Source organism: Embleya sp. NBC_00888 (assembly GCF_045207655.1).
Lineage (GTDB): Bacteria > Actinomycetota > Actinomycetes > Streptomycetales > Streptomycetaceae > Embleya.
Window position 1 is genome coordinate 7,644,367 of sequence record NZ_CP108784.1, and the last position, 57,671, is coordinate 7,702,037.

Below are 57,671 nucleotides of genomic sequence, written 5' to 3' on the forward strand. Positions count from 1 at the left end.
CGAGCACGGTCGCGGTCGCGCTCCCGACCGGTACCGCGCGGGCGGGGACGGTACACGCCGACCTCGCCGCGCTCGGTGCCGCGATCGACGCGGGCGCGCCGGTACCGGACGCGGTGCTCGTCGTGCTGTCGCCGAGGCCCTCGGAGGGGCAGGACCTGGACCTTCCGGTCGCCGCGCGGGACGCGCTCGGACGGGCGTCGGACATCGTGCGGGCCTGGCTGGCGGACACCCGATTCGGCGCTGCCCGGCTCGTCCTGCTCACCGAACACGCGGTGTCCACCCGGGACACCGTCGACGAGACCGGCATCGAGCACCTGGCCCGGGCCGCGGTCTGGGGTCTGCTGCGCGCGGCGCAGTCCGAGCACCCCGGGCGTCTCGTGCTGGTCGACCTCGACGGCGGACCGGCCGGAGTCGCGGCGCTCACCGGCCCGACCGGGTTGCCCGCCGTACTCGCGGCGGCCGACGACGAGCCGCAGTTCGCGATCCGCGACGGCGCGCTCCTGGTACCCCGCCTGGTCCGCGAGCCGGCCGGCGCGGATGCCGAGACGGCCGCGGTCGCCGCGCACGCGGTGCTCGGCGCGGAAGACACCGTCCTGGTGACCGGCGCGTCCGGCCGCCTCGGTGGCCTCGTGGTGCGGCGGTTGGTCACCGAGTACGGGGTCCGCCGACTGGTGCTGGCCGGGCGGCGCGGCGAACAAGCACCCGGCGCCGTCGAGTTCGCCGCCGAGTTGACCGCGCTGGGCGCGCGGGTGAGCACCGTCGCGTGCGACGTCGCCGACCGCACGGCGCTGGCCGCGCTGTTGGCCGCGCACCCGGTGACCGCGGTCGTGCACTCGGCGGGCGTGTTGGACGACGGGCTGTTCGAGGCGATGACCCCCGAACGCGTCGACCGTGTACTGCGCCCGAAGCTGGACGCGGCCTGGCACCTGCACGAGTCGACCGCCGACCGGGCGCTTTCCGCGTTCGTGCTGTTCTCCTCGGCCGCGGGCCAGTTCGGCAGCGCCGGACAGGCGAACTACGCGGCGGCCAACACCTTCCTGGACGCCCTCGGCCGGCACCGCGCGGCACGCGGCCTGCCCGCCACCTCGCTGGCCTGGGGACCGTGGGAGGCGGGCGGCATGGACGGCGAACTCACCGACCGGGACCGCGAACGCATGGCCCGCGACGGCATCCTGCCGCTGCCCACCGAACACGCGCTCGCGTTGTTCGACCGGGCTCTGGCCGGGACCGCCGGTGCCACCGCCGACCCGACCGGACCCGACCGGGTGCCGGGCACGGCCGGCGCGGCGCTGTTGCCCGCCCGGCTCGACCCGGCCGCGATGCGGTCCCGGGCCGAGGAGCCGGCCGGCCCGGTCGGCCCGCTGGCCGCGTTGACCCGGAGTCTGCGCACCGGCCCGACGACCGGGAACCGCTCGCGCCGACCCGCCGCCGGTGACCCGGCGGGTCGCACGGACACCGGCTCGGGCGTACCGCCGCTGGTCCGGTCCCTGCTCGGGGCGCGTACCGGCGACCGGCCTCGGCTGGTCCTGGACGCGGTCCGCGCGCACGTGGCCTCGGTACTCGGCTTCGACGCGGCGGATCGCATCGGGGCCGGACAGGAGTTCCGCGACCTGGGCTTCGACTCGCTGACCGCGGTCGAGCTGCGGAATCGGCTGAACGCCGCGACCGGACTGCGGCTGCCGGCGGCGCTGGTCTTCAACTACCCGACGCCGGCGGCACTGGCCGACCACCTGGGCGCCGAACTCGCCGCCGCCGAGGCCCTCGCGCAGTCCGCGAACGGCACCGACGGCACCTACACCGGATCCACCGGCGGGGCCGAACTCGACCGCCTGGAGGCATGGCTCGGGGCGGCCGACGGCGGCACCCGCGACGCGGTGGCCGGCCGGCTGCGCGAACTGCTCGCCAAGCTCGGCGCCGACGCGGGCACCGACCGCGCGGACCACCACGACGACACCGGCGGATCCGTCGCGGAAAAGCTCGGCACGGCCGACGACGACGACCTCTTCGACTTCATCGACAACGAGCTGTGACCCGATGACGAACCGCGCCCGCACGCAGACCGGAACCGGCACGAAGACCGGCGCACGCACCGGCACCGGCACCGGCACCGGCACCGGCACCGGCACGACGACGCAAGCAAGTTCCGGCACCACGACGCAAGCAGGCACCCGCACGACGACGCAAGCAAGTACCCGCACGAGCACCCGTCCACGGACCCGCAACGACGCCCGCGAGATCACCGGTTGCCAGGCCGCACGTTCAACGGCCGCACGCTACGAGGGGGAATGACGACAGTGGCCGACGAACAGAAGCTTCGCGACTACCTCAGGCGGGTCACCACCGACCTGCACGACGCCCGCCGCCGCCTGCGCGAGGCCGACGAGCGTGAGCACGAGCCGATCGCGATCGTGGGGATGAGCTGCCGGTACCCGGGCGGGGTCGGGTCCCCGGAGGACCTCTGGCGGCTGGTCGACAACGGCGTGGACGCGGTCTCCGGCTTCCCGGTGGACCGAGGCTGGGATCTGGACGGCCTGTACGACCCGGACCCGGAACACCTCGGCACCAGCTACACCCGGCACGGCGGCTTCCTGCACGATGCCGCCGCGTTCGACCCGGAGTTCTTCGGCATCTCACCGCGCGAGGCGCTCACCATCGACCCACAGCAGCGCTTGCTCCTGGAGACCGCGTGGGAGGCGATCGAACGGGCCGGCATCGACCCGGCCGCGCTGCGCGGCAGCAGGACCGGTGTGTACACGGGCGTGATGTACAGCGACTACGCGTCGCGCCTGCGCTCCGGGACGGCCGCCGCGGCCGGCGAGTTCGAGGGGTATCTCGGCAGCGGCAGCGCGGGCAGCGTGGCCTCCGGCCGAGTCGCGTACACGCTCGGCCTGGAGGGCCCGGCGGTCAGCGTGGACACCGCGTGCTCGTCCTCGCTGGTCGCGCTGCACTGGGCGGTCGGCGCGCTGCGGCAGCGGGAGTGCTCACTCGTGCTGGCGGGCGGCGTCACCGTGATGGCCACGCCGGCCACCTTCGTCGAGTTCAGTCGGCAGCGCGGGTTGTCGGCGGACGGCAGGTGCAAGGCGTTCGCCGCCTCGGCGGACGGTACGGGCTGGTCCGAGGGTGTCGGGATGCTGCTCCTGGAGCGGCTCTCCGACGCGCGTCGCAACGGTCATCCGGTGCTCGCGGTGGTTCGGGGTACCGCGATCAACCAGGACGGTGCCAGCAACGGCCTCACCGCGCCCAACGGCCCCGCCCAGGAGCGAGTGATCCGGGCGGCACTGGCCAACGCCGGTCTGAGCGCGACGGACGTCGACGCGGTCGAGGCGCACGGGACCGGCACCTCGCTCGGCGACCCGATCGAGGCGGACGCGCTGCTCGGTGTCTACGGCCGGGGTCGTGACGGCGAACGGCCCTTGTGGCTCGGGTCGTTGAAGTCGAACATCGGCCACGCCCAGGCCGCCGCCGGGGTCGGCGGCGTGATCAAGATGGTCCAGGCGATGCGCAACGGCGTACTGCCCAGGACGCTGCACGTGGACGAGCCGTCGCCGCATGTGGACTGGGCGTCGGGCGCGGTGTCGCTGCTGACCGAGCCGGTCTCGTGGTCGCGGACCGAGCAGCCCCGACGGGCGGGTGTGTCCGCGTTCGGGGTCAGCGGCACGAACGCGCACGTGATCCTCGAAGAGGAGCCCCGACCGACACCGGACCCGGCCCCGGACGCGGACACGGCACCGGACCCGCAGCCGATGCCCGGCCGGGTGCCGCTGCTGCTCTCGGCCCGCACCGAGGAGGGCCTGCGCGCCCAGGCGGCGCGGTTGCGCGCGCACTTGGCCGAGCACCCCGAGGCGGACCAGGCCGACGTGGCGTACTCGCTGGCGACCGGCAGGTCGGCGCTAGACCAGCGCGCGGTCGTGCTCGGCGCCCCGGACGACCGGTCGGGGGCGCTCGCCGGCCTGGCCGCGCTGGTCGACGGGACGCCGCACGCCGATGTGCTGCGGGGGAGTCTCCCGGACGGGGACGCCGAGCGGTTGGCGTTCGTGTTCGCGGGTCAGGGTGGTCAGCGGGTCGGGATGGGTCGTGGGTTGTACGAGGCGTTCCCGGTGTTCGCGGCGGCCTTCGACGAGGTGTGCGACGGGCTCGAAGTGGAGCCGGGCGCGAGTTCGTTGCGCGAGGTGATCTCGGGTGGCGTGGACGGTCTGGATGGGACGGGCTTTGCGCAACCGGCGTTGTTTGCCGTCGAGGTGGCGTTGTTCCGGTTGTTGGAGTCGTGGGGTGTGCGGCCGGATGTGGTGGTCGGGCATTCGGTGGGTGAGATTGCGGCGGCTCACGTTGCGGGCGTGTTGTCGTTGGAGGATGCGTGCCGTCTGGTGGTGGCTCGCGGCGGGTTGATGCAGGCGTTGCCGGTCGGTGGCGCGATGGCGGCGGTCGGTGCTGCGGAGGCGGATGTTCTGCCGCTGATCGAGGGCCGGGCCGATGTTGTCGGGATCGCCGCGATCAATGGTCCGGATTCGGTGGTGGTCTCCGGCGCGGAGGCCGTGGTTTCCGAGGTCGTGGCGCATTTCGAGGGGTTGGGTCGTCGGGTGCGGCGGCTGCGGGTCAGTCATGCGTTCCACTCGCCGCTGATGGACCCGATGCTCGACGAGTTCCGCCGGGTCGTGCGGGAACTAAGCTTTGCTGAACCGCAGTTGACCGTGGTCTCGACCGTCTCGCCGGATGGTGACTGGACGGACCCCGAATACTGGGTGCGCCACGTCCGACAGCCGGTGCGTTTCCACGACGCGATTCGTACCCTGGCGGCCGAGGGAGTCGGCGGGTTCATCGAGCTCGGGCCCGACGGGTCGCTGAGCGCGCTGATCCGGGGCGCGCTGGAGGCGGGCGATCAGCCGGCCGTGGCGTTGTTGCGGCGGGATCGGGCCGAGCCGGACAGTACGCTGTCCGCCCTGGCGACGCTCCATGTCAACGGTGCGGTGGCCGGGGTCGACTGGGCCTCGTTCGTCCCGGGCGCGCGGCGGGTGGACCTGCCGACGTACGCCTTCCAGCGCCGCCGGTACTGGCTGGACGCCGAGCAGGCGCCCGCGCGGAACGCCCGGGACGAGCGGTTCTGGGCGGCGGTCGGCGCGGGGGACCGGGAGGCGCTGGCGCGCGAACTCGCGGTCGAGGACGACGCGGCGCGCGGTTCGCTCGACGCCCTGCTGCCCGCGCTGTCCGCGTGGTCGCGGCGGACCGAGGAGCAGTCCCGTACGGACGCGTGGCGGTATCGGATCGGCTGGCAGCCGATCACGTCGGCCGTGCCGCCGGTGCTGACCGGCACCTGGTTGGTCGTGGTACCGAGCGGCGGGCACGAACTGCCCGCCGACCTCGGCGCGTACGGCACGATCCGCACGCTGGAGCTGGACCCCGCCGACCGGGAACGGGAGCGCGCTGCCGTGCGGCTGCGCGAGGCGACGGACGGGGTGGACGATCTCGGCGGCGTGATCTCGCTGCTCGGGCTGTCGGGGGCGGACGAGGACCTCTTCGACACGGTCGTCCTGCTGCACGCGCTGGGCGATACCGACGTCACCGCACCACTGTGGTGCCTGACCCGGGGTGCGGTGACGGCGGTCGACGGAGACCGGACGACCGGCGTCGCGGGCGCCGCGATCTGGGGCCTCGGCCGCGTCGCGGCCCTCGAACACCCCACCACCTGGGGCGGTTTGATCGACCTGCCCGAGGTCGTGGACAGCGGCGTGCTGCGCCATGTGGTCGGCGTACTGGCGGCCGGCGACTCGATCGAGGACCAGGTCGCGGTGCGGGCGTCGGGAGTGTTCGCGCGGCGGCTGGTCCGGGCACCGGGTACGGGCGGCTCCGCCGACGAGTTCGACGCGGGCGCGCCGTGGGCGAGTTCGGGGACGGTGCTGATCACCGGTGGCACCGGGGCGCTGGGCGCGCGGGTGGCGCGGTGGCTGGCGGACAACGGCGCGAGGCACCTGCTCCTGGTCGGTCGGCGTGGCGCCGCCGCACCCGGAGCGGACGAGCTCGTGGCCGAACTGACCGGACGGGCCGACGGGATCACGGTCACCGTCGCGGCCTGCGACACCGCCGACCGGGCCGCGCTGGCCGCGCTGCTCGACACGATCCCCGCCGACCGGCCGCTGACCGCTGTCGTACACACCGCGGGCGTCCTGGACGACGGTGTCCTGGCCGAGCTGACCGAGGAGCGCCTGCACGACGTGCTCCGACCCAAGCTCACCGCCGCGCGCAACCTGCACGAGCTCACGCTCGACCACGAGTTGTCCGCCTTCGTGCTCTTCTCGTCCATGGCCGGCACCGTCGGCTCGCCCGGACAGGCCGGGTACGCGGCGGCCAACGCCGCACTGGACGCGCTCGCTCGGCAGCGCAGTGAACTCGGCCTGCCGGCCGGCTCGATCGCGTGGGGCCCGTGGGCCGGCTCCGGGATGGCCACGGACGAAGCGGTCGACGCGCGGATCCGGCGCGGCGGCGCGCTGCCGATGAACCCGGACCTGGCGATCGAGGTGCTCGGCGACACGGTGCGCTCGGGCGAGCCGTTCGTGGCGGTCGCCGACCTGGACTGGACACGCTTCCTTCCGGCGGTCACCGCCACCCGGCGCAGCCCGCTGTTCGACGGCGTCCCGGAGGCGCGGGAACTCGCGGCCCGGGACTCCTCGGCCGCCGGCCCGGGCACCGACGCGCCGGCGCTGCGGGAGAGCCTGGCCGCCCTGCCCGAACCGGAGCAGGACCGCGCCGTGCTGGAGTTGATCCGAGCGCACGCCGCGGCCGTGCTCGGGCACGGCTCCGGCGCCGCGATCAAGGACAGCAAGGCGTTCCGGGAGCTGGGCTTCGACTCGCTGATGGCGGTCGAACTGCGCAACCGGATGATCCGCGCGACGGGCCTGCGCACGCTGCCCACGACGCTGGTCTTCGACTACCCGACGCCCGCGACCATGGCCCGCTACCTGCGGGCCGAGATCCTGGGCCGGACCGCCGGCACGACCCCGGCGAACACCGCGCGGCCGGCCGGCGAGCCGGACGAGCCGATCGCCATCGTCGGGATGAGCTGCCGGTTCCCGGGCGGGGTGGCCTCACCGGAAGACCTGTGGCGCCTGGTCGAGGGCGGGGTGGACGCGGTCGGCGGCTTCCCGGAGAACCGGGGCTGGGACCTGGACACCCTGTTCGACCCGAACCCGGAGCAGTCCGGGAAGACCTACGTGGACCGCGGCGGCTTCCTGTACGAGGCGGGCGAGTTCGACGCGTCGTTCTTCGGTGTCTCGCCGCGTGAGGCGCTCGCGATGGACCCGCAGCAGCGGCTGCTCCTGGAGGCCTCGTGGGAGGCGTTCGAGCACGCCGGGATCGACCCGAGCACGCTGCACGGCAGTGACACCGGCGTCTTCGCGGGCTCCAACGGTCAGGACTACGGGCCGCGGGTCGACGAGATCCCGGAGGGCCTGGAGGGCTACTTCCTGACCGGTAACGCCGCCGCGGTGATCTCCGGCCGGGTGGCCTACGCCCTGGGCCTGGAGGGTCCCGCGGTCACGGTGGACACCGCGTGCTCGTCGTCGCTGGTCGCCATGCACTGGGCGGCCCGGGCGCTGCGCCAGGGCGAGTGCTCGCTGGCCCTGGCCGGCGGCGTGACGGTGATGGCGACGCCCGCGACCTTCATCGAGTTCAGCCGGCAGCGCGGCCTCGCGGTGAACGGCCGGGCCAAGGCGTTCTCGTCGGACGCGGACGGCACCAGTTGGGGCGAGGGCGTCGGGATGGTGCTCCTGGAGCGACTGTCCGACGCACGACGCAACGGCCACGAGGTGCTTGCCGTCCTGCGCGGATCGGCGATCAATCAGGACGGTGCGAGCAATGGCTTGACAGCGCCGAACGGTCCGTCGCAGCAGCGGGTGATCCGGGCGGCGCTGGCCGACGCGGGCCTGTCCGCCGCCGACGTGGACGCGGTGGAGGCGCACGGTACCGGGACCACGCTCGGCGACCCGATCGAGGCGCAGGCCCTGCTGGCCACGTACGGACAGGAGCACGACGCCGAACGGCCTTTGTGGCTGGGCTCGTTGAAGTCCAACATCGGCCACACCCAGGCTGCCGCCGGCGTCGCGAGCGTGATCAAGATGGTCGGCGCGATGCGCCACGGCGTGCTGCCGAGGTCGCTGCACATCGTCGAGCCGTCGCCGCACGTGGATTGGGCGTCGGGCGCGGTGTCGTTGCTGACCGAGCCGATGGCGTGGCCGGAGACCGGTGCGCCGCGCCGGGTCGGCATCTCCGCGTTCGGGGTCAGCGGCACCAACGCGCACGTGATCCTGGAGCGCCCGGAGCCGACCGCGGACCCGGTCGCGGCGGAACGTCCGCCGACGAGCGGCCTGTTGCCGGTGCTGCTGTCTGCGCGCGACGAGGAATCGCTGCGGGCACAGGCCGAGCGGCTGCGGACGCACCTGGCCGAGGCACCCGAGCTCGCGCCCGTCGACGTGGCGTACTCGCTGGCCCATGGCCGTACCACGTTCGAGCACCGCGCGGTGGTGCTGGGCGAGGACCACGAGAGCATCCGGACCGGGTTGCGCGCGCTGGCGGCAGGCGCGGAGTCGCCGGCCCTGGTGCGCGGTACGGCGAGCGCCGAACCGGGCCGTCTGGCGTTCGTGTTCGCGGGTCAGGGTGGTCAGCGGGTCGGGATGGGTCGTGGGTTGTACGAGGCGTTCCCGGTGTTCGCGGCGGCGTTCGATGCGGTGTGCGATCGGCTCGATGCGGAGCTGGGTGAGGGTTCGTTGCGCGAGGTGGTCTCGGGCGATGTGGATGGTCTGGATGGGACGGGTTTCGCGCAGCCGGCGTTGTTCGCGGTCGAGGTGGCGTTGTTTCGGTTGTTGGAGTCGTGGGGTGTGCGGCCGGATGTGGTGGTCGGGCATTCGGTGGGTGAGATCGCGGCCGCGCATGTGGTCGGGGTGTTGTCGTTGGAGGATGCGTGCCGTCTGGTGGTGGCGCGTGGTGGGTTGATGCAGGCGTTGCCGGTCGGTGGTGCGATGGCGGCGATCGGTGCTGCGGAGGCGGATGTTCTGCCGCTGCTGGCGGGGCGGGAGGACGTCGTCGGTGTCGCGGCGATCAACGGCCCCGCGTCGGTCGTGATTTCGGGTGCCGAAGCGGTGGTTTCCGAGGTCGTGGCGCATTTCGAGGGGTTGGGTCGTCGGGTGCGGCGGCTGCGGGTCAGTCATGCGTTCCACTCGCCGCTGATGGACCCGATGCTCGACGAGTTCCGCGGCGTGGTCGGCGAACTCGCGTACGGCCGAGCAGAGTCCGACTACGAATCCACGGTCGAGGTCGGCGGTGACTGGACCGATCCCGAGTACTGGGTGCGTCACGTCCGGCAGCCGGTGCGCTTCCACGACGCGATCCTCGCGCTCGAAGGTCAAGGCGTCGCGGCGTTCGTGGAGCTCGGCCCCGACGGTGCGCTGACCGCGCTGATCCGGGGCGGGCTCGACACCACCGACGACGCGGTGACCGTGGTGCCGGTCCTGCGCAAGGACCGTGCCGAGGCGGAGAGCGCGCTGTCCGCGCTGGCGACCCTGCATGTGCGCGACGTGGTCCCGGACATCCGCTGGGACACCTTCCACCCGGGCGCCCGTCGGGTGGACCTGCCCACCTACGCGTTCCGACACCACCACTACTGGCTGGACCTGTCCGCCGCCGGGAACACCGACGCGGCGGGCCTGGGACTGGCCCCGCTCGGGCATGCGCTCTTCGGCGCTGCGGCGGAACGCGCCGACGGCGGGGGCGTGTTGTTCACCGGCCGACTGTCTCTGCGCACCCACCCGTGGCTGGCCGACCACGTCGTGATGGACACGGTGCTGCTACCCGGGACCGCCTACGTGGAGCTGGCGGTACGGGCCGGTGACGAGGTGGGTTGCGGCCTGCTCGAGGAACTGACTCTGGAAGCACCGCTGATCGTCCCGGAGCGCGGCGCGGTGATCGTGCAGCTCTGGGTCGACGGACCCCAGGACTCCGGGCGACGCACGTTCGGCCTGTACTCCCGGGCCGAGGAGGACGGCGGCGAGCCGACCTGGCAGCGGCACGCCACCGGCACCCTCGCCCAGGCGGTGGAGCCCGCCGAGACCGACGCCGACCCGCTCGGCGAGTGGCCGCCGGCCGACGCGGACCGGGTGGACCTGGACGGCTTCTACGAGCGGCTGGCCGGGCTCGGCTACGGATACGGCCCGACCTTCCGGGGCCTGCGCGCCGCCTGGCGCCGAGGCGACGACATCCTCGCCGAGGTCGCGCTGCCCGACGACGCGTCCGTCGCCGGATTCGGAATGCACCCCGCGCTGCTCGACGCCACGCTGCACGCGACCTTCCTCCAGTCGGCGGCGGACGGACTACGGATCGGTCGGGGTGCGCTGCCCTTCGCCTGGGAATCCGTCGTGCTCCAGGCCGGCGGCGCCTCCTCGGTCCGGGTCCGGGTGTCGCCGATCGGCGACAGCGCGGTGTCCATCACCGTCACCGACCCGACCGGCCGCCCGGTGATCTCGGTGCGCTCGCTGGTGCTGCGCCCGATGTCCGCCGACGGGCTTCGGGAACGGCGGCCCGCGCACCGGGACGCGCTCTTCCGCGTGGACCGGGTGCCCACCGTGCTGGGCACGGCGGACCCCGAGACCGTGGCGTCGACGCCGCTGCGCTGCTCGGACCTGGCCACGGTGCGTGAGGCGGGTGCGTACGTACTCGACGCGCTCCAGCGGCACCTGGCGGACCCGAGCGCACCGCCGCTGGTCGTGGTGACGTGTGGTGCGGTCGGGGATCCGGTGCAGGGTGCGGTGTGGGGTCTGGTGCGGTCGGCGCAGTCGGAGCATCCGGGTCGGTTCGTGCTGTTGGACGTGGACGTGCCGGGGACGGCGTCGGCGGAGTTGGTGGCCGCCGTGGTGGCGTCGGGCGAGCCGCAGGTGTTCGTGGCGGAGGGTGCGGCGAGTGTGCCGCGCTTGGCGCGGTTCACGCCGCCTGTGGATGTCACCGGGCCTGATTGGGGTTCGGGGTCGGTGTTGGTGACGGGTGGTACGGGGAGTCTGGGTGGGTTGGTGGCTCGGCATCTGGTGTCTGGGCATGGTGTGCGGGATTTGGTGTTGGTGAGTCGGCGGGGTTCGGCGGCGCCGGGTGTGGAGGGGTTGCGGGCGGGGTTGGTTGCCTCCGGTGCGCGGGTGGAGGTGGTGGCGTGCGATGTCTCGGATCGGGCGTCGGTGGTGGGTTTGTTGGCGGGTCGTTCGGTGTCGGCGGTGGTGCATGCGGCGGGTGTGCTCGATGACGGTGTCGTGGAGTCGTTGTCGGCGGAGCGGGTTGCGGGTGTGGTGGCGGCGAAGGTGGACGGCGCGTTGTTGTTGGACGAGTTGACGCGGGGGCGGGGGTTGTCCGCGTTCGTGTTGTTCTCGTCGGCGGCGGGTGTGTTGGGTTCGGCGGGGCAGGGTGGTTACGCGGCGGCGAACGCGGCGTTGGACGCGCTCGCGGTGCGTCGGCGGGCGGCGGGTCTGCCGGCCACCTCGCTCGCCTGGGGCCTGTGGGCACAGGCCGAGGGGATGACCGGCGAACTGGACGCCGCCGACCTGAGCCGGGTCACCCGCTCCGGCATGGTGCCGCTGACCCCGGAACTCGGACTGGCCCTGTTCGACGCGGCCGTGGCCACGGCGGAACCGCTGCTGGTACCGGTCGGGTTGGACTCGCGGGTGCTTCGGGCCAGGGCGGCGGACGGGGGCCTGCCGCCGCTGTTGCGCGGCCTCTTCCGCGCCCCGGCCCGGCGTACCGCGCACGGCGAATCGGGCCCCGGTGGCGAGGGTTCGCTGCGGGACCGGTTGCTCGCGCTGCCCATCGGCGAGCGGGATCGCGCCGTGCTGGACCTGGTTCGCACGCACGTCGCGGCGGTGCTCGGGCACTCCGGCGCCGACGCGGTCGATCCGGAACGGGCCTTCAAGGACCTCGGGTTCGACTCGCTGACCGCCGTCGAACTGCGGAACCGGGTCAACGCGGCGACGGGGCTGCGGCTTTCGGCGACGCTGGTCTTCGACCACCCGACCCCGGCCGTGCTGTTCGAACACGTACGCACCGAACTGCTGGGCACAGAGGCGGAGACCGCCGACGAGACGGCGCGGACCGGGTCGAGCGCGGCGCGCTTGACCGGCGTGGCCGTCGCCGACGACGAGCCGATCGCGATCATCGGGATGAGCTGCCGCTACCCGGGCGGGGTGGCCTCGCCCGAGGACCTGTGGCGACTGGTCGCCGAGGGCCGCGAGGGCATCACCGGCTTCCCGGCGGACCGAGGCTGGGATCTGGACAACCTCTTCGACCCGGACCCCGACCGGGCGGGCCGGACGTACGCCACCGAGGGCGGATTCCTGCACGACGCGCTGGAGTTCGACCCGGAGTTCTTCGGCATCTCGCCGCGTGAGGCGGCGGCGACCGACCCGCAGCAGCGGCTGCTCCTGGAGACCACCTGGGAGGCGTTCGAGCGGGCCGGCATCGATCCGCAGACCGTACGCGGCAGCCGGACCGGTGTGTTCGCCGGTGTGATGTACCACGACTACGCGGCCCGGCTGCGGGACATCCCCAGCGGCGTCGAGGGATACCTGGGCAACGGCAGTTCCGGCAGCGTCGCGTCCGGGCGGGTGGCCTACACGTTCGGCCTGGAAGGCCCGGCGATGACGGTGGACACCGCGTGCTCGTCCTCCCTGGTCGCCCTGCACCTGGCAGGACAGGCGCTGCGCCGGGGCGAGTGCACGCTGGCGCTGGCGGGTGGGGTCACGGTGATGGCCACACCGGGTGTCTTCGTCGAGTTCAGCCGGCAGCGCGGGTTGTCGGCGGACGGCAGGTGCAAGGCGTTCGCGGCGACCGCGGACGGGACCGGCTGGTCCGAGGGCGCGGGCATGCTGCTCCTGGAGCGGCTCTCCGACGCGCGCCGCAACGGCCACCGGGTGCTCGCGCTCGTGCGCGGCACGGCAGTGAACCAGGACGGTGCCAGCAACGGCCTCAACGCGCCGAGCGGCCCGTCGCAACAGCGGGTCATTCAGGCCGCGTTGGCCGGCGCCGGGTTGTCCACGGCGGAGATCGACGCGGTGGAGGCGCACGGTACGGGCACCTCGCTGGGCGACCCGATCGAGGCCCAGGCGCTGCTGGCCACCTACGGCCAGGGCCGGCCGGAGGATCGGCCGTTGTGGCTGGGCTCGTTGAAGTCGAACATCGGCCACACCCAGGCCGCCGCCGGGGTGGGTGGCGTGATCAAGATGATCGAGGCGATGCGGCACGGCGTACTGCCCAAGTCGTTGCACATCGCCGAGCCGTCGCCGCATGTGGACTGGGCGTCGGGCGCGGTGTCGCTGCTGACCGAGCCGGTGGAGTGGCCGAGGACGGGCGCACCCCGGCGAGCGGGTGTCTCCGCCTTCGGGGTCAGCGGTACCAACGCGCACGTGATCCTGGAGCAGCCGGAGCCGGTCGGGCCGGTCGAGCCGACTTCGGGCCAACGGCCTTCGGGCATCGGGCCGTTGCCCGTGCTGCTGTCGGCTCGCAGTGAAACGGCCCTGCGGGCCCAGGCGGGGCGGCTCGGTGCGCATCTGGCCGAGCACCCGGAGATCGAGCCCGCGGATGTGGCGTTCTCGCTGGCCGAGGGCCGGGCCGCGTTCGAGTTCCGCGCGGTGCTGGCGGCCTCGGACCGGGCCACGCTGCTGGCCGGCGTGGACGACCTGGCCCACGGCCGTACGCCTCGCGGCGCGTCGATCGGGACGGCCGGCGGGTCCACCCGAGGACTCGCGTTCGTGTTCGCGGGTCAAGGTGGTCAGCGGGTCGGGATGGGGCGTGGACTGTACGAGGCCTTCCCGGTGTTCGCGGCGGCGTTCGACGAGGTGTGCGACCGGCTCGAAGCGGAGCCGGGCGCGGGCTCGTTGCGTGCGGTGGTGAGTGGCGAGGCGGAGGGTCTGAACGAGACGGGCTTCGCGCAGCCGGCGTTGTTCGCGGTCGAGGTGGCGCTGTATCGGTTGGCGGAGTCGTGGGGTGTGCGGCCGGACGTGCTGGTCGGGCACTCGGTGGGCGAGATCGCGGCCGCGCATGTGGCCGGGGTGTTGTCGTTGCACGACGCGTGCCGTCTGGTGGTGGCGCGTGGCCGGTTGATGCAGGCGTTGCCGGCCGGCGGTGCGATGGTGGCGATCGGTGCCGCCGAGGCCGAGGTGCTGCCGCTGTTGGCGGATCGGGACGAGCCCGTCGGGATCGCCGCGATCAACGGTCCGGCCGCGGTGGTGGTCTCGGGTGCCGAGGCGGCGGTCGCGCAGGTCGCGGAACACTTCGAGGCGGCGGGCCGTCGGGTGCGGCGGCTGCGGGTCAGCCACGCGTTCCACTCGCCGCTGATGGACCCGATGCTCGACGAGTTCCGCCGGGTCGTGGACGAACTGTCCTTCGCCGAGCCGAAGGTGGCCTCGGTGTCCACCGTGACCGGTGCCGCCGTGGTCGGCGAGTGGAGTGATCCGGACTACTGGGTGCGGCACGTGCGGGAGCCGGTCCGCTTCCACGACGCGATACGCGCGATCGAGGATCGAGGCGTCGGCGGATACGTCGAACTCGGCCCGGACGGTGCGCTCACCGCGCTGATCCGCGACGGCCTGGGGGACGGCCTGCGAAACGGCGACGAGGTGTTGCCGGTCGTCCCGGTGCTGCGCAGGGACCGGGACGAGACGGAGACCGCGTTGGCGGCCCTGGCCGTACTGCACGTCACCGGCACCGCCGACATCGGGTGGGATTCCTGGTTCCCCGGTGCCCGGCAGGTGGATCTGCCCACCTACGCGTTCCAGCGGCGGCACTACTGGCTCGACGCCGGTTCCGCCGGCGACGTGTCGGCGGTCGGATTGGCGTCGGCGGAACACCCGCTGCTCGGGGTCGCGGTCGCACTCGCCGGTTCGACCGGTGTGGTGTTCACCGGACGAGTGTCGGTGCGCTCGCACCCGTGGCTGGCCGACCACGTCGTGCTCGGCACCGTCGTCCTGCCCGGAACGGCCTTCGTGGAACTGGCCATTCGGGCCGGTGACGAGGTCGGCTGCGGCCTCCTGGAGGAACTGACCCTGGAGGCTCCGCTGCCGATCCCGGCGAGCGCCGCGATCCGGCTCCAGGTCGCCGTCGGCGACCCGGACGCGGCCGGCCGTCGGCCGCTCGCGGTGTACTCGTCGGCGGACGACGCGGACACCGGGACCGTGTGGACCCGGCACGCCACCGGCACGCTCGCACCGGGTGTGCCCGGCGAGGCCGCCGAGTCGATCGAATGGCCGCCCGCCGGTGCGGAACCGGTCGACACCGGTGACCTGTACCACCGCTTCGCCGCCGCCGGCATCGACTACGGCCGGGCCTTCCAGGGCGTGCGCAAGGCGTGGCGGCGCGGCGCGGAGACCTATGCCGAGATCACCCTGGCCGAGGACGTCCCGGTGGACGGGTACGCCCTGCACCCCGCGCTGCTCGACGCCGCACTGCACACCGCCGCGCTGGCCGGCGATTCGGATGCCGAACTCGGCTCCCCGCTGGTGCCGTTCGCGTGGAGCGGGGTGCGCCTGGCGGCCACCGGGGCGGTCGCGCTGCGGGTCGCGGTGGTGCCGACCGGCGAGGACGGCATCTCGATCGTCACCGCCGACGCCGAGGGCCGACCGGTGCTCAGCGTCGACGCGTTGGTGCTGCGGAGTGTGCCGCGCTCGATCCCGATGGGCGGGGCGGCCGACGATCTGTTGTTCCGGACGAGCTGGGTCGAGATCGACGCGCCCGGTGTTGCCGAACCGACGGCGCCCGGCCGGATCGCCCTGCTGGGCGACGAGGACACGTTCGGTGTGGCCGAGGACGCCTATCCGGACCTGGCCGCGCTGTCGGCCGCGATCGACGGCGGCACGCGGGAGGTGCCCGACGCGGTCGTGGTGCCCTTCGCGTACACGCCGGACCTCGCACCGGACGCCGTGCACGGCGCCGTGCATCGAACGCTGGCCCTGGTGCACGCGTGGCTGGCGGAGGCGCGCTACCCCGACACCCGGCTCGTGGTGCTGACCCGTGGTGCCACGACGCCGGACCCGACCCCGAGTCCGAGCCCGAATCCGACGGACGTCGCGCACGCCGCCGCGCTGGGGCTGTTGCGCACCGCGCAGTCCGAACACCCGGACAGGTTCGTGCTGATCGACCTGCCCGGACCGGGCGAGGCGGAGCCGGGGGCGGACGAGGCGGCCCGGGCGGTAGCCTTCGCCGCGACCGGCGAGGAGACCCAACTCGCCCTGCGTGAAAGTGTCTTGCTCGCACCGCGACTGACCCGGGTCGCCGCGTCCACCGAACCGACCGCGGCCGACTGGGGACCGGACGCGAGCGTCCTGATCACCGGCGGCACCGGCACGCTGGGCGGGCTGGTCGCCCGGCATCTGGTCCGGCGGCACGGCGTCGGCAACCTCGTGCTGACCAGTCGACGCGGCGCCGGCGCACCGGGCGCCGACGCGCTCGTCGCCGAGTTGGCCGAACTGGGCGCGCGGGCGACCGTGGTCGCCTGTGACGCGGCCGACCGCGACGCGGTGGCCGCGTTGCTCGACGCGCACCCGATCACCGCGGTGATCCACGCCGCCGGTGTCCTCGACGACGGCGTGGTCGAGGCGCTCACCCCGGAGCGGGTGGACGCGGTGCTCGCGGCCAAGACGGATGCCGCGCTGCACCTGCACGAACTCACCCGGGATCGGGAACTGACCGCGTTCGTACTGTTCTCCTCCGCCGCCGGGGTGTTCGGGGCACCGGGCCAGGGCAACTACGCCGCCGCCAACGCGGCGCTGGACGCGCTGGCCGAGGTCCGACGCGGACAGGGCCTGCCCGCCACGTCGCTGGCGTGGGGGATGTGGGCCGAGGCGAGCGAGCTGACCGGCCGGCTGGCCGCCGCCGACCTGCGGCGGACCGCTCGGGGCGGGATGCTTCCGCTGTCCGCCGAGGAGGGGCTCGCGCTGTTCGACGCGGCCGTGAACACCCGGCCGGACGGACCGGTGCTGGTCCCGATGCGACTGGACACCGCCACGCTCAGGGCGGGTTCGGCTCGCGTACCGGCCCTGCTGCGCGAACTGGTGCCCGCGTTCGCCGGGGTCGCCCGCCGGGTCGCCGGCACCGGCCCGGAGCGCGGCACGTCCGAATCGCTGGCCCAGCGGTTGTCCCGGCTTCCGGAGGGTCAACGCGAGCAGGCCGTGATCGCGGCGGTGACCGGTGAGACGGCGGCGGTGCTGGGCCTGGCACCCGGGGAAACCGTGCGGGCCTCGCGGGAGTTCCGGGACCTGGGCTTCGATTCGCTGGCCGCGGTCGAACTGCGCAACCGACTCAACGCGATGACCGGCCTGCGGCTGCCCGCGAGCCTGGTCTTCGACTACCCGACACCACGCGTGCTGGCCGGCTACCTGCGCGCCGAACTCGCCCCGCCAGGCGCCGAGAACGATGCCGCGGCGAGCCCGGTCGAGGACCGGGACGACGCGGCGGTACGCACCGCGCTCGCCGGCATTCCGGTGCACGTGCTGCGCGAATCCGGACTGCTGGAGAGCCTGCTGCGGCTCGCCGGACCGGCGGCGCATCAAGCGAACACCTCCGACGACCACGGCGGGACCGGGCGATCGGGCCCGGCCGACGTGGACTCCATCGACGCGATGGACACCGAAGCCCTGCTGGATCTGGCCCTCGGCACCTCCGAGTCCTGACCATGTCGAAATCTGTGGAGCACCTGATGACGAACACGGACACGAGGGTCCTCGACGCGCTGCGGACCTCGCTCAAGGAGAACGAGCGACTGCGGCAGCGGAACCGGGACCTGACCGACGCGGCCGGCGAGCCGATCGCGATCGTCGGGATGAGCTGCCGCTACCCGGGCGGCGTGGGCTCGCCCGAGGACCTGTGGCGACTGGTCGCCGAGGGCGGCGACGGCATCACCGGCTTCCCCGAGGACCGGGGCTGGGACCTGGGCACGCTCTTCGACGACGACCCGGAGCGAGCCGGCACCTCGTACGCCCGCGAGGGCGGATTCCTGCACGACGCCCTGGAGTTCGACGCGGCGTTCTTCGGCATCTCGCCGCGCGAGGCGCTCGCGATGGACCCGCAGCAGCGGCTGCTCCTGGAGACGTCCTGGGAGGCGTTCGAACGGGCCGGGATCGACCCCGAGTCGGTACGGGGCACGCGAACCGGGATCTTCGCCGGGCTGATGTACCACGACTACGCGTCGCGGGTGCGCCGGGTACCGGAGGACGTCGAGGGCTATCTGGGCAACGGCAGCGCGGGCAGCGTCGCCTCCGGCCGGGTGTCGTACACGATGGGCCTGGAGGGCCCGGCGGTCACCGTGGACACCGCGTGCTCGTCCTCGCTGGTCACCCTGCACCTGGCGGTCCAGGCGCTGCGCCGGGGCGAGTGCACGCTGGCCCTGGCCGGCGGTGCCACGGTGATGTCCAGCCCGGGTACCTTCGTGGCGTTCAGCCGCCAGCGCGGCCTGTCCTCGGACGGGCGCTGCAAGTCGTTCGCGGCGGCGGCGGACGGCACCGGCTGGGCCGAGGGCGTCGGGATGCTGCTCCTGGAACGGCTCTCCGACGCACGGCGCAACGGCCACCGGGTGCTCGCACTGGTCCGGGGCACCGCGCTCAACCAGGACGGCGCCAGCAACGGCCTCACCGCGCCCAACGGCCCGGCCCAGCAGCGGGTGATCCGGGCCGCGTTGGCGGACGCCGGACTGGCCGCCGCGGACGTCGACGCGGTCGAGGCGCACGGCACCGGGACCGCGCTGGGCGACCCGATCGAGGCGCAGGCCCTGTTGGCCACGTACGGGAGGGCGCACACCGCCGAACGCCCGTTGTGGCTGGGCTCGTTGAAGTCCAACATCGGTCACACCCAGGCGGCGGCCGGGGTCGGCGGCGTGATCAAGATGGTCCAGGCGATGCGGCACGGCGTACTGCCGAAGAGCCTGCACATCGACCGGCCGACCCGCCAGGTGGACTGGTCCACGGGCGCGGTGTCCCTGCTGACCGAGCCGGTGGCCTGGCCGGAGCGGGACGCCCCGCGCCGCGCCGGGGTGTCCTCGTTCGGGATCAGCGGCACCAACGCGCACGTCATCCTCGAACAGGCGCCGCCGGCCGAACCGATCGAGTCCGGCGCCGGTGCCGACGGCGATCGGCACGACCACGCCACCCTGGTCCTGTCCGGGCGCGGCGCGGACGCGCTGCGCGGGCAGGCGGCGCGACTGCGACAGTTCCTGGCCGACCGGCCGGACCTGTCGATCGCCGAGGTCGGCCGCGCGCTCGCGGGCTCCCGAACCGCCTTCGAGCACCGCGCCGTGATCCTGGGCCCCGAACGCGAGGACCTGCTCGCCGGACTCGAATCGCTGGCCGCCGTCGACCCGGCGATGCCCGCGCCGAACGTGGTCCTGGGCACGGCCCTGGGCGAGGCGGCGGACGTCGGCGTGGCGCTGGTGTTCCCCGGCCAGGGCTCGCAATGGGCGGGAATGGCGCGGGAGTTGCTGGACACCTCTCCCGTGTTCGCGGCGCGGATCGCGGAGTGCGAGGCGGCGTTGGCGGAGTTCGTCGACTGGTCGCTGGTCGAGGTGTTGCGGGGTGGTGTGGCGGCGCCGTCTTTGGACCGGGTGGATGTGGTTCAGCCGGTGTTGTTCGCGGTGATGGTGTCGTTGGCGCAGATGTGGCGGTCGTTCGGGGTGGTGCCGGCGGCGGTGGTGGGTCATTCGCAGGGTGAGATCGCGGCGGCGTGTGTGGCCGGGGGTCTGACGTTGTCGGACGCGGCGCGAGTGGTGGCCTTGCGCAGTCAGGCGATCGCGCGGTCGCTGGCCGGACGGGGCGGGATGGTGTCCGTACCGCTGCCGCTCGCCGAGGTCGAGGAGGAACTGACCCGGTGGGACGGCCGGATCGGTGTCGCCGCCGTGAACGGCCCGGCGTCCACGGTGGTCTCGGGCGACGCGGATGCCCTGGACGAGCTGATGGCGCACTTCGAGGCGGCCGAGATCCGGGTCCGGCGGATCCCGGTGGACTACGCGTCGCACTCGGCGCACGTCGAGGACCTGCGTGCGGAACTGCTCGACGTACTGGACGCGATCGAGCCTCGCGAGTCGGAGATCCCGTTCTACTCGACGGTGCTCGACGACTGGCTGCACACCGGGGGCCTGGACGCCGAGTACTGGTATCGGAATTTGCGCGAGACGGTGCGCTTCGAGCAGGCCGTGGACACGCTGTCCCGGCAGGGCATCGACATCTTCGTCGAGGCGAGCCCGCACCCCGTGCTCACCGTCGGCGCGCGCGAGACGCTGGAGGCCGGTGAGAGCTCGGGGGTCGCGCTGGGCTCGCTGCGGCGCGACGAGGGCGGTCTGGGCCGTTTCCTGCACTCCGTCGCCGAGGCGCACGTGCACGGTGCCCGGGTGGACTGGACCGCGGCCTTCCCCGAGGCCGCCGGGCACCCGATCGACCTGCCCACGTACGCGTTCCAGCGGCAACACTTCTGGCTGGACGCCGGCGACGCGGGCCCCTCGGACGCCTCGGGGCTGGGACTGGCGTCGGCGGAGCACCCGCTGCTGGGCGCGGTCGTACCGCTGCCCGAGACCGGTGGACTGTTGTGCACCGGCAGGTTGTCCACACGGACCCGACCGTGGTTGCTGGACCACGCCGTGCACGATGTGGTGATCCTGCCCGGTACGGCGTTCGTCGAGCTCGCGATCGCGGCGGGCGACCGGGTCGGCTGCGGTGTGGTCGAGGAACTGACCCTGCATACGCCGCTGGTGATCCCGATCGAGGGCGGCGTACGGCTCCAGCTCACCGTGGGCGGACCGGACGAGGAGGGACGCCGGGCGTTCACCGTGCACGCCTCGGACGAGCGGGCGCCGGCGGAGCAGCCGTGGACCCGGCACGCCTCCGGGGTGCTCGGCGGCGCACGATCGGCGCCGGCCGTCGGCGAGTCGGCGCAGTGGCCGCCGGCGGGCGCGGCGGAGGTGCCGGTCGAGGACCTGTACTCGAGCCTGGCGGACGCGGGCCTGGGCTACGGGCCGGTGTTTCGCGGGTTGCGTCGGGCCTGGCGGGTCGGCGACGAGGTGTACGCCGAGGTGTCCCTGCCGGAGGGGGTCTCGCCGGCCGATTTCGGGATCCACCCGGCGCTGCTGGACGCGGCCCTGCACGCGGTGGCGCTGGGCGCGGGGGAGCGGGTCGAGGTGCGGTTGCCGTTTTCCTGGTCCGGGGTCGTGCTGCACGCGACGGGTGCGGACGCGCTGCGGGTGCGGGTGGCGCCGCAGGGTGCGGACGCGGTCTCGGTCGAGGCCGTGGACGCCGGCGGTGCGCCGGTCGTCTCGGTCGGGTCGCTGGTGTTGCGACCCCTTGCCGCCGAGCAGGTGCGCGACGCGGGGCGGGCGACCCAGGACGCCCTGTTCCGACCCACCTGGCCGGAGTCGGAGCCGACCGTGCACGAGGGTGCGGCGGAGGGGACCTGGGTGGTTCTCGGGGAGAGCGCCGACGGACCGCTCAGCGCCGCGCTGCGGGAGGCGGGGGTCGAGACGACCTCGATCGGCTCGCTCGCCGAACTGCCGACCTCGGCGGAGCAGGAGCCGCCGGCCCTCGTGTTGTTCGCCGCCTTCGGTGAGACCGGGACGCCCTATGCCGGCGAGTCGGGCGTGAGCGTCGCGGACGCCGCCCGGCTCGCCACCCACCGCGCGCTCGGCGTCGCCCAGGAGTGGCTGGCCGACGAACGCTTCGCGCAGTCCCGACTCGTCGTGGTCACCCGAGGTGCCGTCCCGGTCGGCGCGGGCGAGGACGCCGATCCGGTGGGCGCGGCGGTGCGCGGCCTGATCCGCACCGCCCAGACCGAACAGCCCGGCCGATTCGTGCTGGTGGACCTGGCCGAACCCGCCGACGCGGTCCGCGTCCTGCCGGTCCTGCGGGCGAGCGACGAACCGCAGTTCGCGGTGCGCGCGGGGCGGGTGCGGGTGTCCCGGCTGGCCCGCGCGGCGGCCGAGGACGCGCTGATCCCGCCGAACTCGGACGGTGCCTGGCGCCTGGACATCCCGGTCAAGGGCACCCTGGAGGACCTGGCGCTGCTGCCCGCGCCGCGCGCACGGGAGCCGCTGGCCGCGCACGAGGTGCGGATCGAGGTGCGCGCGGCCGGACTGAACTTCCGTGACGTGCTCGTGGCGCTCGGCATGTATCCCGGGGACGACGCGCTGCTGGGCGCCGAGGGCGCGGGTGTGGTCACCGAGATCGGCACCGAGGTGACCCACGTCGCGCCGGGCGACCGGGTGATGGGCGTGTTCTCCGGCGGCTTCGGCCCGATCGTGCCGGCCGACGGGCGGATGGTCGTGCGGGTGCCCGACGACTGGTCGTTCGCGCAGGCGGCGTCGATCCCGGTGGTGTACGCGACGGCGTTCTACGGGCTGGTGGATCTGGCCGGGCTGCGGCGGGGCGAGTCGTTGTTGGTGCACGCGGCGGCCGGTGGTGTCGGGATGGCGGCGGTGCAGTTGGCCCGCCACCTCGGGGTCGAGGTCTGGGGTACGGCGAGCCCGGCCAAGTGGGCGGCGACCGGACTGCCCGAGGAACGCCTCGCGTCGTCGCGGTCCCTGGGCTTCGGCCAGCGGTTCGAGGGCGCGGGCAACGGCCGCGGCTTCGACGTGGTGCTGAACTCGCTGGCCGGGGAGTTCGTCGACGAGTCGCTCGGATTGCTGGCGGCCGGCGGTCGGTTCGTGGAGATGGGCAAGACCGACATTCGCGATACCGACGCGGTGGCCGCCGAGCGGCCCGGGGTGACGTACCGCGCGTTCGACCTGGTGGGCGACGCCGGACCGGTCCGGGTCGGCGAGATCCTCGGTGAACTCGTCGCGCTCTTCGAACAGGGCGTGCTGACCCCGCTGCCGATCGTCGAGTGGGACATCCGCCGCGCCCCGACCGCCTTCCGCTACCTGCGCGAGGCCAAGAACGTGGGCAAGGTCGTACTCACCATGCCCCGGGCGGTGAACCCGGACGGCACGGTGCTGATCACCGGCGCGAGCGGCGTGCTGGGCGCACTGCTGGCCCGGCATCTGGTGGTCGAACGCGGCGTGCGGCACCTGCTGTTGGTGTCTCGGCGCGGTACGGACGCGACGGGCGCCAAGGAACTGGCCGCCGAGCTGGCCGAATCGGGCGCGACGGTGCGTTTCGCGGCGGCCGACGCGACCGACCGGGCGGCGCTCGCCCAGGTGTTGGCCGGGATCTCCCCGGAGCATCCGCTGACCGGCGTCGTGCACGCGGCCGGCGTCCTGGACGACGGGGTGATCGGTTCGCTGACACCCGACCGGGTGGACGCGGTCTTCCGGGTCAAGGCCGACGCGGCGATGCATCTGGACGAGCTGACCGCGGACGCGGACCTGGCGATGTTCGTGCTGTTCTCCTCCGCGGCCGGCACGTTCGGCGGTCCGGGACAGGGCAACTACGCCGCGGCGAACGCCTTCCTGGACGCGCTGGCGGCCGGTCGGCGGGCGCGCGGGTTGCCCGGCGTGTCGCTGGCCTGGGGCCTGTGGGCCCAGTCCAGCGCGATGACCGGGCACCTGAGCGAGGGCGACCTGCGCCGGATGGCGCGCGGTGGACTGATCCCGCTGTCCACCGAACTGGGCCTGGCCCTGTTCGACGCCGCGCTGCTCGTCGACGAGCCGGTACTGATCCCCACACGGCTGGAACCGGCCGCACTGCGCGACGTGGCACCGGAGGCCGTCCCGCACCTGCTCCGCGCGCTGGGCGCCGGGTCGGCGCGGCGTACCGCGCGGGCCGGATCGAGCGGCGGCGGCCGGTCCTCGGCGGCGGATCGGCTCGCGGGCCTGCCCGCCGCCGAACGGGAGCGGGTGCTGGTCGAGTTGGCCCGCACCCACGCGGCGGCCGTGCTCGGCTACGGGTCGGCGACCGCGGTGGACAAGGACCGGGCGTTCAAGGAGTTGGGCTTCGACTCGCTCACCGCGGTCGAGCTGCGCAACCGGCTCAACGCCGCGACCGGACTGCGGCTGCCCGCGACGCTGGTCTTCGACTACCCCACCCCGGCCCTGCTCGCCGCGCACCTGGGCGCCGAACTGGCGCCGGCGGCGGGCCCCACCTCGGCGGCCACCCTGCTGGCCGAACTGGACCGCGTGGACGCGGCCCTGGGCGAGGTGGAGGTACCGGATCAGGACCGCACCAGGATCACCGCGCGGCTGCGCGCGCTGCTGTGGAAGTGGAACGAGGGCGCCGACTCGGCGACCGAGGACGCCCCGGTCGCCCGGGACGAGGTCGACACGGCCAGCGACGACGAGATGTTCGACCTGATCGACAACGAGCTCGGCGTGTCCTGACCGGGTCCCGTACGTACGAATCGCGTGTTCTGAAGGGGAGTTGACGGCACGGTGGCGAACGCGAACGAAGAGAAGCTGCGGGACTACCTCAAGCGGGTCACCAACGACCTGCGCGAGACCCGCCGGCGGCTGGCCGCCGCGGAGGAGAGCGACCACGAGCCGATCGCGATCGTCGGCATGGGCTGCCGATTCCCCGGCGGGGTGTCCTCGCCCGAGGACCTGTGGCGGTTGGTCGCCGAGGGCGGCGACGGCATCACCGGCTTCCCGGACAACCGCGGTTGGGACCTGGACACGCTGTTCGACGACGACCCGGACCACGTGGGCACCTCGTACGCCCGCACGGGCGGATTCCTGCACGAAGCGGGCGAGTTCGACGCGGCGTTCTTCGGTATCTCGCCGCGTGAGGCGCTCGCGATGGATCCGCAGCAGCGACTGCTCCTGGAGACGTCCTGGGAGGCCCTGGAGCGGGCCGGCATCCGCCCCGAGTCGATCCGCGGGAGCGGCACCGGCGCGTACATCGGGGCGATGTTCCAGGACTACGCGGTACGGATGGACGAGGCCACGGCGGCGAACCTGGAGGGGTTCCTGGTCACCGGCCGGGCCACCAGCGTCGCCTCGGGCCGGCTGTCGTACACGCTGGGCCTGGAAGGCCCGGCGGTCACCGTGGACACGGCCTGCTCGTCGTCGCTGGTCGCGCTGCACCTCGCGGTGCGCGCGCTCCGGCAGGGCGAGTGCGCGCTCGCCCTGGCCGGCGGCGCGACCGTGATGGCCACGCCCAGCACCTTCGTCGGCTTCAGCCGGCAGCGCGGTTTGTCCGCGGACGGTCGGTGCAAGGCGTTCGCCGCCGACGCGGACGGCTTCGGCTCCGCCGAGGGCGTCGGCATCCTGGTCCTGGAGCGACTGTCCGACGCCCGGCGCAACGGCCGCACGGTGCTCGCCGTCGTCCGCGGCTCCGCGATCAACCAGGACGGTGCGAGCAACGGGTTGACCGCGCCGAACGGTCCTTCGCAGCGGCGGGTGATCGAGGCCGCGTTGGCGGATGCCCGGTTGTCGGCGGGTGACGTGGACGCGGTGGAGGCGCACGGTACCGGGACGGCGTTGGGCGATCCGATCGAGGCGCAGGCGCTGTTGGCCACGTACGGGCGCGACCGCGACGCGGAACGGCCCCTGTGGCTGGGCTCGTTGAAGTCGAACGTCGGTCACACCCAGGCGGCGGCCGGGGTCGGCGGCGTGATCAAGATGGTTCAGGCACTGCGACACGGCGTGTTGCCCAGGACGCTGCACGTGGACCGGCCCACCGATCGGGTCGACTGGTCGACGGGTGCGGTGTCGCTGCTCGCGGAGCAGGTGGCCTGGCCGGAGACGGGCCGGCCCCGACGGGCCGCCGTGTCCTCCTTCGGCATGAGCGGCACCAACGCGCACACCATCCTCCAGCAGGCCCCGGCTGCGGAGGAGGAGCCCGAAGCGGACCCGGCGCCGGACACGGTCGACGCCCCGGCCGGTGCCTTCGGGACGACGATTCCGTGGGTCGTGTCGGGCCGCACGGAGCGCGCGCTGACCGACCAGGCGGCGCGACTGGCCGAGTTCGTCGGGGGTGGATCGCAACGGTCGGTCGCCGAGGTGGGCCACGCGCTCGCCCGGACGCGGTCGGCGTTCGAGCATCGGGCGGTGATCCTCGGCGCCGAGCGGGACGAGTTCGTGGCCGGGCTGAAGTCCCTGTCGGCCGCCGACATGGCGACCGACGAGCGCGTGCTGATCGGCGGTGGCGGCATCGGCCGCCCGGTCGCGCTGGTGTTTCCGGGTCAGGGGTCGCAGTGGGTCGGGATGGCTGCCGAACTTCTCGATGCGTCGCCGGTGTTCGCGGCGCGGATCGCGGAGTGTGAGGTGGCGTTGGGGGAGTTCGTCGACTGGTCGCTGGTCGAGGTGTTGCGGGGTGGTGTGGGGGCGCCGTCGTTGGACCGGGTGGATGTGGTTCAGCCGGTGTTGTTCGCGGTGATGGTGTCGTTGGCGCAGGTGTGGCGGTCGTTCGGGGTGGTGCCGGCTGCGGTGGTGGGTCATTCGCAGGGTGAGATCGCGGCGGCGTGTGTCGCGGGCGGGCTGACGTTGTCGGACGCGGCACGCGTGGTGGCCTTGCGCAGTCAGGCGATCGCGCGGTCCCTGGCCGGTCGGGGCGGCATGGTGTCCGTGCCGCTGCCGCTCGAGGAGGTCGAGGAGCGGCTGACCGGGTGGGACGGTCGGATCGGCATCGCGGCCGTGAACGGGCCCGCCTCGACGGTGGTTTCCGGGGATCCCGGCGCGCTGGACGAACTGGTGGCCGGATACGAGGCCGAGGACGTGCGCGCCCGGCGCATTCCGGTGGACTACGCGTCGCACTCGACGCATGTGGAGGATCTGCGGGCGGAACTCCTGGAGATCCTGGGTCCGATCGTGCCGCGTTCGTCGGTGATTCCGTTCTATTCGGCCGTGACGGGTGAGCGATTGGATACGGCCGGGTTGGACGCGGGGTATTGGTTCCGCAATCTGCGTGAGCCGGTGCGGTTCGATCTGGCGACGCGGGCGTTGCTCGCGGACGGGATCGGGGCGTTCGTCGAGTCCAGTGCCCATCCGGTGCTCACGGTCGGTGTGCAGGGCACGCTCGACGACGCGGACTCCGACGCGGTCACGCTCGGGTCGCTGCGGCGCAACGAGGGCGGTCCGGACCGGTTCCTGACCTCGCTCGGCGAGGCGTTCGTGAACGGTGTGGACGTCGACTGGTCGCCGGCCTTCACCACCACGGCCGTCCGCGCGGTCGAACTGCCCACCTACGCCTTCCAGCACGAGCACTACTGGCTGCCGAACGTCGAGGGGTTGACCGACGCACGGCAATTGGGGCTCGGCGTGTCCCGGCACCCGCTGCTCGGTGCGGCGATCTCGATGCCGGAGTCCGGCGGAGTCCTGCTCACGGGCCGGCTGTCGGTGCGCACCCAGCCGTGGCTCGCCGACCACGCGGTGCACGGCACCGTACTGCTGCCGGGAACGGCGTTCGTCGAACTGGCGATCCAGGCCGGTGACCGGGTCGGCTGCCCGACCGTGGAGGAACTGACCCTGGAGGCAGCACTCCTCCTGCCCGAACACGGCGCCGTACAGGTGCACCTGGCCACCTCGGCGGCGGACGAGACCGGGCGGCGCACCTTCGACGTGTACTCGCGTCCCGAGGACGCCGACGGGACCGAGGAGCCGTGGACGCGGCACGCGTCGGGCGTACTGGGCGCGGCGGCGACCGAGGCGGTGCAGGGACTGACGACTTGGCCGCCGGCCGGTGCGGAGGAACTCGACACGTCCGGGCTGTACTCCGGCCTCGCGGACGCGGGCCTGGGCTACGGGCCGGTGTTCCGGGGCCTGCGCCGGGCCTGGCGGGCGGGCGAGGACGTGTTCGCCGAGGTCGCCCTGCCGGAGGGGGTCTCGCCGGCCGACTTCGGGTTGCACCCCGCGCTCCTGGACGCGGCGCTGCATGCCGTGCTCCTCGGCGCGACGGGCGGCGCGCCGGCCGAGGTGCGGCTGCCGTTCGCGTGGTCCGATGTCGTGCTGCACGCGACCGGTGCCGACACGCTTCGGGTTCGGGTGACCTCGGCCGGACCGGACACGGTCTCCGTGCTGGTGGCCGACCCGACGGGCAACCCGGTGGCCTCGATCGCCTCGATGGTCGCCCGTCCGGTGGCCGCCGACGGGCTCCGACCCACCGTGAACACCCGGGACGCGTTGTTCCGCACCGACTGGATCCCGCTGGAGCCGGCCGCCGACGCGATCCCCGCCGGTCGGTGGGTCCACCTCGGTGTGTCCGAGACGGACCTCGGTCTCGACGGCCTCGAGCCGGCGGTCGATGCGGACGCCGCGCTCGCCGACGGTGCGGCCGTGCCGGAGTTGGTTTTCGTGGAGCTCGGTACGGACGACGCCGGCGTCGAGCCGGCGCAGGCCGCGCGGGCGGCGACGGGTAGGGCGCTGGTCCTTGTACAGCGGTGGGTGGCCGACGAGCGGTTCGCCGACGCCCGGCTGGTGCTGGTCACTCGGGGCGGTGCCACGACGGTCGCCGATCCCTCGGTCGCCGCCGCCCGAGGGCTGGTGCGGTCCGCACAGGCGGAGCATCCCGGGCGGATCGTGCTGCTCGACCTGGACGGCGAGCCGATCTCGCCGGACGTACTGAACGGCGCCCTCGCGGGGGACGAACCGCAACTCGCGGTCCGGGCCGGCGTCGTGTACGCGCCCCGGCTGGTCCGGGCCGCCGAGACCACCGCCCTGGTTCCGCCGACCGACGTCGTCGGCTGGCGGCTGGCCGCGTCGGCCGATGGATCGCTGGCCGAACTGGCCCTGCTCCCGGACCGGGACGGCGAGGAGCCGTTGGCGGCCGGTCAGGTTCGGATCGCGGTCCGGGCCGCCGGGCTGAACTTCCGGGATGTGTTGATCGCCCTCGGGATGTATCCGGGCGAGGCCTCGCTGGGCAGTGAAGGCGCCGGGGTGGTCGTCGAGATCGGACCCGGAGTGCACGACCTGACCCCGGGCGACCGGGTGATGGGCCTGTTCGCGGGTGCCTTCGGGCCGCTCGCGGTGGCCGACGCCCGGATGGTGGTGCGGGTGCCGACGGGTTGGTCGTTCGAGCAGGCGGCGTCGGTGCCGGTGGTGTTCGCGACGGCGTTCCACGGGCTGGTGGATCTGGCCGGGCTGCGGCGGGGCGAGTCGTTGTTGGTGCACGCGGCGGCCGGTGGTGTCGGGATGGCGGCGGTGCAGGTGGCGCGCCACCTCGGCGCCGAGATCTGGGGTACGGCGAGTCCGGCGAAGTGGGCCGCGACCGGGTTGGCCGACGAACGGTTGGCCTCGTCCCGCTCGGTCGGCTTCGGCGAACGGTTCGCGGCGGCGGGCGGCGGGCGCGGCTTCGATGTCGTGTTGAACTCGCTGGCCCGGGAGTTCGTGGACGAATCGCTCGCACTGCTGGCTCCCGGTGGTCGGTTCGTGGAGATGGGCAAGACCGATATCCGGGACGCGGACGCGGTGGGCGCCGAGCGGCCCGGGGTGACGTACCGCGCGTTCGACCTCGTCGCCGATGCCGGGCCGGACCGCATCCACGAGATCCTCACCGAGATCCTGGCGCTCTGCGAGAGCGGCGCCTTGCACCCGCTGCCGACGAGCGCGTGGGACCTGCGCCGCGCGCCCGACGCGATGCGGCACCTGCGCGAGGCACGCCACGTGGGCAAGTTGGTGCTGCGGGTCCCCCACACCCCGGACCCGGACGGCACGGTGCTGATCACCGGTGCGAGCGGTGCGCTCGGCGGACTGCTGGCCCGGCATCTGGTGACCGAACACGGTGCGCGAAACCTCCTGTTGCTCTCCCGGCGCGGTGCGGACGCACCGGGCGCCGCCGAACTGGCCGCGGAACTACGCGAGTCGGGAGCGAAGGTCACCTTCGCGGCGGCCGACGTCGGCGACCGGACGGCGCTCGCCGAGGTGCTGGCCGCGATCGCGCCGGAGCATCCGCTGACCGGCGTGGTGCACGCGGCGGGTGTGTTGGACGACGGCGTGATCGAGTCGTTGACGCCCGACCGGATCGACGCGGTCTTCCGTGCCAAGGTCGACGCGGCGGTGCACCTGGACGAGTTGACGGCCGGCGCGGACCTGGCGATGTTCGTGCTGTTCTCCTCCGCGGCCGGCACCTTCGGCGGCCCGGGGCAGGCCAACTACGCGGCGGCGAACGCCTTCCTGGACGCGCTGGCCGGGCGCCGGCACGCGCGCGGACTGCCCGGCCTTTCGTTGGCCTGGGGCCTGTGGGCCCAGTCCACCGGGATGACCGGGCACCTGAGCGAGGGCGACCTGCGCCGGATGGCGCGCGGCGGACTGATACCGCTGACCACCGAGCAGGGGTTGGCCCTGTTCGACGCCGCGCTCGCGCTCGACGAGCCCGCGCTCGTGCCGACCCGGCTGGACCTGTCGACGCCGCGCGAGGCCGCCACCGCCGCGATTCCGCACCTGCTGCGCGGCCTGGTCCGGACCCGGACGCGTCGCACCGTCGCGACGGGGCCCGCGGCCGGCGGCACCGCCCTGGCCCAACGACTGGCCGGGAACACCGCGGCCGAACGCGTCGACGCGCTGCGCGAACTCGTCCGCGTCCAGGTCGCCACCGTGCTCGGGCACGGGTCGGCGACCGCGGTGGACAAGGACCGGGCGTTCAAGGAGTTGGGCTTCGACTCGCTCACCGCGGTCGAACTGCGCAACCGGCTCAACGCCGCGACCGGACTGCGGCTGCCCGCCACGCTGGTCTTCGACTACCCCACGCCCGCCGTACTGGCGCAGTACCTGCACGACCGGCTCTTCGACACGACGGCAGACCCCACGCCGCCCCGGCCGGCCGCCGAACCCGGGTCGGACCACGAGCCGATCGCGATCGTCGGGATGGGCTGCCGGTTCCCCGGCGACGTGGCGTCGCCGGACGACCTGTGGCGCCTGGTGTCGCGGGGCGGCGACGCGATCACCGGCTTTCCGCAGGGCCGGGGCTGGGATCTGGCGGGGCTGTACGACCCGGACCCCGAGCATCCCGGCACGAGCTACACCCGGCAGGGCGGATTCCTGCACGACGCGGGCGAGTTCGACGCGGCGTTCTTCGGTATCTCGCCGCGCGAGGCGCTCGCGATGGATCCGCAGCAGCGACTGCTCCTGGAGACGTCGTGGGAGGCGTTCGAGCGGGCCGGAATCGATCCGGACACGGTTCGGGGCAGCCGGACCGGCGTCTTCGTCGGCGCCATCGCGCAGGACTACGCGGGGCGGCCGGGTGACGGCGCGAGCGGCCTGGAGGGCCACCTGCTCACCGGCAACGCGGCCTCCGTGATCAGCGGCCGGATCTCCTACACCTTCGGCCTGGAGGGGCCGGCCATCACGGTCGACACCGCGTGCTCGTCGTCGCTGGTCGCGCTGCACCTGGCCGTGCAGGCACTGCGCCACGACGAGTGCGCGATGGCACTCGCCGGCGGGGTGACGGTGATGTCGGCCCCCGGCATGTTCGTCGCGTTCAGCAAGCAGCGCGGACTGGCGGTGGACGGCCGGTGCAAGGCGTTCGGCGCCGACGCGGACGGCTTCGGCTCCGCCGAGGGCGTCGGCATGCTGGTCCTGGAACGGCTGTCCGACGCCCGGCGCAACGGGCACCGCGTGCTGGCCGTGGTGCGCGGCTCCGCGATCAACCAGGACGGTGCGAGCAACGGGTTGACCGCGCCGAACGGTCCTTCGCAGCGGCGGGTGATCGAGGCCGCGTTGGCGGATGCCCGGTTGTCGGCGGGTGACGTGGACGCGGTGGAGGCGCACGGTACCGGGACGGCGTTGGGCGATCCGATCGAGGCGCAGGCGCTGTTGGCCACGTACGGGCGCGACCGCGACGCGGAACGGCCCCTGTGGCTGGGGTCGTTGAAGTCGAACATCGGGCACGCGCAGGCCGCCGCCGGGGTGGCGGGTGTGATCAAGATGGTCGAGGCGCTGCGTCGAGGCGCACTGCCCAGGACGCTGCACGCGGACGAGCCGTCCCCGCACATCGACTGGTCCTCGGGGACGGTGTCGCTGCTCACCGAGGCACGGGAGTGGCCGGAGCGCGACGCTCCCCGCCGCGCTGGTGTCTCCTCGTTCGGGATCAGCGGCACGAACGCGCACGCGATCCTGGAACAGGCCGAACCGGAGGCCGCCGCGGAGAAGTCCGAAGCGGAGCCGACCGGTTCGGCGCCCGTCGTCCCGTGGCCGCTGTCCGCGCGCAGCGCGGCCGGACTGCGCGACCAGGCCGCGCGCCTGGGCGAGTTCGTGGTCGCCCACCCGGACACCACGCCGATCGACATCGGTTGGTCACTGGCACGGACCCGATCCGTGTTCGACCACCGCGCGGTGGTCGTGGGCACCGACCGGGACACGCTGCTCACCGGCCTCTCCGACCTCGGGGTCGGTACGGGCCCGGCGGCCGGCCGAGCCGTCGCGCTGGTGTTTCCGGGTCAGGGGTCGCAGTGGGTCGGTATGGCTGCCGAACTTCTCGATGCCTCTCCGGTGTTCGCGGCGCGAGTCGCGGAGTGCGAGGCGGCGTTGGCGGAGTTCGTCGACTGGTCGCTGACCGACGTGTTGCGGGATGGCGCACAGGCACCGTCGTTGGACCGGGTGGATGTGGTCCAGCCGGTGTTGTTCGCGGTGATGGTGTCGTTGGCCGAGCTGTGGCGGTCGTACGGCGTGTTGCCCGCGGCGGTCGTCGGCCACTCGCAGGGTGAGATCGCGGCGGCGTGCGTCGCGGGCGGGCTGACGTTGTCGGACGCGGCACGCGTGGTGGCCTTGCGCAGTCAGGCGATCGCGCGGTCCCTGGCCGGACGGGGCGGGATGGTGTCCGTACCGTTGCCGCTCGCCGAGGTCGAGGAGCGGCTGAGTCGGTGGGCCGGCCGGGTCGGTGTGGCGACGGTGAACGGACCCACGTCCACGGTCGTTTCGGGTGACCCGGACGCGCTGGAGGAGCTGATCGCCGCGCTGGCCGCCGAGGTCGGCGTCGAGGCCCGGCGCATTCCGGTGAACTACGCGTCGCACTCGACGCACGTGGAGGATCTGCGGGCGGAACTCCTGGAGATCCTGGGTCCGATCGTGCCGCGTTCGTCGGTGATTCCGTTCTACTCGGCGGTGACCGGAGAGCGCCTGGACACGGCGGGGTTGGATGCCGCCTACTGGTTCCGCAATCTGCGTGAGCCGGTGCGGTTCGATCTGGCGACGCGGGCGTTGCTCGCGGACGGGATCGGGGCGTTCGTCGAGTCCAGTGCCCATCCGGTGCTCACGGTCGGTGTGCAGGGCACACTCGACGACGCCGACTCCGATGCGGTCACGCTCGGGTCGCTGCGGCGCAACGAAGGCGGCCTCGATCGGTTCCTGACCTCGCTCGGCGAGGCGTTCGCGCACGGCGTGGATGTCGACTGGTCGCCGGCCTTCGCGGATGCCGGCGCTCGTATCGTCGAACTGCCCACCTACGCCTTCCGGCACGAGCACTACTGGCTGAAGTCGGTCGAGTCGACGAGCACGGATGTCGCCGGACTCGGGCTCGGCAGCGCGGGACACGCGCTCTTGGGCGCAGCGGTCGCGCTGCCCGACTCGGGCGGGTTCGCGTTCACCGGTCGACTCTCGGTACGGACCCATCCATGGCTGGCCGACCACGCGGTGCTCGGCGCGATCCTGGTGCCCGGAACGGCTTTCGTGGACCTGGCCGTTCGGGCGGCCGACCAGGTCGGCTGCGGGTCGGTCGAGGAACTGGTGGTCGAGGCCCCGATCGTGCTGACCGAGGACGGCGCGGTCCGGCTGCACGTATCCGTTTCGGCTCCCGACGAGTCCGGCTATCGGCAACTGGGGATCTACTCCCGCGCGGAGGAGCCGGGGGACGCGGGAGGCACGGAAGCAGGCGAGGGCGAGTGGCGTCGGCACGCCACCGGTGTGCTCGCCCGCGAAGCCAAGGACGACAGGGTGCGATCCGCCGACGCCGCTGCGGCGGTGTGGCCGCCGACGGGCGCCGTCCCGGTGGATGTGGACGGGTTCTACGACCGATTGCTGCGCGGCGGCTACGGCTACGGCCCGGTGTTCCAGGGCCTGCGTCGGGTCTGGCGGCGCGGCGACGAGGTGTTCGCCGAGGTGGCGCTGCCGGAGGAGACGCCGGCGACCGGCTTCGGCGTGCATCCGGCGCTGCTGGATGCCGCACTGCACACGGTCTTCCTGCGCGCCGAGGGCGAGCGGACGCCGCCCGAGTCGGGCATTCGACTGCCGTTCATGTGGTCCGGTGTCACGCTGCACGGCTCGGGCGCCTCGGCGCTGCGGGTACGCCTGGCGCCGGCCGGGCCGGACGCGGTGTCCCTCGACGTCGCCGACGGGAGCGGTCGCCCGATCGCCTCGGCCGGATCGCTGGTGTTCCGGCCGGTGGCCGAGGAACTGCTGCGGTCCGCCGGCACGACCGGAGCGGACGGGCTGTACCGCGTGCGGTGGATCCCGGCCGACGACCCGGCCGAGGGCCCGGCGCCCACCGTGGTCCGGCTGGGCCCGGCCGGCGAATTGCCGAACACGCTCGACACGGCGGCCCCGGACCTGGTCGTGTACGAGCTCGAATCGGCCCCGAGTTCGGCTTCGTCCGACCCCCGGGCCCATGAACCCACGCTCCGCGCCCTGGCGTTGGCGCAGTCGTGGCTTGCCGACGAGCGCTTCGGCGGCTCCCGGCTGGTCCTGGTCGGTCGGGGCGTGCGCACCGATCCGGAACTCGCGGCGGCCTTCGGGCTGGTGCGGTCGGCGCAGGCCGAACACCCGGACCGCTTCGTCCTGGTCGACGCCGAGCCGGCGAAGCCGGCCGCGGGCGGCACACCGGGCCCGACCGACGCGCAACTCGCGGCGGCGGCGGCCACCGGCGAGCCGTATGTATCGCTCGTCGACGGCGCGCCCTGGGTACCCCGACTCACCCGGGACGAGCCGGCGGCGGACCCGGCGCACGAGGATCCGGCGCCGGCGTGGGGTCCGGACAGCCGGGTCCTGATCACCGGTGGCACCGGCACGCTCGGCGCGCTGGTCGCCCGGCACCTGGTGCGCCGGCACGGTGTGCGGGACCTGGTCCTCACCAGTCGCCGCGGTCCGGACGCACCCGGCGCCCGCGAACTGGCCGACGAACTGGCTGAGTCGGGTGCCCGAGTCGTCGTCGTGGCCTGTGACGTCGCGGACCGAGACGCGGTGGCCGGGCTGCTCGCCGGGCATCGGTTCGACGCGGTGGTGCACGCGGCCGGCGCGTTGGACGACGGCCTGGTCGAGTCGCTCACGCCCGAGCGGATCGTCGGCGTCTTCGGGCCCAAGGCGGACGCGGCGGCGCATCTGGACGCGCTGACCCGCGAGCACGGCGACGGCCCGACCGCGTTGGTGCTCTTCTCGTCGGCGGCCGGTCTGCTCGGCGGCCCCGGGCAGGCGAACTACGCGGCGGCCAACGCGTTCCTGGACGCGCTCGCGGCCCGGCGTCGGGCCGAGGGCCTGCCCGGCACGTCGATCGCGTGGGGCCGCTGGGAGACGGCCAGCGAGCTGACCGGGAGACTGGACGCGAACGAGCTGGCCCGGCTGGGCCGGGCGGGCGTGGCCGGCCTGTCCGACGACGAGGGCCTGGCCCTGTTCGACGCGGCGATCCACAGCGACGCCACGGTCCTGGCCGCGCGCCTGGACCACACCGCGCTACAGGCCGCGGCCCTGGACGGGGTGCTCCAGCCGATCCTGCGCGGCCTGGTCCGAACCCCGGCCAAGCGGGCGGCGCGGGAGGGCGACGCGGCCCGACCGCTGCGCGAGCTGCTGGCCGAATTGCCGGTCGGACAGCGCGCGCAGGCCGTGTCGGATCTGGTGCGCAAGCACGTGGCCGCGGTGCTGGGCCACGCGTCGGCGGACGCGGTCGACCCGGACCGCTCGTTCAAGGAACTGGGCTTCGACTCCCTGCTAGGAGTCGAACTGCGCAATCGGCTCGGCGCGGCGGCGGGCCTGCGGTTGCGGGCCACGCTGATCTTCGATCATCCGACGCCCGCGGCGCTGGCCGACTGGCTGCGCGCCGAACTGGTGCCGGACACCGACCGGCCGGTGCTGCCGGTCCTGGCCGAACTGGACCGCCTGGAGGCGGCTCTGGCCGGCACCGCGGCCGCGGTGCCCGCCGGCGACGAACGCGCGCTGATCGCCGAACGCCTGCGGCAGTTGTTGTGGACGTGGAGCGACGCGCCGCACGACGGCGCCGACGAGGACGGCGACGCTCGCACCGGTCCGGAACTGACCACCGCCTCGGCGGCGGAGATGTTCGCGCTCATCGACGACGAATTCGGCGCCCTGGACGCCGATTCGGCCAGCCACGGGGGTTGAGGAAATGTCGGAAACCGAAGAACAGAAACTGCTGGACTACCTCAAGCGGGTCACCGGCGACCTGCGCCGCGCGCACCAGCGCATCCGCGCCCTGGAGGAGCGGGACGCCGAACCGATCGCGATCGTCGGGATGAGCTGCCGCTACCCGGGCGGGGTGAACTCGCCCGAGGACCTGTGGCAACTGGTGCACGCCGGCGGCGACGCGATCAGCGAGTTCCCCAGCGACCGGGGCTGGGACGTGGCCGACCTGTACGACCCGGACCCGGACCGGCCGGGCAAGACGTACACCCGAGAGGGCGGCTTCCTGTACGACGCGGCCGAGTTCGACGCCGGCTTCTTCGGCATCTCGCCGCGCGAGGCGCTGGCCACCGATCCGCAGCAGCGGCTGCTCCTGGAGACCGCGTGGGAGGCGTTCGAGCGGGCCGGCATCGACCCGGGCTCGCCCGACGCGCGCTCGACCGGCGTGTTCACCGGGCTGATGTACCACGACTACGCGACCCGGCTGCGATCCGTGCCCGAGGGCATGGAAGGCCAGTTGGGGCACGGCAACGCGGGCAGCATCGCGTCGGGTCGGGTGGCCTACGCGCTCGGCCTGGAGGGGCCGGCCGTCACCCTGGACACGGCCTGCTCGTCCTCGCTGGTCGCGCTGCACTGGGCGGCCCAGGCGCTGCGCCGGGGCGACTGCTCGCTGGCTCTGGCCGGCGGCGTCACGGTGATGTTCACCCCGGGGGTGTTCCTCGAGTTCAGCCGGCAGCGCGGGCTGGCCCCCAACGGTCGGTGCAAGTCGTTCGCGAACGCGGCCGACGGCACCGGCTGGTCCGAGGGCGCGGGCATGTTGCTGTTGGAGAAGTTGTCCGACGCGCGGCGGCACGGGCATCCCGTGCTCGCCCTGGTCCGGGGCACCGCGGTCAACTCCGACGGCGGTGGCACCGGCCTGACCGTGCCCAACGGCGCCGCGCAGCAGCGGGTGATCCGGCAGGCGCTGGAGGCGGCCCGGCTGACCCCGGAGCAGGTGGACGCGGTCGAGGCGCACGGCACCGGCACCACGTTGGGCGACCCGATCGAGGCGCACGCGCTGCTGGCCACCTACGGCCGCGACCGGCCCGCCGAACAACCCCTGTGGCTGGGCTCGTTGAAGTCCAACCTGGGCCACACCCAGGCCGCCGCGGGGGTGGCCGGGGTGATCAAGATGGTGCAGGCGATGCGGCACGGCGTACTGCCGCGCACGCTGCACGTGGACGAGCCGTCGGAGCACGTGGACTGGTCCTCGGGCGCGGTACGCCTGCTCACCGAGTCGATGGCCTGGCCGGACACCGGCCGGCCGCGCCGCGCGGGCGTGTCCTCGTTCGGGATCAGCGGCACCAACGCGCACGCGATCCTGGAACAGCCGCCCACCCCCGCCGAGGACGAGCGCGACTTGGTCCCGGACGGCGTGCCGGTGCCGGTGCTGCTGTCGGCGCGCTCCGCCGACGCGCTGCGCGACCAGGCGCTGCGCCTGGGCCTGCACATCCGACTGCGGCCCGAGGAGCGGATCGCCGACATCGCCTGGTCGCAGGCGCACACCCGGGCGGTGTTCGGGCACCGGGCGGTGCTGGTGGCCGCCGATCAGGAGGAGTTGGCCGGCGCGCTCAAGACGCTCGCGCGTGGGCAGAGCGGCGCCGCGGTGATCACCGGGCGCACCGGCGCCACCGTGGCCCGCCCGTCCGGCCTGGGCTTCCTGTTCAGCGGACAGGGCAGCCAGCGACCGCGGATGGGCCGGTTGTTGCGCGAGACGGAGCCGGTGTTCGCCGAGGCCTTCGACGCCGCGTGCGCCGAACTGGACCTGCGGCTGGCCGGGCACGTCGAGGTGCCGCTGACGGAGGTGCTCGCGGCCGGGGAGGGTACGCCGACGGCGGCGCTCCTGGACCGCACGGTGTACACCCAGGCCGGGCTGTTCGCGCTGGAGGTCGGGCTGTTCCGGCTCGCGTGGAGCTGGGGGCTGCGGCCGGATCACCTGCTCGGCCACTCGATCGGCGAGCTCGCCGCCGCGCACGTGGCCGGCGTCTGGTCGCTGCCGGACGCGGCGGCGCTGGTGGCCGCGCGCGGGCGGCTGATGCAGGCGCTGCCGGCGGGCGGCGCGATGCTGGCGATCCAGGCGACGGAGGAGGAGGCGAACGCCGCGATCGCGGACCATCCGGGCGGGTTGGCCGTGGCGGCGGTGAACGGGCCGCACTCGGTGGTGCTCTCCGGCGACGCGGACGCGGTGGCGGCGGTTGCCCGGGAGTGGGCCGAGCGCGGTCGCAAGGCCACCCGGCTGCGGGTGAGCCACGCCTTCCACTCGCCGCACATGGACCCGATGGCGGCCGAGTTCCGCCGGGTGGCCGCCGCGCTGGAGGCGCGCGAACCGGAGATTCCGGTGATCTCCAACCTGACCGGGCGGCCCGCGACCGCCGACGAGTTGGGTTCGCCGGACTACTGGGTGCGGCACGTCCGCGAGGCGGTGCGCTTCCACGACGGGGTGCGCGCCCTGGTCGGGCAGGGTGTGGGCACCTTCGTCGAACTGGGCCCGGACGGCGTGCTCAGCGCGATGGCCGGACAGTGCCTGACCGACGTCCCGGACGCGGTGGTGGTGCCGCTGCTGCGCAAGGACCGGCCCGAGCCCCGCGCGGTCGCCGAGGCGCTGGCCCAGGTGCACGTGCGCGGGGTCGGGGTGGATTGGTCGCGGGTGTTCGCGCCGCGGCGGGGACGCCGGGTGGAGCTGCCGACCTATCCGTTCCAGCGCCGCCGCTACTGGCTGGAGGATCGGCCCGGATTCGGCCCCACGGCGGCCGACTCGCCGCTGTGGCACGCCGTCGAGCGCGAGGACGCGGCGGCACTGGCCCGCGAGCTGGACGCGGAGGACGAACAGGCGCTGCTGGAGTCGGCGCTGCCGCTGCTGGCCGACTGGTACCGGCGGCGGATGGAGGACCGGGGATCGGCCCCGGGGCTGCCCGACGACCTGCCCGAGCGGGCCGAGTCCGACGCGCGCTCGCAGGCGCTGCCCGCCCGGCTGGCGGTGCTGTCGCCGGACGAGCGGGTGCAGGCGCTGGGCGAGGTGGTGCGCGAACACGTGGCCGCCGTGCTCGGCCACCCCGATCCCGACGCGATCGAGCCGGACAGCGAGTTCCTCGACCTGGGCTTCGCGTCGCTGACCGCGGTCGAACTGACCAAGCGGCTGGCCGAGGCGACCGGCCTGGAGCTGAACCCGACGCTGATCTACGACTACAACAACTCGGCGCTGGTGGCCGGCTTCATCGCCGACGAGTTGGCCCGCTCCGCCGCCTCGGCCGACGACGCCTTGCCGGACCTCACCCAGGAAGGCCACCGATGACCACCGCGACCGATCCGACCCGAATCGGGACGCCCGAAGCCCCGGACCCACGCGACCCCGAACTGCGCCTGGCCGCACTGTTCGACCCGGATACCCTGCTCCCGCGCGAACCGCGCGACGACAGCGGCGTACTCACCGCCGAGGGTCGCGTGCACGGCCTGCCGGTGCTCGCCTACTGCACCGACGCCACCCGGATGGGCGGCGCGTTGGGCTCGCCCGGCGCGGACCGGATCATCGCCGCGATCGACGACGCGGTGGACCGGGGCCTGCCGGTGATCGGGCTCTGGCACTCCGGCGGGGCCAAACTCGCCGACGGCGTGGCCTCGATGGACGGGGTGGGCCGGATGTTCGCCGCGATGACCCGCGCCTCGGGCCTGGTGCCGCAGATCTCCGTGGTGCTCGGCCCGGCCGCGGGCGCCGCCGCGTACGGTCCCGCGCTCACCGACATCGTGGTGATGGCGGAGACCGGCCGGATGTTCGTCACCGGCCCGGACGTGGTGCGCAGCGTCACCGGGGAGCAGATCGACATGGCCGGACTCGGTGGTACCGAGGCACACGGCCGCCAGTCCGGGGTCGCGCACGTGACCACGGCATCCGGGGCCGAGGCGATCGAACAGGCCCGCGCACTGGTGGAGTTGCTGAGCCGACCGGGCCGGCCCGACCCGGCGGCGGTGATCGGTGAGGCCGCGGACAACCCCCGGCGACTGTTGCCGGACCGGCCCCGGCGCGCCTACGACGTGCACCCGCTGGTCCGCGAACTCCTGGACGACCGGGCGTTCCTGGAACTACAGGCGCGCTGGGCCGCGAACATCGTGATCGGCTTCGGCCGGCTCGCCGGCGGCACCGTCGGGGTGATCGCCAACAACCCGCTGCGCAAGGGCGGTTGTCTGGACTCGCTGTCCGCGGAGAAGTCCTCCCGGTTCGTCCGGATGTGCGACGCGCTCGGCGTACCGCTGGTGGTCCTGGTGGACGTGCCCGGCTATCTGCCCGGGGTCGGCCAGGAGTGGGGCGGGGTGATCCGGCGCGGCGCCAAGCTGTTGCACGCGTTCGCCGCCGCCGTGGTGCCGCGGGTGACCCTGGTGACCCGCAAGTCCTACGGCGGCGCCTACATCGCGATGAACTCCCGCTCGCTGGGCGCGACCGCGGTGTACGCGTGGCCGGAGGCCGAAGTCGCGGTGATGGGCGCGGAGGCGGCCGTCGGCGTCCTGCACCGCAAGAAGATCGCGGCCACCGCCGAGGCGGACCGTCCCGCGCTGCTGGCCCGCCTGGTCACCGAACACGAACAGGCCTCCGGCGGGGTGAGCCGGGCGCTGGACATCGGGGTGGTGGACGAGGTGATCGAACCCGACGAGACCCGGTTCCGGCTGGCCCAGGCGCTGGCCAAAGCGCCCGCCGACCGAGGCCGGCACGGCAACATCCCGCTCTGATCCGGACCGTCCGCGCACATCACCCACCGAGTCGAACCCCGGTCGGATCCGGTCCAGGCCGGAGAGAGGCAACACACACAATGACCACGAGCGCAGCGAAACCCGCCGCCCCGCCGGCGGAGCGCAGCAAGGCCCTGATCCTGGTGGTGATCGGCCTCGCCCAGTTGATGGTGGCCCTGGACACCTCGCTGGTGAACCTCATCCTGCCCTGGGCACAGCGCGATCTGGGCATGTCCGACTCCAGCCGGCACCTGCTCGCGGCGGCCTACATGGTCGCCTACGGCAGCCTGCTGCCGCTGGGCGGACGGATCGCGGACCGGGTCGGCTACCGCCGCACCCTGCTGGTGGGCCTGGTCGGCTTCGCCGCGTCCTCACTGGTGGCCGGCCTCGCGCGGAACACCGAGTTCCTGGTCACCGCGCGCACCGTGCAAGGCGTGTTCGGCGCGATCCTGGCCCCGTCCACGCTGGCCATCCTGACCACCACGTTCACCGAACCCAAGGAACGCGGCCGGGCGTTCGGCCTGTACACCGCGATCGTCGCGGCGGGCAGCGGCCTGGGCATGGTGGCCGGCGGCGGCCTCACCGAATACCTGAGCTGGCGCTGGTGCCTGTATCTGAACGTGCCGATCGCGGTGGTAGCGGTGGTCGGCGCGCTGATCGTGCTGCCGGACACCCGGGGCCACCGGGAGACCGCGCTCGACCTGCCCGGCGCGGTGCTCGGCGGCGGCGGCATGGTGGCGCTGATGTACGGGATCAGCACGGCCGGCGCCAACGGGTGGGGTTCCAGCGAGGCGGTCACCCTGCTGGTCGGCTCGGTGGTCCTGCTCGCGGGCTTCGCGATCCGCCAGTCCAAGGCGACCCAACCGCTGTTGCCGCTGCGGTTGTTGGCCGACCGCAGCCGGGCGGGCGCGCTGATCGTGATCGCGCTCGGCGCGCTGGGCCCGTTCGGGCTGTACCTGTTCCTGACCTACCAACTCCAGGTGATCATGGACTACTCGCCGGTCGAGGCGGGGTTGGCCTGTGTGCCGCTGACCGTGGCGACGGTGATCTCCGCCGGGGTGATCAGCAAGCTCCAACCGGTGGTCGCGCCGCGCACGATGATCGTGCCCGGACTGATCGCCGGCGCGGTGGCGATGGTGATGTTCGCGCAGATGGACGAGAACAGTTCGTACCCGCTGCTGATCCTGCCCGCGCTGGTGCTGCTCGGCTTCACCCTGGGCATCGTGCACATCCCGGCCACCAACGCCGCGCTGAGCGGACTGCACCCGCGCGACGCGGGCTCGGTGTCCGCCTTCACGTTCGCCGCGCAACAACTCGGCGGCGCGATGGGCACCGCGCTGTTCAACACCATCGCCACCACCGCGACCGCCTCCTACGTCCTGCAACACCACGACCAGGCCACCGTCCTGGCGGACGGACACGGCTTCCGGGTGGCCACCATGTGGTCCGCCGGGCTGATGGTGTTCGCGGCCGTGGTCGCCGCCGTACTGATCAACGCGAAGGCCACCCGACAGACCCTGGACGACCCGCCGCCGGCCGAGGACCTGCCCGACATCGCCGCCGCCACCCCGGCCACCCGGTCGTGATCCGGCGGGCGCCCCGAGTGGGCGGCAGCCGGGGCGCGATCCTCGCGGTGGTCGCCACGGCGCAACTGATGGTGGTGCTGGACGTCACCGTGGTGAACATCGCGCTGCCCTCCACGCAGCGCGAGTTGGGCCTGTCGGACGCGGGCCGGCAGTGGGTGATCACCGCCTACACGCTGGCCTTCGGCGGCTTCCTGCTCGCGGGCGGCCGGATCTCCGACCGGATCGGGCGTACCCGGGGCCTGCTGGTGGGGCTGACCGGGTTCGCCATCGCGTCCGCCGCCGGCGGTGCCGCCGCGAACGCCGGCACGCTGATCGCCGCGCGCGCCGCGCAGGGACTGTTCTCCGCGCTGCTGGCGCCGTCCGCGCTGGCCCTGCTGACCACGACGTTCACCGGGACCAAGGAACGCGCCCGCGCGTTCGGCGTGTACGGCGCGGTGCTCGCCGCGGGCGGCGCGCTCGGCCTGGTGGTCGGCGGGTTGTGCACGCAGTACCTGGACTGGCGCTGGTGCCTGTACCTGAACTCGCCGATCGCGGTGGGCGCGCTGATCGCGGGCCTGGCGGTACTGCCGCGCGAGGACTCCTCCGGTGCGAAGCGCGCGAGTACGGGCCGACTGGGCCTGTTCGACGTGGCACTGGGCAGCGGCTCGATGGTCGCGCTGGTGTACCTGCTGACCGAGGCGGGCGCACACGGCTGGGGATCCACCCGGGTGTGGGCGCTCATCCCGGTCGCGATCGTGCTCCTGGCCGCCTTCGTGCTGCGCCAGCGCCGATCGGCGGACCCGCTGCTGCCGATGGCGGTGCTCGCCGACCGCAACCGGGCCGCGGCGTTCGTCACCATCGGGCTGACCGCGATCGGCATGTTCGGCATGTTCCTGGTGCTGACCTATCAACTCCAGGGCATCATGCGCTACTCGCCCCTGCGCACCGGGGTGGCGATGTTGCCGATGGCCGTCGCGGTGGTGTTGTCGGCGATGCTGATCGCGGCCCGACTGCTGCCCCGGCTGCCCGCGCGGGTGCTGATCGTGCCCGGCCTGGTGCTGTCCGCGGCGGGCCTGCTGGTGCTCACTCGGCTCACCCCGGACAGCACCTACGTCACCGGTGTGCTGCCCGCGTTGCTCCTGCTCGGCATCGGCTCCGGCATCACCTTGATGCCGTCGGTGGCCAGCACGATGAACGCCGTCGAACCCCGGTACACCGGCACCGTCTCGGCGTTCACCACCACGTCCCAACAACTGGGCGGCTCGATCGGCACGGCGCTGCTGAACACGATCGCCACCAGCGCCACCGCCTCCTACGCCGGCGGCCGGGGCGACCTGGTCCAGGCCGCGGACCGGGCCCGGGCGACCGTGCACGGCTACGCGGTCGCCTGCGGGTGGGCCACCGGAATCCTGCTCCTGTGCGCGGTCCTCGCGGGCGTGCTGATCAACGCCGGGCCGCAGGGCGAGCAGACCAAGAACCCCGACGAGGAGGCATCGGCGACCGCAGAGAACCCGGAGACACCCGGAAACCCCGAGAACCCCGAGATCCGCGAGCACCCGGAGATCCCCGAGATCACCGACAACCCCGAGAACCCCGAGAACCCCGTGCGGATCGACACAGACGAGCAAGAAAGCAGGGCACGACGTTGACCACCTTCGGAACCACCACCGCCTGGACCGAACCGCCCTCCGGGCACGCCGAGATGCTGGACTGGCTCGCCGAGCGGCGCGCGAAGGACGGACCGTGGCAGGACGAAAAGGGCAACTGGCACGTCTTTCGCTACCGCGACGTGCTCGACGTACTGAACGACCACACCACCTTCTCCTCGGACCTGCGTGATCTCTCGCCCCGGCACGCCGAGTTCGACGTGTTCAAGAAGGGCCTGTTCATCAGCATGGACGAGCCCCAGCACCGCAAGCTGCGCGGGCTGGTCAGTCAGGCGTTCACCCCCAAGGTGGTCGGGAAGCTGGCGCCGCGGGTGGCCGAGATCGCGCACGAGATGCTGGACGCGGTGCAGGACCGGGACCGGATCGAGTTGGTCGGTGACCTGGCCTACCCGCTGCCGGTGATCGTGATCGCCGAACTGATCGGCGTCCCGACCAGCGACCGGGCCACCTTCCAGCGGTGGGCCGACGCGCTCCTGGGCATCGGGGGCGAGGTGACCGCGGCGCCCGACGGCGAGGTGCTGAGCAGCCTGACGCTGACCCTGCGGGAGATGAACGTGTACCTGCTCGACCACATCCGCAGCCGCCGGGCAAACCCGAACGGCGACCTCACCAGCAACCTGATCGCCGCCGAGATCGACGGCGAGCACCTCGAGGACGAGGAGATCGTCGGCTTCGTCGGCATGCTGCTCCTGGCCGGGCACATCATGACCACGCTGATGATCAGCGCCACGCTGTCCTGCCTGGACGACCACCGCGACGCGATCACCGAGATCCGCCGCGAGCCGGACGCGCTGCCCGGCGCGATCGAGGAGGTGCTGCGCTTCCGCACCCCCTCGGTCCGCCAGGAGCGGCTGGCGCTGCGCGAGGCGACCGTCGGCGGCGGCCTGGTGCCGGCCGGGGCCTCACTGGTGTTGTGGTTGTCCGGGGCCAACCGGGACGCGGGCCAGTTCCCCGACGCCGACCGGTTCGACATCCGCCGTACGCCCAACGCGCACCTGAGCTTCGGGCGCGGCATCCACCACTGCATCGGCGCACCGCTGGCCCGGTTGGAGTGCAAGACCGTGCTGGAGGTGCTGTTCGGCCGCTTCACCGAGTTCGCCGGCGCGGGCGCCGTCCCGCACGACGCGCGCTCGTCGTTCGCGCCGCTGAAGCTGCCGCTGGACGTGACCTGGGCCTGACCCGACCACCCGGCCCCGACCGCCCCGCCCCGCCCGTCGCCGAACGCGGCCGGTCGGGGCGGGGCGCCGCTCGGCCTTTGTACTCACCGAAGACGAGGGCATGCGATGAACGTCACCACCTCCGCGCAGGGCACCTGGCTGCGGAGCTATCACCCGACCCCCGAGGGACGTCCCCGGCTGGTCTGTTTCCCGCACGCGGGCGGCTCGGCGAGCTTCTTCTTCGCCTTCGCCAAGGCCCTGGCCCCCTCGGTCGAGGTGCTCGCGGTGCAGTATCCCGGGCGCCAGGATCGCCGGCACGAGCCCTGCGTCGACGACCTGGCGCGGCTCGCCGACGAGATCGCCGAGATCATGCCCGCGTGGGCCGACCGACCGCCGGCCTTCTTCGGGCACAGCATGGGCGCGACGCTGGCCTTCGAGGTGGCGCTGCGGCTCGGCGAGCGCACGGACGCGGTCGGCCCGAGCCGGCTGTTCGTCTCGGGCCGGCGGGCGCCCGGGCGGCACCGGACCGAGACCGTGCACCTGCGCGACGACGCGGGGCTGATCGACGAATTGTTGCTGCTCAACGGCACCGAGCCGGGCGTCCTGCTGGACGACGACGTGCTGCGGATGGTGCTGCCGTCGCTGCGTGCCGACTACCGGGCGATCGAGCGCCACGTGGTGCGCCCCGGGGCCCGGGTGGACTGCCCGATCACGGTCCTGGTGGGCGACGCCGACCCGAAGGTCACCGTGGACGAGGCCCGGGCCTGGCGCGAGCACACCACGGTGGGTGGCACGGACATGTCCGTCTTCCCGGGCGGACACTTCTACCTCAACGAGCACCGGCCGGCCGTCGTCGACCTGATCACCTCCGCGCTCGCCCCCCACGCCTCGATCTGATCACCGCCGCGCTGCCCACCCCCGACACCTCGATCCGATCACCGCCGCGCTGCTCGCGCCGGACGCCCCGATCCGATCACCGCCGCGCTGCCGGCCCCGGACGCCTCGACCCGAGCGCACCCCGGTCGCCCGGTTCAGGGCACGCCGGCCGGCCGCTCGGCTCCGGGCACGCCACAGGGCGGGTCGGCTTCGTCTCGTGGACGAAGGCGGCCCGCCGAAGCGGCGCGCGGACGATCAGGCCGACTCCGGGGTCACCGGGATCCGGCCGGTCATCCGCTCCATGCCGCTGATCCAGTTGTCGCGCAGCGCCGCCGTGGCGGCCGGCACGTCACCGGCGCGCAGGTGCTCGGCGATTCGGCAGTGCTCCTCGGCCTCGCGCTCCAACAGCGTGTCCTCGCCCGCGATCAGGTGGGTGTAGCGGCGCATGCCCGCCTTCACGCTCGTCACCAGGTCCAGCAGCCGCTCGTTGGGGCATTTACCGAGCAGCAGATCGTGCCACTCGTCGTCGTGCCACTCGATCTCCGACTGCTCCGCCACCTGATCCGGGAAGCCCCGGGCCAGGCGCAGCAACTCCGGTGCCATTTCCCGGAGGTCATCCGGATCGGAGAGCTCCAGAGCGAGTGACTCCAGACCCGCGACGATCTCGCACAGCTCGCGGAACTCCTTGCTGCTGACCGGTGCGAACCGGAAGCCGCGCCCCTGATTGCTCTCCAGGACGCCTTCGCCGGCCAGGGTGATCAGGGCTTCGCGCAGGGGCGTGCGACTCACGCCCAACTCGGCCGCGAGCACCACCTCGTTGATGTCCTTGCCTGCCGCGAAGTCGCCTCTGTCGAGGCGCAGAAGCAACTCCTCGCGGATCTGCTCCCGCAGAGGTCGCCGCTGGATGGCCATGTGTCGGTTACTCCTCGTGTTGATCGGCGCCGATATCTGGTGCTTGACATGACGCACCGCACACACCTTGAATTATGAATACAGAATACATGAACGGGAGGTCGACGTGCGGTTGACGCGAGTGCCGGGATTGCTGTTCGGGGGTGACTACAACCCCGAACAGTGGCCGGAGGAGGTCTGGGCCGAGGACGCCAAGCTGATGGTCGAGGCGGGCGTGAACATGGCGACCGTCGCGGTCTTCTCCTGGTCACGGCTGGAACCGCGCCCCGGGGAGTACGACTTCGGCTGGCTGGACCGGGTGCTCGACCTGCTGCACGAGCACGGCATCGCCGCCGACCTGGCCACCGCGACCGCGACCCCGCCGCCGTGGTTGGTTCGCGAGCACCCGGAGCTGCTGCCGGTCGACGCCAACGGTACCCGGCTGGAGTTCGGCTCCCGCCAGGGCTACTGTCCCAGCTCGCCGATCTTCCGCGCGGCCACCGTCCGGCTGGCTCGGGCGATGGCGGAGCGTTACGCCGAGCACCCCGCCCTGGCCATGTGGCATATCGGCAACGAGTACGCGGACCACACGCTCGAGTGCTTCTGCGACGAGTCCGCCCGGCACTTCCGGCGTTGGCTGAGCGAGCGATACCGGGACATCGACGGCCTCAACGCCGCCTGGGGCACCTCCTGCTGGGGCCAGCACTACACCGACTTCGAGCAGATCGCCCCGCCGCGCAAGGCACCGGGCCCGGTCAACCCGACCCAGGTGCTGGACTGGCGCCGGTTCTGCTCCGACGCGCTCCTGGAGTGCCTCGAGCTGGAGAAGCGGGTGTTGCGCGAGGTCACCCCGGACATCCCGGTGACCACGAACTTCATGAGCATCCTGCCCGGCCTGGACTACTGGAAGTGGGCCGCCGCCGAGGACTTCGTCAGCGACGACGCCTACCCCGACCCCGCCGACCCCACCTCGCACATGGCCATCGCGCTCAGCTACGACCTGATGCGCTCGCTCAAGCAGCGCCCCTGGCTGCTCCTGGAGCAGGCCCCGAGCGCGGTGAGCTGGCGCGAGGTCAACGTGCCCAAGCCGCCGGGCAAGATGCGCCTGGACAGCCTCCAGGCACTCGCCCACGGCGCCGACGGAGTGATGTTCTTCCAATGGCGCCAGGCCCGCTACGGACCCGAGAAGTTCCACTCCGCCCTCCTGCCGCACGGCGGTGTGCACACCCGCGGATGGCAGGACACGCTACGCCTGGGCGGCGACCTGGAAAAGCTCGCCGAGATCGCCGGCAGCACCTCCCGGGCGGACGTCGCGCTGCTCCTGGACTGGTCCTCGTGGTGGGGCCTGGAGGCCCCCGAGTCGATGCCGTCCAAGCGGCTGGAGCTCAAGCGGCTGCTGAACGCGTGGTACGCACCGCTGCACGCCCGCGGGATCACCGTGGACCTGGCCCCGCCGGACCGCGACCTGTCCGGGTACCGCCTGGTGATCGCACCCAACCTCTACCTGTGCACCGACGAGCAGGCCGCGAATCTGCGGGCGTTCGACGGCGAGCTGGTCGTCGGCCCGTTCAGCGGCGTGGTGGACGCGGCCGACCGGGTGCACCCCGGCGGCGCACCCGGCCCGCTGCGCGACCTGCTCGGCCTGAGCGTCGACGAATTCTGGCCGTTGGCCGACGGAGCCACCCAAGGCGTCCGGCACGCCGACGGCACCCCGGGGACGGCGACCCGGTGGGCCGAGTGGCTGCGACCGGAAGGGGCCACGCCGCTGGCCGACTACGAGGGCGGCGACCTGGCCGGGCAACCCGCGATCACCCGGCTCGGCCGGGCCACCTACGTGGGCTGCGACCTCGACGACGTCACCCCGATCCTGACCGACGTACTCACCCGCGCCGGGGTCCGCTCCGTCGCGGACGTGCCCCCGGCGGTCGAGGCCTGCCGCCGGACCGGCCCCGACGCCGACTACCTGTTCCTGCTCAACCACGGCACGACCACCGCGCCGGCGACCCTGCGCGCCCCCGGCACGGACCTGCTGACCGGGCGCGACCTGCACGGCCCGGTCGAGATCGGGCCCAGGGACGCCGTGGTGCTGCGCACCGCTCACGAGGGAGAGAAGTGACCCACCCCTACATACCCAATGCCGAGCCGGCCGTGCGGGCCGAGATGCTGGCCGCGATCGGGGTCGAGTCCGTCGAGGACTTCTACACCGACATCCCCGCCGCGCTGCGCCTGAACCGCCCGCTCGACCTGCCCGCGCCGATGTCCTCGGAACACGAACTGGTCCGGCACATGCGCGGGTTGCTCGGTCGCAACACCGACACCACCGAGGTGCTCAGCTTCCTCGGCGGCGGCTGCTACCCGCACCACGTGCCCGCCGTGTGCGACGAGGTCAACTCGCGCGGCGAGTTCCTCACCGCCTACGCGGGCGAACCGTACGAGGACCACGGCCGGTTCCAGGCGATCTTCGAGTACGTCAGCATGATGGGCGAACTCCTGGAACTGGACGTGGTCAACGTCCCCACCTACGACGGCTTCCAGGCCTCCGGTACCGCGCTGCGGATGGCCGCGCGCTACACCGGCCGGTCCAAGGTGCTGGTCACCGCGGCGATCGGCGCGGACAAGCTGAGCAAGCTGCACGACTTCCTCGCGCCCGACATCGAGATCGTCATGCTCGCGGTCGGCGAGAGTGGCGAGGCCGCCGAGTTCACCGTCGACGACACCGTCGCCGCGGTCTACCTGGAGAGCCCCAACCTCTACGGCGTGGTCGAGACCCGCACCGCCGAGATCGCCGAACTCGCGCACGCACAGGGCGCGTTGCTGGTGGTCAGCGCGGACCCGATCTCGCTCGGCGTGCTCGCCCCGCCCGCGAGTCTGGGCGCGGACATCGTCTGCGGCGACATCCAGTCGCTGGGCATGCACCAGAACTACGGCGGCGGCCACGCCGGTTACATCGCCACCCGCGACGAACCGCGCCTGGTCGCCGAGTTCCCCTCGCGCCTGTTCGGCATCGCGCCGACCGCGGTGCCCGGCGAATACGGCTTCGGCGACGTCTTCTACGACCGCACCTCCTTCGCGCTGCGCGAGGAGGGCAAGGAATGGGTGGGCACCGCCGCCTCGCTGTGGGGCATCACGGCCGGCGTCTACCTCGCGCTGATGGGCCCGGAGGGCATGCGCGAACTGGGCGAGACGATCCTGGCCCGGACCCGCTACGCGATGGACGAGCTCGCCGCCGTCCCCGGAGTGCGGGTGCGGCACGCCGCCGGCGTGCACTTCCGCGAGTTCGCGATCGAGGTGGCCGACACCGACGCGCTGCTCGGCGCGCTGCGCGAGCACGGCATCTACGCCGGCATCGCGCTGGACGCCACGACGCTGCTGGTCTGCGTGACCGAGCGGCACGGCAGGGACGACATCGACACGCTGGTGCGAGCGGTACGAGAGGTGCAGGGCTGATGGGTGCCGTCGGAGAATCCTTCGCGAAATTGCCGATCGAGGCCAAGCCGCCGCTGCGCCGGTTCCACCAGGCGCGCTGGGACGAGCCGATCATCTTCGAGCAGTCCAGCCCGGGCCGGCGCGGCATCGGGGTGCCCGAGGCGGGCGTGCCGGCCGTCGAACTGCCGGCCGGCATCCGGCGCGAGACGCCGCCCGCGCTGCCGCAGATGTCCCAGTTGCACGTGCTCCGGCACTACGTGCGACTGTCCCAGGAGACCGTGGGCGTCGACGTGGGCATCGCGGTCGGCCAGGGCACCTGCACGATGAAGTACAGCCCCAAGATCAACGACCGGTTCGTCAGCGACCCGAAGATCGCCGAACTGCACCCGGCGCAGCCCGAGGACAGCGTGCAGGGCGTGCTCGCCATCTACTGGCAACTGGAGCAGATGCTCAAGGAGATCTCCGGCCTGGACCGGGTCTGCCTGCAACCGGGCTCCGGTTCGGCGGCGATCTACGCCAACATCGCGATGATCCGCGCGTACCACGCCTCGCGGGGCGAGGGCGAGCAGCGCGACCAGGTGATCACCACGATGTTCTCGCACCCCTCGAACGCGGCCTGCGCGAAGGTCGCCGGGTACGACGTGATCACGCTGATGCCGGACGCCGACGGCTACCCGGACATCGAGGCGCTGCGCGCGGCCGTGGGCCCGCGGACCGCCGCGCTGATGATCACCAACCCGGAGGACACCGGGATCTACAACCCGCGGATCGCCGAGTTCGTCGAACTCGTGCACGGTGTCGGCGGGTTGGCCTGCTACGACCAGGCCAACGCGAACGGCATCCTGGGCATCACCCGGGCCGCCGACGCCGGGTTCGACCTGTGCCACTTCAACCTGCACAAGACCTTCTCCACGCCGCACGCGTGCGGCGGCCCGGCCGCGGGTGCCTGCGGGGTCGCGGAGAAGCTGGTGCCGTTCATGCCCGGCCCCACCGTCGAGTTCGACGGCGAGCGCTACTTCATGGACACCGACCGGCCGCAGTCGGTCGGCAAGATCCGGCCCTACCTCGGGGTCACCCCGAACGTGGTGCGCGCCTACGCGTGGATCATGGCGCTGGGCGCCGAGGGCCTGCGTCAGGTCGCCGAGACGGCCGTGCTGAACAACAACTACCTGATGCACAAGGTGCTGAAGATCCCCGGCGCCTCCGCGCCGTGGAACAAGGGCCGGCTGGAGCAGGTCCGCTACTCGTGGCAGGACCTGTACGAGGACACCGGCGTGCACTCGGAGGAGATCGGCGTGCGCGCGTCCGACTTCGGGGTGCACTACTGGACCAGCCACCACCCGTACGTGGTGCCCGAGCCGTTCACCCTGGAGCCGACCGAGTCGTACTCCAAGGAGGACCTGGACGAGTACGCCGCGATCCTGGCGCACGTCGCGGACGAGGCGCGCACCGAACCGGAGTTCGTCAAGGGCGCGCCGTACAACCAGACCGTGCACAAGATCGACCCGTCCTGCCTGGACGACCCGGACCAGTGGGCGACGACCTGGCGGGCGTACGTCCGCAAGCACCTGTCATGAGAGTCGGCCTGATCGTCAACCCGGTCGCGGGCCTGGGTGGAGCGGCCGGGCTCAAGGGCAGCGACGGCGCCGACGTGCAGCGCGAGGCGCTCGCCCGCGGCGCGAGGGCCCGGGCGGGGGAGCGTGCGGCGGTGGCCGTACGCGCCCTGCTCGCGGCCCGCCCGGACGCCACCGTGGTCACCGTGCCCGGCGCGATGGGCGAGAGCGTCGTGCGCGCCGCCGGCGCGGTGCCCGAGCTGGTGGCGTGCGCACCGGGGGAGCCGTCCTCGTCCGCCGACACCCTGGCCTGCGTCCGGGCGTTGGCGGCGGTGGACCTGCTGCTGTTCGCGGGCGGCGACGGCACCGCGCGGGACGTGCTCGACGCCGGGCCGAGCGGGCCCGTGCTCGGCATCCCGGCGGGCGTGAAGGTCTACTCCGGGTGCTTCGCGGTCGGCCCGGCGGCGGCCGGACACGCCGCCGCCGAGTTCACCGGGCACACCGCCGAGGCCGAGGTGGTGGACCTGGACGAACAGGCCTATCGCGAGGGCCGGGTCAGCCCCCGGCTCTACGGCACACTGACCGTGCCGGCCGCCCGGGTGCGGCTGTCCGGTCGCAAGACCGGCTCCTCGGGGGCCGCGCCGGAGACCGTCGAGGGGATCGCCCGCGAGGTGGTCGCCCGGATGCGACCGGGCGTGCGCTACATCCTGGGCCCGGGCAGCACCACGCGCGCGGTGGGCCGGGCGCTGGGCGCACCCTCCACCCTGCTCGGCGTGGACGTGGTCGTCGACGGCGCGCCGATCGGGGTCGACGTGAGCGAGAGCGCGCTGCTCGACCTGGTGGACGGACACGAGGCGGACGCGGTCGTGTCGGTGATCGGCGGTCAGGGCTTCGTGCTCGGGCGCGGCAACCAGCAGATCAGCCCGCGGGTGTTGGCCCGGGTGCACGGCCTGACGGTGCTCGCCACCCGTACCAAGCTCGCCGCGCTCGGCGGCCGGCCGCTGCTCGCCGACACCGGCGACCCGGCCACGGACGCGAGGCTGAGCGGCTACGTCCAGGTGGTCACCGGCTACCGCGAGACCGTCCCCTATCGAATTGTTCCTGCCAGCGAGGAGAGCTCCGGATGAACGGCATGACTGGTTCCCTGCACGGAAAGGTCGCCATCGTCACCGGCGGCGGCTCGGGTATCGGCCGGGCCACCGCGCTGATGTTCGCGGCGGAGGGCGCGGACGTGGTGATCGCCGACATCGACGCGGCGGCCGCGACCCGCACCGCCGAGGAGATCACGGCGCGGGGTTCGCGCGCGGTCGGCGTCAAGGCGGACGTCTCCGCCGAGGCGGACTGCGAGTCGGTGGTGTCCACGGCGGTGCAGAGCTTCGGCGGGCTGCACGTGCTCTTCAACAACGCGGGCATCATCCGGCGCGCGGACGCGATCGGCACCACGGTCGACGAGTGGGACCGGGTGATGGCGGTCAACGTGCGCTCGGTCTTCCTGATGTGCAAGCACGCGATCCCCGCGATGACCGACGGCGGGTCGATCGTCAACACCGGCTCCGGCTGGGGCCTCAAGGGCGGCGGCAACGCGATCTCCTACTGCGCGTCCAAGGCCGCCGTGGTCAACATGACCCGGGCCCTGGCGATCGACCACGCGGCGGCCGGGATCCGGGTCAACTCGGTCAACCCCGGCGACACGGACACCCCGATGCTGCGCGAGGAGGCGCGGCAACTGGCCGAGGACTGGACGGCGTTCGCGGCCGACGCGGCGGACCGCCCGATGGGTCGCTCCGGCACCCCGGACGAGATCGCCCGCGCCGTGCTGTTCCTCGCCTCCGACGCGGCCGGCTACATCACCGGCACCGCCCTGGTCGTCGACGGCGGCGGCCTCGCCTAGTCCCACCCGCGCCCCCGCCCCCGTCGCCATCGGCGGCGGGCGCGGGCCGGTTCCCAGCACGCGCACGTCCCGCACCCATCCCCCCGGAGGCACATCGTGTCATTTTCCCGCGCAGCGAAGACCGTCGCCGTGCTGGCCGCCGGCGCCGCACTCGCCGCAACCACCGGTTGTGGCGGGAGCAGCGGCTCCGGCTCCGGCTCCGGCAAGACCACCGTCACCTGGTCGACCTGGGGCAACCCGGAGGAACTCGCCCGGTTCAAGGACTTCGAGAAGGACTTCGGCAAGCGCCACCCCGATATCAAGCTGAAGCTCCAGGCGGTCCCCTCCTACAGCGACTACCACTCCAAGCTGCTCACCCAGCTCTCCTCCAAGACCGCGCCCGACGTGTTCTACGTCGGCGACGACTTCATCGGGAAGTTCGTCTCCGCCGGGGTGCTCTCGCCGCTCAACGAGAAGATGGCGGCCCCCGACAGCAAGGCCAAGCCGGAGGACTTCTTCGACGGCCTGTACGGCGGCGCCAAGAAGGACGGGCAGATCTACGGCATACCCAACGACGCCAACCCCGAGGTGCTCTGGTACGACAAGCAGGCGCTCAAGGACGCCGGCATCACCGAGGACCCGGCCACGCTGAACGCCCAGGGCAAGTGGACGATGGCCACCTACCTGGAGATGAACCGCAAGCTCAAGGCGGCGGACAAGGCCGGCTCGATCTTCTACAACTGGTACGGCTCGACCTACAGCATGATCAACGGCTTCGGCGGCAAGGTGTACGACGGCGGCAAGTTCGTCGGCAACACCGACCCCAAGTCGCGCGAGGCATTGAAGACCCTGGCCGACGGCTACCAGAACGGGACCTTCCTGGTCGCCGACAACCTGCCCGAGGGCAACGGCTCGGACGTGCAGTTCATCAAGCACAAGGCCGGTTTCTCCGCGGGCGGCCGATGGATGATCGACACCGTCAAGAAGGGACAGCAGGACAACTACGACATCGTGCCGTTCCCGTCCCAGAGCGGCGTGCTGATGCCGCAGACGGTGGGTACCTCCTTCCTGGCGCTGAACAAGGACGCCAAGAACGCGCAGGCGGCCTGGACGTTCCTGTCCGAGTTCGTCTCCAAGGACGGCCAGACCACGCGCCTGAAGGGCGGCGGCAACGCGGTGCCCTCGGTCAAGGGCGCGGACAGCGTGGTGATGGAGGGCTACCCCGCGCACGCGCAGACCTTCATCGACACCCGTGACGGCGGCTTCGCCAACTACCCGGAGGAGGCCGGTGTCCCGGAGCTGACGGCGAGCATCAACGAACTGCTGATGAAGCTGTGGACCGGCAAGATCGGCTTCGACCAGGCGATGAACGACCTCGGCTCGCTCGTCTCCGGCAAACTGCGCTGACCGGGGGCCCGCCGTGACCACGTCCACGCTCAGCCGCACCACCGACGCACGGCGCCCGGCCACCGAAACCCCCGAGCGCCGCCGGTCCCTTCGGGGCCGGCGGCGCCGGGAGCGGTGGTGGGCCGCCCTCTTCCTCGGTCCGCAACTGATAGCCCTGCTGGTGTTCACCCTGGGGCCGCTGGGCTTCGCGGTCGTCCTGGCCTTCATGAAGTGGGACGGCCTGGGCGACAAGTCCTGGGTCGGCTTCGACAACTTCCAGACCCAGCTCTCCGATCCCACCTTCCGCGACGCGGTGCTGAACACGCTGACCCTGGGCCTGATCACGGTGCCGGTGGGCCTGGTCCTGGCCCTGCTCATCGCGATGGCGCTGAACAACGTGCGCGGCAAGACCATCTACCGGGTGATCTACTTCCTGCCGGTGGTCACCAGTTCGGTGGCCGTCGCGGTGATCTGGCAGATGTTGCTGGCCAGCGGCGACCTGGGGATGCTCAACAACACCGTGCACGACTGGTTCGGCATCACACTGCCCGACTGGCTCAACGATCCGGACTGGGTGATGGTCGCGATCGCGGCGGTGACCATCTGGTCCTCGCTGGGCCTGAACGTGGTGATCTTCCTGGCCGGCCTCCAGTCCATCCCGGCGCACCTGACCGAGGTGGCCCGGCTCGACGGCGCGGGACCGGTCCGGATCTTCCGGCACGTGACGCTGCCGCTGCTGTCCCCGACCATCTTCTTCTCCTTCGTGGTCGCGGTGATCAGCTCCTTCCAGGCCTTCGACCAGATCTACGTGCTGGTCGACCCGACCCACAACGAAGGGGCTCGCACGATCGTGTACCAGGTCTACGACCTGGGCTTCAAGAAGTTCGAGTTCGGCGCCAGCAGCGCCGCCGCCCTGCTCCTGACGCTGATGACGATCGTGGTCACCGTGGCCCAGTTCGGCATGCAGAAGCGCTTCGTCCACTACGAGTCGTAAGAGAGGATGGTCGTGATGGTCACTGCCATCCGCCGACGTTTCGGCACCGTCGCACTGCACACCCTGCTCATCGTGGGCGGGCTGCTGATGACGTTCCCGTTCGTGTGGATGCTGCTCACCGCGTTCAAGAGCGAGGGGCAGATGATCCAGGATCCGCTGGCCTGGCTGCCGGACCCCTGGCGCGCGAGCAACTTCCCCGACGCCTTCGACGCGATGCCGTTCGGCCGCGCCTACTGGAACAGCTTCTACATCGCGATGATCACCGTCGTGGTGACGCTGCTCACCGCGTCGATGGCGGCCTACGCCTTCACCCGTATCGAATTCCCGTTCTCCCGCACGCTGTTCGTGATCTTCCTGCTCACCCAGATGGTGCCGACCCAGGTCACCCTGGTGCCGCTGTACGTGATGTTGTCGAACCTCGGCTGGATCGACACCCACCTGGCGCTGATCCTGCCCGCCATCGCCAACCCGTTCGCGGTGTTCATGATGCGCCAGTTCATCCGCGCGGTGCCGATCGAACTGGAGGAGGCCGCCCGGCTGGACGGCGCGAACCGGTGGACGATCTTCACCCGGATCGTGCTGCCCAACATCCGGCCCGGCATGGCCGCGCTGGGCATCATCGTCTTCCTGAGCAGTTGGAACAGCTTCATCTACCCGTTGATCTTCCTCAACTCCGAGGACAAATTCACCGTTCCGATGTTGCTCGCCTCGTTCAAGGGCCAGCACGGCGGACTGGACTACGGCATGCTCCTGGCCGCTTCGACGATCTCCGTGGTGCCCATGCTGATCGCGTTCGTGATCGGGCAGCGCAGGATCATCAGCAGCATGGCGGCATCCGGCATGGGAGGCCGCTGAGATGACGGCGCACGACCGCGACCTGCTCGACCGGGTCGCGCTGGACCTGCGCGAACGCCCCTTCACCGACCGGGGTTCGCGGCTCCTGGTGGTGGCGCGGGAGGACGGCGACCTGTGCGTCGCCCGGTCCGAGTACGAGAGGCGACTCGCCGAGACGACCGTGCTGACCGGGCTGCGGATCGAGTCGGCGGGCGGCGACTTGCTGCCGATCCGGGCCGCGCACCCGGACCGGATCTCCTTCGCGGGCGGCGTGCACCTGGCCTTCGCCGACCCGGACACGCTCGTGGTGACCGGCACGGGTGCCCGGGCGCGCTGGCGGACGGCGGACGGCGTCGCGCACGAGGCCGCGATCGAGGGCTGCCGGGTGCTGGTGGGCGAGGACACGCGCGTGGAGGGGCCCGCCGTCCTGGCCGCGGCCGGCGCGCGCTGGAGCGCCTGGTTCGAGCGCATGCCGGCGATCCGCGCGGACCTGCGCGAACGGGCCGC

The 57,671-nt window shown here is 73.0% G+C and carries 21 protein-coding genes and 1 pseudogene (2 of these 22 only partly in view); 21 read left to right on the forward strand and 1 reads right to left on the reverse strand.

Translation table 11 applies throughout. The annotated features are described in order from the left end of the window. The 12 genes and pseudogenes from OG948_RS32575 to OG948_RS32630 all read left to right on the forward strand — a co-directional run. Positions 1–2,030, forward strand: the 3' end of a protein-coding gene (locus tag OG948_RS32575) for a type I polyketide synthase (protein WP_406299899.1). The gene continues 16,738 nt to the left of window position 1, outside the view; only the last 2,030 of its 18,768 coding nucleotides appear in the window; the start codon falls outside the window, past its left edge; the stop codon is at positions 2,028–2,030. Between the two features lie 4 nt (positions 2,031–2,034). Beyond that, positions 2,035–2,289: a hypothetical protein gene (locus OG948_RS32580; protein ID WP_406299900.1), complete on the forward strand. Its 255-nt coding sequence runs from the start codon at positions 2,035–2,037 to the stop codon at positions 2,287–2,289. A 5-nt stretch (positions 2,290–2,294) separates the two neighbouring features. Continuing rightward, on the forward strand, positions 2,295–17,678 hold the full coding sequence (locus OG948_RS32585) for a type I polyketide synthase (RefSeq protein WP_406300384.1): 15,384 nt from the start codon (positions 2,295–2,297) through the stop codon (positions 17,676–17,678). A 26-nt stretch (positions 17,679–17,704) separates the two neighbouring features. Further along, positions 17,705–24,295 (forward strand): SDR family NAD(P)-dependent oxidoreductase, encoded by a 6,591-nt coding sequence (locus tag OG948_RS32590; protein ID WP_406299901.1) that lies wholly within the window; start codon positions 17,705–17,707, stop codon positions 24,293–24,295. A gap of 51 nt (positions 24,296–24,346) precedes the next feature. Then, positions 24,347–24,403 (forward strand): annotated as a pseudogene (locus tag OG948_RS32595) (polyketide synthase docking domain-containing protein); the annotation flags it as partial. A gap of 60 nt (positions 24,404–24,463) precedes the next feature. Further along, positions 24,464–36,169: an SDR family NAD(P)-dependent oxidoreductase gene (locus OG948_RS32600; RefSeq protein ID WP_406300385.1), complete on the forward strand. Its 11,706-nt coding sequence runs from the start codon at positions 24,464–24,466 to the stop codon at positions 36,167–36,169. A gap of 4 nt (positions 36,170–36,173) precedes the next feature. Continuing rightward, complete coding sequence (locus tag OG948_RS32605; RefSeq protein ID WP_406299902.1) at positions 36,174–39,518, forward strand: type I polyketide synthase; 3,345 nt, start codon at positions 36,174–36,176, stop codon at positions 39,516–39,518. Further along, complete coding sequence (locus OG948_RS32610) at positions 39,515–40,945, forward strand: acyl-CoA carboxylase subunit beta (RefSeq protein WP_406299903.1); 1,431 nt, start codon at positions 39,515–39,517, stop codon at positions 40,943–40,945. The genes OG948_RS32605 and OG948_RS32610 overlap by 4 nt, the downstream gene beginning before the upstream one ends. An 80-nt stretch (positions 40,946–41,025) precedes the next feature. Then, entirely contained in the window at positions 41,026–42,531 is a 1,506-nt protein-coding gene (locus tag OG948_RS32615) for a DHA2 family efflux MFS transporter permease subunit (RefSeq protein WP_406299904.1), read from the forward strand. A 17-nt stretch (positions 42,532–42,548) separates the two neighbouring features. Further along, the gene (locus OG948_RS32620; RefSeq protein WP_406299905.1) at positions 42,549–44,159 is read left to right on the forward strand and encodes a DHA2 family efflux MFS transporter permease subunit; all 1,611 of its coding nucleotides are present in this window, start codon (positions 42,549–42,551) and stop codon (positions 44,157–44,159) included. Continuing rightward, on the forward strand, positions 44,156–45,355 hold the full coding sequence (locus OG948_RS32625; RefSeq protein WP_406299906.1) for a cytochrome P450: 1,200 nt from the start codon (positions 44,156–44,158) through the stop codon (positions 45,353–45,355). The genes OG948_RS32620 and OG948_RS32625 overlap by 4 nt, the downstream gene beginning before the upstream one ends. Before the next feature lie 105 nt (positions 45,356–45,460). Continuing rightward, positions 45,461–46,231 carry a thioesterase II family protein gene (locus OG948_RS32630; protein ID WP_406299907.1) on the forward strand — a complete coding sequence of 257 codons (771 nt, stop codon included), beginning with the start codon at positions 45,461–45,463 and terminating at the stop codon, positions 46,229–46,231. Between the two features lie 234 nt (positions 46,232–46,465). Here the strand turns inward: OG948_RS32630 and OG948_RS32635 are convergent, their stop codons facing one another. Then, a complete protein-coding gene (locus OG948_RS32635; protein ID WP_406299908.1) occupies positions 46,466–47,122 on the reverse strand; it encodes a GntR family transcriptional regulator in 657 nt (218 codons plus the stop codon). A 106-nt stretch (positions 47,123–47,228) separates the two neighbouring features. Between OG948_RS32635 and OG948_RS32640 the strand changes: the two genes are divergently transcribed. The 9 genes from OG948_RS32640 to OG948_RS32680 all read left to right on the forward strand — a co-directional run. Further along, a complete protein-coding gene (locus OG948_RS32640; protein WP_406299909.1) occupies positions 47,229–49,217 on the forward strand; it encodes a beta-galactosidase in 1,989 nt (662 codons plus the stop codon). Next, entirely contained in the window at positions 49,214–50,548 is a 1,335-nt protein-coding gene (gcvPA, locus tag OG948_RS32645; protein ID WP_406299910.1) for an aminomethyl-transferring glycine dehydrogenase subunit GcvPA, read from the forward strand. The genes OG948_RS32640 and gcvPA overlap by 4 nt, the downstream gene beginning before the upstream one ends. Further along, positions 50,548–52,104 carry an aminomethyl-transferring glycine dehydrogenase subunit GcvPB gene (gene gcvPB, locus OG948_RS32650; protein WP_406299911.1) on the forward strand — a complete coding sequence of 519 codons (1,557 nt, stop codon included), beginning with the start codon at positions 50,548–50,550 and terminating at the stop codon, positions 52,102–52,104. Before gcvPA ends, gcvPB begins: the two co-directional genes overlap by 1 nt. Further along, the gene (locus OG948_RS32655; RefSeq protein WP_406299912.1) at positions 52,101–53,207 is read left to right on the forward strand and encodes an ATP-NAD kinase family protein; all 1,107 of its coding nucleotides are present in this window, start codon (positions 52,101–52,103) and stop codon (positions 53,205–53,207) included. The genes gcvPB and OG948_RS32655 overlap by 4 nt, the downstream gene beginning before the upstream one ends. Then, entirely contained in the window at positions 53,204–53,971 is a 768-nt protein-coding gene (locus OG948_RS32660; RefSeq protein ID WP_406299913.1) for an SDR family NAD(P)-dependent oxidoreductase, read from the forward strand. The genes OG948_RS32655 and OG948_RS32660 overlap by 4 nt, the downstream gene beginning before the upstream one ends. 96 nt (positions 53,972–54,067) lie before the next feature. After that, positions 54,068–55,357, forward strand: a complete 1,290-nt coding sequence (locus tag OG948_RS32665) for an ABC transporter substrate-binding protein (RefSeq protein ID WP_406299914.1) — start codon at positions 54,068–54,070, stop codon at positions 55,355–55,357. Between the two features lie 13 nt (positions 55,358–55,370). Further along, complete coding sequence (locus tag OG948_RS32670) at positions 55,371–56,330, forward strand: carbohydrate ABC transporter permease (protein WP_406299915.1); 960 nt, start codon at positions 55,371–55,373, stop codon at positions 56,328–56,330. Positions 56,331–56,345: 15 nt separating this feature from the next. Further along, positions 56,346–57,185, forward strand: coding sequence for a carbohydrate ABC transporter permease (locus tag OG948_RS32675; RefSeq protein WP_395867239.1), 840 nt, complete (start codon positions 56,346–56,348; stop codon positions 57,183–57,185). Position 57,186: 1 nt separating this feature from the next. Further along, on the forward strand, positions 57,187–57,671 hold the start of the coding sequence (locus OG948_RS32680; RefSeq protein ID WP_406299916.1) for an amylo-alpha-1,6-glucosidase. Its footprint extends 1,141 nt past the window's final position; 485 of the gene's 1,626 nt are visible here — the first part of the coding sequence; the start codon lies at positions 57,187–57,189; its stop codon lies beyond the right edge, outside the window.

Coding starts and splice junctions, on each gene's coding strand:
- OG948_RS32580 (WP_406299900.1), top strand. CDS start 2,035: ATGACGAACCGCGCCCGCACGCAGACCGGAACCGGCACGAAGACCGGC.
- OG948_RS32590 (WP_406299901.1), top strand. CDS start 17,705: ATGACGAACACGGACACGAGGGTCCTCGACGCGCTGCGGACCTCGCTC.
- OG948_RS32605 (WP_406299902.1), top strand. CDS start 36,174: ATGTCGGAAACCGAAGAACAGAAACTGCTGGACTACCTCAAGCGGGTC.
- OG948_RS32610 (WP_406299903.1), top strand. CDS start 39,515: ATGACCACCGCGACCGATCCGACCCGAATCGGGACGCCCGAAGCCCCG.
- OG948_RS32615 (WP_406299904.1), top strand. CDS start 41,026: ATGACCACGAGCGCAGCGAAACCCGCCGCCCCGCCGGCGGAGCGCAGC.
- OG948_RS32630 (WP_406299907.1), top strand. CDS start 45,461: ATGAACGTCACCACCTCCGCGCAGGGCACCTGGCTGCGGAGCTATCAC.
- OG948_RS32635 (WP_406299908.1), bottom strand. CDS start 47,122: ATGGCCATCCAGCGGCGACCTCTGCGGGAGCAGATCCGCGAGGAGTTG.
- gcvPB (WP_406299911.1), top strand. CDS start 50,548: ATGGGTGCCGTCGGAGAATCCTTCGCGAAATTGCCGATCGAGGCCAAG.
- OG948_RS32655 (WP_406299912.1), top strand. CDS start 52,101: ATGAGAGTCGGCCTGATCGTCAACCCGGTCGCGGGCCTGGGTGGAGCG.
- OG948_RS32660 (WP_406299913.1), top strand. CDS start 53,204: ATGAACGGCATGACTGGTTCCCTGCACGGAAAGGTCGCCATCGTCACC.
- OG948_RS32675 (WP_395867239.1), top strand. CDS start 56,346: ATGGTCACTGCCATCCGCCGACGTTTCGGCACCGTCGCACTGCACACC.